This is a genomic window from Microcoleus sp. CAWBG27, from assembly GCF_020883145.1.
Lineage (GTDB): Bacteria > Cyanobacteriota > Cyanobacteriia > Cyanobacteriales > Microcoleaceae > Microcoleus.
This window is the reverse complement of sequence record NZ_JAHREU010000060.1, coordinates 1-44,891: the sequence shown is the minus strand read 5'-3', so window position 1 is coordinate 44,891 and position 44,891 is coordinate 1. Positions and strand designations below refer to the sequence as shown.

The following is a 44,891-nucleotide window of genomic DNA, read 5'->3' as shown; positions in this document are numbered from 1 at the left end:
GATGTACTCCACAGTAGCGTTTAAAGTCTTTGGGGGTTAACTTTTGTAATTCTTCGTAATTCATATTCTCAATCTAATTTTTGTTTTATTTTACCTCGAACGATTGCACTTTCGCAAGAGGTCTAATCAGTCGATCGTAGATGCAATCTATGCAGAATTTGAGAATGCAGAGCTCATTGTTAGCCCGGAAGAGGTGAAGGATTTGCGGGTGCATGGCAAGTTGCTGCTGTTGCTGGATGGCGTGAATGAAATACCATCGCAACAAGGGCACAAAGATTTGCAGCAATTTCACGAGCACAATTCCCATACGCGGATGATTTTCACGACGCGGGATTTGGCGCTGGGCGGATCTTTCGGAATTGAGAAACAACTGGAGATGTGCGCGCTGACGCAACCGCAGATGCGGGAGTTTGTGCACAAACATTTGCCACAACATGGAGATTCGTTGCTGCGACAATTACGTGATAGCTTGCGTAAGATAGCAGAAACGCCGTTGCTGTTGAAGATGATGTGTGAGGTATTTGAAAATACCGGGGAAATTCCCCAGAGTAAGGGCGAATTGTTTCAGAAGTTCGATCGCCAGTATAACGAGTTTAAGGACGATGCCTGGTTTTTGGAGGATTTTTCGCTGTTTAAGTCGGAGTTTTTGGAGCAGTTGGCTTTTGTGATGTTGCAGCAGCCTACGAAAAGCTTGGTGATTCGTCGCGATCGGGCTGGGATAATTTTGGAGGGCTGGTTGCGCGATCGGGGGGTAATGGATGCGCCAATAAAGGCAAGAAAATGGCTAAAAGATCTGCTAAAACATCATCTGTTGCAGGTGGCGGCAAAGCCGGAGGAAATTGAGTTTCATCACCAATTATTTCAGGAGTATTATGCGGGGCTGGCGTTGCAGAAACTTTTTGATGATAAGCATCCAGATGTAATTGAGGATGAACGGTTAAAGCATTTTTATTTAAATTATTTTAAATGGAAGGAACCTCTGGCGTTCATGCTGTCGTTGTTGGAGGATAAGAAGGAGGCGGAGCGGGTGGTGCGGCTGGCTTTGGAGGTGGATGTGATGTTGGGGGCGCGGCTGGCGGGGGAGGTACAGCGGGATTTTCAGAAGCGCACGGTTGGGTTGGTGGATGGGTTGGATGTGCCGGGGTGGTTGAAGGTTGGGCTTTTAGGCGAAGTGCGATCGGATGATGCGATTCCAGGCTTACTTAAATTCGTTGAAGATTCAGACTCTGATGTGCGTGGGAGGGTGGCAGATGCGTTAGGTGCGATCGGTTCCGAGGTGGCGATTTCTGAATTGTTTAAACTCGTTGAAGATTCAGACTCTAATGTGCGTAGTAGCGTAGCATATGCCTTTGGTGAAATCGGTTCCGAGGTGGCGATTTCTGAATTGCTTAAACTCGTTAAAGATTCGGACTCTGATGTGCGTTGTAGTGTAGCATATGCGTTAGGCAAAATCGGTGACAAGGCAGCGATTCCAGGATTGCTTAAACTCATTGAAGATTCAGACTCTGATGTGCATTGGAGTGGGGCAGAAGCTTTATGCAAAATCGGTGACAATTCAGCGATTACAGGATTGCTTAAACTCGTTGAAAAATCAAACTATGCTATGCGTAGGATAGCGGCAGATGCGTTGTGCAAAATCGGTAACAAGGCAGCGATTTCTAAATTGCTTAAACTCCTTAAACATTCAGACTCAGATGTGCGTTGTAGTGTAGCAGAACCCTTAGGCAAAATCGGTAACAAGGCAGCAATTGAGGGATTGCTTAAACTCCTTGAAGATTCAGAATATTCTATGCGTAGGATGGCGACAGATGCCTTAGGCAACATCAATAACAAGGCAGCAATTCAGGGATTGCTTAAACTCGTTGAACATTCCGACTCTGATGTGCGATCGAGTGCGGCAGATGCCTTAGGTAACATCGGTGACAAGGCAGCAATTGAGAGATTGCTTAAACTCATTGAAGATTCAGACTCTGATGTGCGTTGGAGTGCGGCAAATGCCTTAGGCAACATCGGTGACAAGGCAGCGATTCCAGGATTGCTTAAACTCGTTGAAGATTCAGACTCTGATGTGCGATCGAGTGCGGCAGATGCCTTAGGCAACATCGGTGACAAGGCAGCGATTCCAGGATTGCTTAAACTCGTTAAAGATTCAAAATCTGCTGTGCGTTTTAGTGTGGCAAAGGCCTTAGACAAAATCGGTGACAACGCAGCAATTGAGGGATTGCTTAAACTCGTTGAAGATTCAAACTCTGCTGTGCGTGAGAAAGTGGCAAAGGCTTTAGGCAAAATCGGTGACAAGGCAGCAATTGAGGGATTGCTTAAACTCGTTAAAGATTCAAAATCTGCTGTGCGTTTTAGTGTGGCAGAGGCCTTAGGCAAAATCGGTGACAAGGCAGCAATTGAGGGATTGCTTAAACTGGTTGAAGATTCAGACTTTTATCGTTGGATAGCGGCAGAAGCCTTAGCCAATATCGCTAAGCAGCACAAAGAGAAAGTCGCCCCCCATCTCCCCCACCTCCTCACCTTAATTCCCTCCAAATCCGGCACAGAAGTTCACCGCCTCATCCTCGCCATCCAAGCCGCCTGCAAATACTACAACTACCCGATTCGTCAGTTGTCCCTAACACAGCAGCCAGCCAAACCACCCCAACCAAACGAGCTCCTTGCTAAAATTGACGAAACCACCCAGCAAATCCACAAAAAAACAAAACAAATGGCAGATCAACCCACCCAAGACTTCTCCAATTCAACCTTCCACGCCCCCGTCAACTTCGCCCCCAACTACGGCAATCAAGCCCAAAACCTCACCATCGCTGCCCAGCAATCCTCCCCTGAAGCTGCACTGAATGCAGTGGTGCAAATCATTCAGGCATTAGAAAAAAAGTATACTTATGTGAAAGACGAAGAACAAGCACTCAATATTATTGATGCAGAATTTAAAGAAATCAAAGAGCAAAAACCCATCGAGTGGCAAAACCTAATCAGCCTCAAACGGCTTTACAATGGCGGCAAAAATGCAGCGGTGAAAGTTGGCGAACACTTCGCCGAATCAAACCCCTGGGGCAAAGGACTTGTTGCCTTCATTGAAGGCGTATCCGAAGACGTGAATTAGCCATAGGAATGACGCACGGGAGCTCAGAAACCGGGTTTTTACAAAGATACTTGGTTGTCACCAGAGATTTGGTAAAAACCCGGTTTCTCACCCCACCCGCCACTACTGCCAACTGCCAACTGCCAACTGACTAATGACTCCTTAAAACAACTTTAGCCGATCGCGCAAAATCTCAGCTTGTTTTTCCGATTCCGCCAAAGCATCCCTCGCGCCCTTAACCACATCAGGAGTAGCCTTATCCACAAACTTCTGATTAGTCAAACGCGCCGCAGTATGCTTAATTTCAGCTTCCACCTTGGCCAGCTTCTTCTCCAACTTACCACGCAAAGCCGCTAAATCGACCACACCAGCCAAAGGAATCAAGACTTGGACAGTACCAACAACCCCAGCAATTGACCCCCCCTTATCAAGGGTTGGTTCTGCGTCTAAACTAGCTGTCACCGTCAGATTTTCGACTTTCGCCAAATCTTTGATGTAAACGCCTCCATCCGAGAGAATTTGGCGTTCTTTTTCATTTTCGCTTTGCAAAATCGCCGTCACCTTCACACTCGGTTTGATATCCGAATCAGCCCGCAAATTGCGAATAGTGCGAATTGTCCCGAACAACAACTCAAACTGTTGTTCTAATTCTGGATCGATTAGCGATGTGTCAGGTTCAGGATAAGCTTGCAAAGCCAAACAATCACCATCACCAGTTTGAGTCAGAGTGTGCCAAATTTCCTCAGTAATGTGCGGCATAAAAGGATGCAGCAATTTCAGAATTCCTTCCAACACAAAAGCAAAAGTTTGCTGTGCAACTTTCTTAGAATTGGGTTCAGCATCCTGCTGCAAGCGAGACTTGACTAACTCAATATACCAGTCGCAAAAATCACCCCAAATAAACTCGTAAAGCCCCTTCGCCGCTTCTCCCAAACCGTAATTTTCTAAACAAGTGCGACTTTGTTGTACAACTTGATAATAGCGAGAAAGAATCCAGCGATCGCACAATTCCAACCCTTCTTCACTCCCCCCCTTAGCAAGGGGGGGCTGGGGGGGGTAAGGACTTCCCAACTGTTGCGGCGTCTGTCCCTCCAGATTCATCATCACAAACCGGGCGGCATTCCACAACTTATTAGTGAAATTCCGGGAAGTCTCAACTGATTTAGATTCATCAGTTTTGCGATCGTACTCCATGCGAATATTCTGCCCGGCCCCAATCACTTCCTTAACCAAAGTGTAGCGCAAAGCATCAGTCCCGTACTTCGCAATCAACAGCAGCGGGTCAATACCATTGTTTTTACTCTTAGACATCTTCTGACCGTTTTCATCCAACACCAAACCGTGAATGTAAACAGTCTCAAAAGGCATCTTTCCAGTAAAATGTTCGGCCATCATCGTCATTCTAGCAACCCAGAAAAAGATGATATCAAAACCCGTAACTAAAGTAGTTGTCGGATAATAGAAATCCAAATCCTTAGTTTCGTCCGGCCAGCCCAAAGTTGAGAAAGGCCACAATCCCGCCGAAAACCAAGTATCCAATACATCTGGATCTCTTGCTAGCTGGACATCCTGACCAAACTTAGCCTCGGCTTTTTCCCTAGCTTCAGCTTCCGTTTTCGCCACCACAAACGGCGTTGTATCAGTAATCTCGCCCCCTGTTTCGCTAACAGCATACCAAGCCGGGATTTGATGTCCCCACCACAATTGTCGGGAGATACACCAATCTTTCAGCTTCACCAACCAATCGCGATAAACCTTTGTCCATCTTTCAGGAACAAAGACAGGTGAATTATTTTGATCTAAGGCTTCCAAAGCGCGCTGAGACAGAGGATCGATTTTCACAAACCATTGAGTAGATAGCAACGGTTCGACGGGAACTTTGCCGCGTTCGCTGTAGGGAACTGTATGTTTGTAATCTTCGATTTTTACCAAAACGCCGTCTGTTTCTAGCCGCTTTATCACATTTTTGCGGGCAACAAATCTGTCTTGTCCCTGGAACTCTCCGGCATTTTCATTTAAAGTGCCGTCTTTATTCATAATGTTGATAAACGGCAAATTGTGGCGCTTACCCATCTCAAAGTCATTCGGATCGTGGGCGGGAGTCACCTTCACGCAACCTGTTCCGAAAGTCGCGTCAACTAATTCATCGGCAAAAATTGGAATTTCGCGATCGACAATCGGCAAAGTGACAGTTTTACCGATAAGATGCTTGTAGCGATCGTCCTGTGGATTCACAGCAACGCCAGTATCGCCCAACATCGTCTCCGGCCGAGTCGTCGCCACCTCCAAATAGCCAGAACCATCCGTCAAAGGATAGCGGAAGTGCCACAAATGCCCCTCAACTTCCTGCTGATCCACCTCCAAATCCGACACAGCAGACTGACTCGCCGGACACCAATTCACCAAATAATTGCCGCGATAAATCAGCCCCTCATCGTAGAGGCGAACAAAAGCTTCTAAAACCGCAGCGGATAAGCCTTCATCCATCGTAAAGCGTTCCCGCGACCAATCGACAGACACGCCCAAACTGCGGAGTTGATTAGTAATAGTATTGCCAGACTCAGCTTTCCATTCCCAAGCCCGTTCTAGGAATTTTTCTCTACCTAAATCGTGGCGAGTTTTGCCTTGTGCTTTGAGTTGTTTTTCGAGAATAGTTTGAACAGCGATACTAGCATGATCGGTTCCCGGCAACCACAGCGTATTGCGTCCAGTCATGCGGTGATAGCGGACGAGGACATCAATTAGGGTTTCTTCAAAGGCGTGTCCCATGTGGAGGCTGCCGGTCACGTTGGGTGGCGGAATGACAACGCAGTAGGGTTCGCCGCCTTTTTCGCGATCGGCTTTGAAGGTTTGGTTGTCTTCCCAGTATTTTTGCCACTTGGTTTCGGTGGCTTTGGGGTCGTATTGGGGCGGTAGGTTTGCGGTCATGGTGGCTTTGGAGTTGTATCTTATTTATGATTGTGCCACAGGAGAGGGAAGAGAAGAGTTTTTAACCGCAGAGGGCGCAGAGGACGCAGAGGGAAGAGTATTGCGAGGGTTTTGGGTCTAGTGAAAACCTTTCATCCCTCTCCTCTCTGCGCTCTCTGCGCCCTCTGCGGTAAAATCCTCTTAATATCTATTTCACTTCTCTATAATCCACTTCATTAAGAGAAGATTTTTGAACCGCAGAGGGCACAGAGGGCGCAGAGGGAATAGTGTTGCGAGGGTTTTGGGTTATGATTTTGATATTGATTTGAAAAGAGGAGAGGGGAGTTGGCAGAGGATCTTAATGAATTGAGTTACGCTGTGATTGGGGCGGCGATGGAGGTTCATAAGGAGTTGGGGCCGGGGTTTTTGGAAGCGGTATATGAGAATTCGTTGCGTGAAGAACTGTTGCGGCGGGGAATTCGTTTTGACCCTCAACCTACGGTGAATGTTCTTTATAAGGGTGTTGTGGTTGGGGAAGGCAGATACGATATGCTGGTTGCTAACACTCTGGTTGTTGAATTAAAGTCAGTCCAAACTATACTGCCTATCCATGAGGCTCAAGTTATATCATATCTGAAGATGACTGGTTATCCTCTCGGTCTTCTCATTAATTTTAATGTCCGCTTTTTAAAAGAAGGAATCCGCCGCCTGATCCTGTCTTAAAAAACTCTCACTTTTCCCTCTCTGTGTTCTCTGTGCTCTCTGTGGTAAAATCCTCTTATTAAGAGAAGATTTTTTTTACCGCAGAGGGCGCAGAGGGCGCAGAGGGAAGAGTGTTATGAGAGTTTTGGATGTTGTGGAAAATTCTCTGATCTTTCTCCTCTCTGTGTTCTCTGCGGTCTCTGTGGTAAAATCCTCTTAATATCTATTTCACCTCTTTATAATCCACCCCATAACTCGTATCTCTCCCCGACAAATATGTAGTTTTCCCCGTTAAAGTCTCTAAAGTTTCTCTCGTTTTACTCGAAGTAATCGTATTCAACGGCACTCCCAACTTGCTAGCCAAACCCGCCGCCACGCCCACACCTTGTCCTTGATAAATATTCACCGTCGCAATTCGCCCGACTGATACCGCCATCCCGACATAACCGGACGATCGCCCTACGATCGCCAAATTACTCACTTTACTCGCCAAAGCGCTCTCTATCCCAAAATTATAGGTTGGCAGTGGCGGAATTCTCGATTCCAAGTCCTTGACTCCGCCCCGCAAGTCGAAATCATAGGAAAAACTGCCGATCGACTTTTCGGCCTCGGTTCCTCCTTTGATAATCTCCTTCCCACTTAGCGGCGCCACCACATCCCGAACGTTCAAAGTTTGTCTGATGTAAACTTCATCAGGGATAAATACTCTCACATCTTTACCCGATTTTTTTTGCAGCCATTCTTGCAGATATGACATTTCTTTTAGCATCTCAGGAGTCGGTTTTCTGTCGTTAGCTTCCATCTTCATTAGTTGGTCAACTTGATATTTAAACAGAAAGCCGTTCCACGACATGGAATTATCCTTATAAACGCAAATATTTGCCTTGTCAAAAAAGAAGCCTTTATCTTGAGTAAAGGGCAGATTTCTATCAACATGATATGCCGCTCCCAAAGCTACACTTCTAATATTGTAGCCGTCTCGATATGCCTGATAAATCGGGCTTAAAAAATTCCTCATCCAAAATTCGGCACTCGCATCATCTTTATATTTGGTAATACTTGTTTTAATCTTTTCTACTAAAGGCGTGTTGTAAAGAATCTCATCTTCCATTCTACGGAGATCGGATATCGTCAGGCCCGTAATTGTCGGAACTATAGATATCGCTAAGGTTTCATTTTTGGATTTAATATTTTGCGATTCATATCCTGTATAATAAGATAACCCGGCTTTGACTGCGAGTTCGGCATCTTGAGTTACGTCAATGAAAGAGTTAGCTTTGATTTTGATGCCACTGCCTTTTACTTCGGCATATTCAATTTTTTTATCGACTACGTGGGGAGTGAGAGTCGAGTTGGAAATAACTTTAACTCCGGCTGCTGAAAGCATATCTTTGAGTGCTTTATCTGCTGTTTTTGGTTCCAAGCAAGATTCGGGCACGTTGGCTTTGTCGAGGAATTCCCGGAAACATTGGGCGTAGGGTTGGTTGTACCAGTCGGGGATTTTATCTAAATCGACGTAACCTAAGCCGCCGCGGGTGAGTACGCCGCCTAACATTGCGGTTTCATGGTTCGATCGCACTACCGCGACTTTTCCCTTTGCACCTAGGGTCTTTTTTGCCCATATAGCGGCACAGATTCCCGGCACTTCATCGCCGTATACTACTACATCGAAGTGGCGATCTGCTGGTGTTGGATGCGCTGCTGGGGGATTGTTTGTGGCTGTTTGTCGCAGGCTTTCGGTGTCTGAGGTGGCACTTGCTAGATTGCGGTGGGCGATCGAGCTTTTTACGTCTTTGAAATACGGGGAGTCAGCTAAAACTTTTATGGCTACAAAAAATATGGCAATGGCAGCTATTTTCTTGAAAGTAGGAAGCATTTAGTTGACTTTTTGATAATTTTGGATTACCTGAAAGTGCTATTCAGGGTTTACGGAGTTGAATATACCACGTTTAGGTAATTTCGGCACAAGTTTAAGTTTTCCGGGAACGGTTGCGATTAGTATTGATGTTAAGTTAATTCACAGCTTGTAGTAACCGTAACACTCTGCTGCTATTTTCAAAGCATCAGTGAAAAACGATAAACTGATGAAAGTACAAGTTTTGTGTGTTCAATCTGCGATCGGCCCTAATGCTCACGAGGTTGTGCTGTTTAGCAAATACTGAATCGCAGCAACCAACAGCAGTGGATGGAGAAACTCGTCAAAGGGCGATCGCAATTCTCGAACAGTTACCGGAAGCTGTGCTTGATGAAGCAGTGAGGTTTCTGGAATCTTTGTATGTTAAGGGCGATCGGCTACAATAAGTTAACAACAGCAATTAAGTCGTCTTAAAAATACAGAAAAAATGGAAAAAGTTTTTGTACATCCTGAATGTCCTTTTTCAACAGAGACATTTAGCTTATTGGCAGAATTTTCTGAAAACCCAAGCTCAGATTTTCACATAACACATAAAAAAGATTTCTTAAAATATGTAGAAAAGCCAGTTAAATATATTTTAAGCCAGGTAGAAGATCAGTTACCTGATTTTATCAAAAAGTATATAAATATTAAGTATGAGAGCTGTTGCCTCATTGATTCATCAAAATATTCGGAATCTACAGTAGTCTATAGGGTAGACTACTGTAATTTTAACAGTATGATTCCTCTCGAAGCTGCTCAGTTAATGTTAAAATTGGAATACCCCACATTAACTTTTGGTTTAAAAGCACAAAAGACTGTGTTTGAGTTCATGCTATACAATTATAAAAAAAAATATAGAAATGACCTTGATTCAGTAGAAATACTTAAAGGTTATAACCTTCCCAATAAAGATGAATTTTATTTAGACTATAGCATTGAAAAAGAACCCGATGGCTATTATCGCGTTCCTCGTACTTTGAACTGGCAGGATATTGTTTTTACTAGCACAAAAAAACCGCGCAAATATACTTGTATTTATGAACTTTTAGAAAGTATCTTGAAAGAGCTTCCTCTGGATTCATTAGAATCTGAAAACTTTTCAGAAGCATCTCTAGAATTGGAACGACAAATGATTTTTTTGAATGATATTTTTGTTGGCATTTCACTTGATTTACAAGAAATATTAGGATATTCTGTTCAACAAATAGTTTACAAAATAGCACAAACGTTTAAAAAAGTATTTCCCTTATTTCTCATTAGCAATAAGAATTTACCTCTTCTTATTAGTGAATATTTTTCAGTATATGAACAGGAATTTAACCCAGTGTATCAACTCGAAAAAATTTCAAAACTTACAGGTTTTCAAACAACCCAACTAACCCAATGGATACACGCCATTAACCGCAAAGGCCAAGCCATCATCCAAGGCCCGCCCGGAACCGGAAAAACCTTCATTGCAGAAAAACTAGCCAAACACTTAATCGGTGGTGGTGACGGTTTCTCAGACATTATCCAATTTCACCCAGCCTATACCTACGAAGACTTTATCGAAGGCCTCCGCCCAACAACTAAAAACGGACAATTAACCTACTCAATAGTTCCCGGTAGATTCCTAGAATTTTGTGAAAAAGCCGAAGTCTGTGAAGATAACTGCGTTCTCATTATTGATGAAATTAATCGTGCAAATTTATCTCAAGTCTTTGGAGAGTTAATGTATTTGCTTGACGATCGCGATCGCACTGTTAAACTAGCCAGCGGTCAACAATTTAAAATCCCTACAAATGTCCGCATTATCGGCACAATGAACACCGCAGACCGTTCTATTGCCTTAGTTGATAACGCACTCCGCCGCCGTTTCGCATTCATTCCCATCTATCCCAACTATGAAGTCCTGCGACAGTATCACCACAGAGAGAAAACAGGTTTCCCCGTTGATAAATTAACTAGCATTCTCAAAAATGTCAATCGGGCAATTAACAACAAACACTATGAACTAGGTATCTCCTTCTTTTTGACAAAAACCTTAACTGAAGATATCCAAGATATTTGGCAAATGGAAATTGAGCCATACCTCGAAGAATACTTCTTTGACAACCAGGAAAAAATGGATGAATTTTGCTGGTATAAAATCAAGGACAAATTTAGCAAGTGATAATCTAATGCTAAATACATGGACAAAAATAAACAATGTCATTGTTCACTGCGCTCCGCAATCTCAAGGCTTTGCGATTGCTTCGTGCCTCGCAATGACATGATGGTGTTTGCGATTGCTTCGTTCCTCGCAATGACAACCACTAACTAAACCGTATTTCTATGAAACGAGAATCACCCCAAATCATCGAACTTACAGAATATCAATTAGCAACTTTTCAACGAAATTTAATCCCCGAATTAGTAGGAGAAAAAATACTCCAGAATTATGACAAGGAAATCGACATAGAATTTCCCAACCCTAAAACAAAATATCAATGGCACTTAAAATCTAAAGGCAGAGTTGGCAACATTCCAATTACTCCAGAATTTCATATTGCCATCCGCCCAAAGGTTCCCATAAACAATATCTTCGGAATGCTTGAGTATGCCTACGAACTTAAGATAAATTTTCCTAAAGGAGAGATTGAGTGCGAATCTTTGGAACAAGTATATGAACGATTAGCTAACATCCTTGCTCAGAAAATTATTGAACGCTGTCGGAAAGGATTATATCGCGATTACTTACCAAAAATAGAAAAGCTTTCCTATATTCGCGGTCGTCTCGATGTCCGGGAAGCTGTGCAAAAACCTTGGGAAGTTAAACTAAAATGTCACTATAACGAACAAACAGGCGATATCGAAGATAATCAAATACTTGCTTGGACACTTTTCATGATTGGGCGCGGCGGTTTGTGCGGTGAATCTGTTTCATCCACTGTGCGAAAAGCCTTTCACGCACTCCAAGGATTTGTCACATTAAAACAGTTTAAATCAGAAGCTTGTATCTATCGCACTTATCACCGTCTGAATCAAGATTATCAAATATTACACGCCCTCTGTCGCTTCTTTCTGGAGAATACTGGGCCAAGTCACGAAAAGGGCGATCGCCAAATGCTACCTTTTCTCATAGACATGGCGAAGTTATACGAACAATTTGTCGCTCAATGGCTCACAGCAAATACACCAAAAGGCTTTTTTGTCAAGCAACAACACCTAGTTACACACGACCAAAATTATTTCGATCGCATTGACTTACTTTTGTGCGACATAGAAACAGGTACAGTCCAATACGTCCTCGATACCAAATACAAAGCTCCCGATCGAGCAGACAGTGGAGACCGCCATCAAATAGTCGCCTACGCCAATGCAGTAAAGTGTAACAATGCAATTCTCATCTACCCGCAAGACCTCAAACAGCCACTAGACATAAAAAATGGCTATCTGCGAGTTCGCAGTCTAAACTTTTCCCTAAATGACGATCTCAATGAAGCCGGAAAAATATTCTTAACCTCTCTACTTCCCAGCACCGTCTCCTATTGGTGACAACTTAAGTAAAGGTACAAATTTTTAAGGCATACAAAAAAATGTAAATAGCTGAAATACTTACAGGCAAAGCAGTTTAGCTCTAATGAAGGAGTAAGGTAGCTAAAGTGCTTTGCTTGTTTACTGCGATCGCTCCCGATCGCCCCCGATCGCCAATGAGATAATTTCCAAAACAGTCTCGATCTAGACCAAATCAATTAATAAGCCATATAATTAAAACAGGACAAAAAGTAATTATCCAGAAACAACTTCTGTTCCCCAAAAGCACATTGATTCGCGCCGTCATATACGTATTATTACTGCAATGTGACAGTTTCGAGATTGCTAAATAAGCAATCCCCAAAAAGCTGTGATCTGGATCAATGGGCGATAAGGAATTTTCCCTAGGGTGCCTCTCTTAACCTCCCTCACTCTACTTAAATCAAAAATATGATGAATTCTCAAGATGTTTTGACGAGTCGTGATGGGTACTTACCCAACAAGGAAACTGATTCACTAAAAACTACTGACGATGTCTGTATGGATCTTCCATTACACAGTCAGGATATTTCCTTTGTCGAGGACTCTCAACTCGATCTAACTCCATCTGACTATGTGACTATTCATCAATGGTTTGAAGCACAGGTTAAGCAGACTCCTGATGCGATCGCCCTGTCATTTCAAGGGCAAGAATTAACCTACGATGCCTTAAATCAACGCGCAAACCAGCTCGCCCATTACCTTCAAGCACTAGGAGTGCAACCGGATGAACTGATTGCTATCTGTATGAATCGGTGCATGGAAATGGTGATTTGCTTTTTAGGGGTGATGAAGGCTGGGGCGGCCTATGTGCCGATCGACCCAGCCTATCCCCACGAACGTCGAGCGTACAAGTTACGAGACGCCGCTGTGCGATTCATTTTGATTCAACAGGATCTGGTTGAATTTTTACCCGAACACAATGCTCGCGTGATTTGTCCAGATACAGGCTGGCACGATATCGCGCCCTACAGCACTGAAAATTTGTCTCTGCTGAGAACGCCCGAGGATTTGGCTTACGTTATTTATACCTCTGGTTCGACCGGAAATCCCAAGGGTGTAATGATTGCTCACCGAGGCATTGTTCACCACAGCAAGGCGATCGTACAGGCGTTTAATCTTGGATCGGGCGATCGGGTACTTCAATTCTCTAGCATGAGCTTTGACATCATCATTGAGGAAGTTTTTCCATCCTTGGTAAGTGGTGCAACAATCGTGCTGCGAACTGAAGAGTGTATTAGCTCTACCCGCAAATTTCTCGAATTTATTGAGCAAGAACGCATTACTATTCTGGACTTGCCAACTGCTTTTTGGCACGGCCTCGTCAGCGGACTCTCATTGCTAAATGTTCCCATGCCTCCAGATGTGAGATTGGTGATTGTGGGCGGAGAAAAAGCCTCTCGCGCTCTGTATGGTGAATGGCGACAATTGGTTGGAGAATATCCTCGTTGGCTCAATACCTATGGGCCGACTGAAACTACGGTGACTGCCACCATTTTTGACCCGATCGCTGAAGGTTACGATCTCAGTAGTGAAGCAGACATTCCGATCGGTCGCCCTCTTCCCAACAGCCAAATTTACATTCTGGATGAAAACCTAAATCCTGTACCAGATGGCGATGTTGGAGAACTGTATATTGGCGGCCCAGGGCTTGCAAGGGGATATCTCAATTTGGCAGAACGCACTGCAAGTAAGTTTATTCCTAATCCATTGAGCGATCGACCTGGAGCCAAACTTTACACAACAGGGGATACTGCCCGCTATTTACCCAATGGAACGTTGGAGTTTATTGGTCGCATCGATTTTCAAGTAAAAATTCGAGGTTTTCGGATTGAGTTACTAGAGATTGAAACCTATTTGGAACAGTACCCATCTGTGGAGCAAGGTATAGTTTTGGCACGGGAAGATGTACCCGGTGAAAAGCGCTTAGTGGCATATATCATTCCGAAGCACGGACAACCAACTCAGGTATCTGCATTGCGTAGTTTTCTACAAACAAAGCTACCGGCATACATGATTCCGGCAGCGGTTGTAGTGATGGAGATCTTCCCCATGACCCCCAATGGTAAAGTCGATCGTCGTGCATTCCCAGAACCGCAGATTGCTGATATGCTTCAGCAGGGTGAAATTGTGTTGCCTATTGATGGGCTAGAATCTCAACTTGTCAAAATTTGGGAGCAGGTACTCAGTATTAAGCCGATCGGTACTACCGATAATTTCATGAATTTAGGCGGTACATCCCTGTTAGCAGCTCGCTTAGCTGACAAAATTGATGAAAAGTTCCAGCAGAGTTGGCCACTATCGATTATCTTCCAAGCCCCAACCATCAAACAATTAGCCAACATTCTACGTCAAGGCAATATCCCCAACCAAAGCCTTTCTTTAGTTGAGATTCAACCGAAGGGTTCTCAGACACCACTATTTCTGTTTGAAGGAGTGTCTATTTATCATCCGTTAATTCCATATTTGGGCCTAGATCGGCCGATATATGGCTTAATTGCCATTGCTAAAGATGGCGTGAATGGGCCAGTCAATCAAGTTGAGGCGATCGCAGACTATTACATCAATGAACTTGTGAAGGTACAACCAGAAGGCCCCTATTATTTGGGTGGTTTGTCATTTGGAGGTATTGTTGCTTTTGAGGTAGCTCAAAAATTGGCAGCTAAAGGACAGGAAACAGCGTTAGTTGTGATGTTTGATTCCATGTTGCCCTCTGCCTACAAGCCATTACCCATTCAGCAGCGACTGCGCTTCCATGCCCAAAAAATTGCTAAGCAGGGTATAGGTTACATCGTCAGTAGTGTCGTCGATAAAATAACGACAGTTACAGACAAAATGACAATGCTGGCCCGCAAGACGATCGGGCAAAACATTAAGGTGAAAGAACCTACAGAGTCAATGTCTTACACCACAGACTATTTGATGACAGAGAAGATAATTGAGCAAGCAGAACGAGCTTACCTGCCAAAACCCTATGCTGGCAAAGTCGTTATGTTTAGAGCGCTCGATTCTCAAGATGGCCTAAGTGTCAGTCTCGATCCGGATCTAGGCTGGAAACCTTATCTCAAAGACGGTATGACCATTTACGATGTACCTGGAGACCATCTAAGTATTTTACAGGAACCCAATGTCGGGGCGATCGGCAACCAAATCAAGCTATTGCTGGAAGAGGGAATGGTGCACCACTAAAGTTTTTGGCATTCTTAATCTATATTCAGTCAGGGTGACATCGAACTTATTGCGGCGATCGGAAAGATGAGGTACAACTTAGATTTTAGATTTGAGATTAAGGGATTCGAGGATTCGGGGATTGTCGGATTGGGGAATAGTTAATAAATTCGTGAAGACCTCATCTTTGGGAAAACCGCTATAGATAAATCAAGAACGTAGAACTTCCCTCGATCGAGCCTGCAAAACATTTTTAAACTCTCTATTTCTAAACACTCTACCCTAACTCAATATGCTTCGGTTAACGCTTTTTTGCGAATCTCATCTAAAGATTTCATACGCAATACAAGCATTTTTTGAAATTCCGGTATTTCTGAAATGAATTGTACAGCAACCTCCACATCGGTTAGGACAGAAATAAACTCATGAATAGATTTCTGACCCCTCCAGCATAAGCGGTTTAATTTCGTTGCTACAACAGTCAACAGTCAACAGTCAACAGTCAACACAAGCGCGGTTTACCGTTCATTTCACTCACAAAAAAAGAGGCGCACTCGCGCCTCTCAAATCTTTCATGCCAGAGTTCTAAACACTAACAGCAACTTTTGATTCTTTTGCAGTCAACTTCTCGTAAGTCGCCCGCATCTTCAATCCGACCAATACTTGGAACAAACCTGTGCCATTGTTGGAACCAGGATATTCGCGGTGTTGGAGTAACAGGTGAGTCAACTCGCCTTCGTATTTCGCAGAAGTCTTGCTCAAGTGGCTTTCGATGTAAATCACTTCTTCGAGATTCTCGAACTGACCGTCTACTTCCAAAATCGAGACTTCGTGGCCGTAGAAAGCATCTGGGCCGTAGTACATCTTAATTCCGGGATAGGAACAAGTCAGTTTGCGACCGCAAGGAATCCAGTTAATTGTTGAACCTTCGTCAAACAAATACGCAGGTTCAAAGTTAGCGATACCTTCGCGCTGGATCATTTGGACGCGCAGAACCTTCCGTTCTTTGTCATCTTTGATCAAGTTGGTCGGCAATACTTGAATTACCACGTCAGCATATTGCTTTTGTGGGTCGATGTAGGCTGTGAAATCCGGTTTGCGAGCATTGATTGCAAACAACACGTCTTCGTAACGGTGGCCCCGTTCCGCCATGTCGCGCTGGATTTTCCAAGCAATTTTTACTTCGTCGCTGATGTCGAGGTAGACGCTGAAGTCGAGGAGATTTCTGACTCGCTCATCGTAAAGGGGGTGTAACCCCTCAATCACAATCACGTGATTCGGCTCTACCCGCTCAGGAGGATCGAGCAGACCGGTTTCGTGGTTGTAAATCGGCTTGTCTATTCCCCGACCTTCTTTGAGCGCTTTCATTTGCTCGGCCATCAGGTCAAAATTGTTCGCTCTGGGGTCAAGGGCGGTAATCCCTGTTTCCTTGCGTTGCTTGCGATCGAGACAATGATAGTCGTCAAGGCAGATTACAGTCACGAAATCTTCCCCGAACAAATCTGTCAATCGGCGCAAAAAAGTAGATTTTCCGCATCCGGAGTCTCCGGCAACGCCAATTAAAACCACGCGATCCGGCTTACTGGTCATAGTTTCCCTCTAACAAAATCACTGTTTACTAAGTAACTGAAGTCTAGATTCCAAAAAATTTCAGCCCGCAGGTAGCTACAAGCAGGCTTTCTGCGGGTTTGCTACCCCGAGAGGATCGAGCGCTCACCAGCATACAGGAGTCAGTTGACTGCCTGCCCGGGAAGACCCAAGCAATCTTCAAGGCAAGAAATTAATACTAACTTTAGTGGTTAATCTTACCAGAATGCGTCCGCCCCCTACAAGCTCAACATCTTTTAGCTAAATCTTGCTTTCAGCAAGACAGCATTTAAGTTGTATATTTCTTGAGCCGTATTCCCCTCTCCCTCTCCTCCTCTCCGCCTCTCTCCCTCTCTCCTCCTCTCCCCCTCTCCCCAAATCAGAACGAGTTATCGGGGCAGATCCCCCGATCGGGTAAAATATTGGCAGTACGCAGACAACAATAGCTATAGGTCAACACCTGAATGCAGCCGGGCGAGGCCAAGGGCGGCGATCGGCTAATCGGGAATTAGAGGCAGAGCGATCTCAACTTGACACTCCCGCCTGCGCGGCGAGGCCCAAAGATTCGCGCGGGCAAATTAGTCCAGGTGGCCTTAAGAAAAAAGTAAATTGAGTCTAACGTCACATTCTCTTTCTTTATAACTCTGTATCGTGAAGGACAAGCAACAAATGTACAGCCCAAGCATATCTGGTGTAGCGGCCAACTCAGAATCAGGCAGCCGCATCTTTGTTTACGAAGTGGAGGGTATGCGTCAGAGTACAGCAACTGACGAAACAAATCACCCGATTCGCCGTAGTGGCAGCGTCTTTATCTCCGTGCCTTACGATCGCATGAATCAGGAAATGCGGAGAATTGCTCGCATGGGTGGCAAAATCGTCAGCATCCGCCCCTCAAACGGCGCTCCCGAAACTACTAATGGCAAAGTCGCACCAGAAGCAGGGCTACAGAGTCAGAAATCTGGAGAAAAAACTAAGCCCATGACTCAAGCAAAGGAAAAAGTTCAGGTTCCTGTTAACCTCTACAAGCCGGCCAATCCCTATATTGGCAAGTGTATTTCTACAGAAGAATTGGTCAGAGAAGGCGGCGATGGTACAGTCCGTCACGTCAAATTTGACATTTCTGGAGGCAACTTGCACTATCTAGAAGGTCAAAGTATCGGGATTATTCCCGATGGGACTGATAAAAACGGTAAACCTCACAAAATTCGGCTTTATTCGATCGCCTCCACCCGTCACGGCGACGATGTAGATGACAAAACTATATCTCTGTGCGTCCGCCGACTAGAGTACAACGATCCGAACAGTGGCGAAAAAGTGTTCGGCGTTTGTTCGACTTTTCTCACCGGTTTGGAACCAGGGGCTGATGTCAAAATCACCGGGCCGGTAGGCAAGGAAATGCTCTTGCCCGATGACGAAGATGCCACCGTGATCATGATGGCTACTGGTACGGGTATTGCTCCTTTCCGCGCTTATTTGTGGCGGATGTTTAAAGAAAACAATCCCGATTACAAATTCAAAGGTTTAGCTTGGCTGTTCTTTGGAGTTGCTTATACTCCCAACATTCTTTATAAAGAAGAGTTGGAGCAATTGCAGCGCGAATTCCCCGATAATTTCCGATTGACTTATGCCATCAGCCGCGAGCAAAAGAGTGCAGAAGGCGGCAAGATGTATATTCAAAACCGGATTCAAGAGAACGCAGACCAACTGTGGGAATTGGTTCAAAAGCCGAAAACTCACACTTACATCTGCGGTTTGAAGGGCATGGAAGGCGGCATCGATCAGGGAATGTCTGCTGCATCTAGCAAGCACGGCATTGACTGGGCTGGCTATCAAAAACAGTTGAAGAAAGAGCATCGCTGGCACGTTGAAACTTATTAATGTGTAGAGTGATTTAATCTGATTTGTAGGGCGAGCTTAGGCTTGCCCTATTTTTTTATGAAACAGTTTTCAGCCCGCATTCCGCAGTTATGGCTTTGATGAGTAAGGTTTTTCATGTATTCACTTTATAAAAAACATCTGCGCCTGTCTTTTCTAATTTTGGTATTATTGTCTGATTTTTGCGACGACATAAAAAAAATTTAATTCACAGATATTTCCTAATATATTCCCTTGTGGAATCCTTGAGCTAATACCATTTTTTTAAAGTTATGACAGACTTTAGCAAACAGGGAAAGTGGATACATTACAATGTCTTGTCGTCCTCGATCTCTATCGGATATTTAGAAAAATGGTATAACTCAAAAAAGCCTGAAGTGCTTGCTGGGCAAACACTTCAGGTTTGAATTTTTTAATTTCATAACCATCAATTCTATTTAAAGATCTGCGGAATCTGGGCTATAATTCAATACGGTTTACTTAAGATAGTCCGAAGAGAGGAACGAAGCAATCTCCGTATCTATTTCTCATCGGATTTTACCCCCAGGGCGCTATACCAGTAAACGGTATTGGGCTATAATTAATGACAACAGTCAACAGTCAACAGTCAACAGTCAACAGTCAACAGTCAACAGTCAACAGTCAACAGTCAACAGTCAACTCACTAAATTCCAGCAGCAGTAAAAGCTGCCCAGTGATAAGGATTGGCAAAAGGACAGGGTTTGCGGTTGCGAATTTGCTGTAAAGATGCTTCAGCAATCAGGCGAGAACTTTGTGAAAGCCGATCGAACATTTGCGAAATTTGAGGCTGAAAATCCGCCAGCAACACCTCCAATTCCTCGCCTGTCAAATCCCGCAGCCACCTTTGAGCCTCCGCAAGCGATCGCGCCACATCTCCCACTTGCAATCGAGGAAAACGCCCGAGATTTTCATAAAACTTGCTCGTCAGCAGCAGCGTTGAAACATCATTCACTTTCCACAGGCTGCTGACAACACTAGATGTGCCAGCATACAACAAACCCGCGGACAAACCGACAAAATCTTCTGTACCGCTGACTGAGCCTGCTGCAATTTCGCAAGCCGATAAAGTAACTAAAAAGTATTGCCGACAATCGAAATTAAAAATTTCCTCCAAAGTCATAGTATCATTTCTCACAAATACGCCTGATTTGAGCGGGAAAGCGAAATCAAGCACGCTCAAACAAGCAAAGTGAGCGCATTTTTTCTGCTGCACTTGTCCTATTTTCGCGGATGAATCCCCATCATTTACAGATATCGATCGAGAAAAAGCCTCTTTAATTGCTGGCTTCTGTCGCAAAATTTCTGTACTGGAAAAACACTGGGAAATATTGCCGATTTCCAGGTTGCTGTAAAGCGCATCTCTGCTGAAAGTGGGAACTGCCAACAGGTGCTGCAAATTCGGTCTGTAGCGGCCGATAGCTGCGCTGCGCGCGATTTGTCTCAACCGCAATAGCTGGCAGCTAGGAGCATAGCGAATTCCTCCGGCAAATCGATCGATCAAATAAGCAGGAGGAGGTGAAATTTCCCCAAAGGACGAACTGTGAGAAAAATCCGAACTGTTGTGCGTATCCAAAAGATCGAAACCGCTGCGATCGCCGCCATGAGACCTGAAAATTGCCCCGGTGTCCTGCAACCCGTCTCTCACCCCCAAAGGCAAAGCATGGAGCGGCAAAGCGTGCAAAAATCGGTGCGGCACCACAATTAGCCGATCGCAATTTTCCGGAATCAGCGCCACCACTCGATCGATTTCCAACAGCGCGGCCAAGCGTTTGAGGCGAGCCGGGAGATGATTGATCCAGCGACCTTTTTGCTCGGAATAAGCGCTGAGGTACTCTCCGGCCCAAGTTTCGGCAGCTAAAGCATTTCCCGCCGCACAGAGGTGAACGGCGGGATATTCTGCACTCTTCACCACCACAAAAGCCACTACCAAATCCTCCAAACTCGCCCACACCACAGCAGCGCAATTGGCATCAGGCAACAATTGGCGAATTTGCTCGAAAGTAATGGGTTCAACTTTGCGAGCTAAGCTGAAGAAAGGGTCGTTTGCCTGCACCTCGCGCGCAATCAACCCATCAAACTGCCGCCACAATTGATTTAAGTGCATAAAATCGGTGTTCGGCATCAGAGAACCGCTGTTCAAACCAGAGGTGTCGCCCTCAGAAATCAAGCTAGTGCTGGGTTCGGGTTGTCGGTGTTGTTGCTGCCGCTGTTCCCTGGCTATTTCCAGTTGCAATGACTCCAACTCGCTGCGTACCGCTGCCGGAATGTCGCCTTTTGGGGTCAGGGGGGATTTAACCAGGAGTTCTACCAAATTCCGATTTTTGTGGCGTTCAGCGTATTCCAGGGCTTTAGCGTAATATTCCGGCTGGCCCGGGCCGAGTTCTAGGCAAACTTGTACGAGGGATTTATAGAGTCCTCTCCAGGTGCTGACTAATTTGGCTTTTGAGTTACTTCCCCGATCGCCCAAATCTGCCGCATCAACCCCAACTTCGCTCCGCAAGAATTCCACAGTATCGACAGCAGTAGTAAAAACGCCGTAGGCGCGCAGCAACTCGCCTCGCCTTCGGTAAGCTTCACCCAAATAAAATAAAATTTGTGCCCAACGGTGGGGATAGGTTTCGCGAGTGTAGATTTGGCCGGCACTGTGATAGCAGGCGATCGCGCTTTCGATGCGAGACGAGTTTTCCGTCTCCGTCAGTTCCGAAAAAGCTCGGCCCAGATAAATTTGCAGCATGGCCCAGCGGTGGGGAGCAGCCTGCTTGGTGTAGACTTGGGCTGCATTTTGATAACAGGCGATCGCGCTTTTGAGATTGCGGTTTTTTTCGCCTTTGACGTGTTGGCTGAAAGCGCGGCCGAGGTAGGCACAGAGCATTGCCCAGCGTTCGGGAGTTTTTTGGCGGTTGCAAAAGAGCAAAGCATTTTGATAGCAGGCGATCGCCATTTCCAGATTTTCCGCTTTTTCCCCTTTCACCCGGAGACTGTAGATCCTGCCGAGGTAAGTTTGGATCGAACCCCAGGCTTCGGGAAATTTGATGCGAGTGTAGACTTGCAAAGAATTTTGAAAGCAGGTGAGTGCCATTTCCAGATTTTCCACTCCTTCGCCCTTAATTCGATCGATAAACACCCGGCCCAAATTCCTTTGAGTCGTCGCCCATTGCAGCGGAAAAGCTTCCTTAGTCCGCACTTGTAAAGCTCTCTGGTAGCAATTGACAGCGTATTCGAGATTTTCTGCCCGATTCCCCCGCAGGAACTCATAGTAAGCATTTGCTAAATTATTTTGAGTCGTCGCCCAGCGCCGGGGAAACATCTTGCGGTTGTAGACTTGCAAGGCATTGTGGTAGCAAATGACTGCCTGTTCGAGATTTTGGGCTTTGTCACCGCGCAGTCGGCGGCTGTAAGCGCGGCCGAGATTGTTTTGAGTGCTTGCCCAATCTCCCCCAAAACCTTCGCGGTTGCGAACTTGTAGGGCGTTTTGATAGCAGGCGATCGCAATTTCGAGATTTTCGGCCGCATCTCCCCTGAGGCGCTCGCTATAAGCGTTTCCCAGATTGTTTTGCAGCGTCGCCCACTGTTCCGGGTACTGTTCGCGAGTTCGCACTTCCAGGGCATTGACAAAGCAAGCAATGGCTTGTTCGATATTTTGAGCCTTATCGCCTTTGGGGCGATCGGTATAAGCATTGCCCAGATTATTTTGCATGACTGCCCACTCTTGGGGAAAGTCTTTGCGGGTAAACACCTTAGCCACGGTTTCGTAACCGGCGATTTCAATTTCCAAGTTATTCGCCTTGCTACCGAGGGGAAACCGCCCTATTTTGTTGCTCAGATTGCCAATTAGGGCCGCAATGCGCCTCGCCTCTGATTCTTGGGCAGTAGGGAGTACCAAATTTGCCCAACGGCGCAGCAGATCCGCAAAATTCTGGTCGAGTTTGTCTAAATTGTTTCTCAGCAGCGCGTACACGTGCTGCGAATCAGGGTTGCGCGCCACTGCTTGCAATACTTCTGCTAAAAAAGCCAGATATGCTGCGCCGGTTCCGGGCAATTTAGCATTGCTTTTGGCAGATTCTAAGGGTGCGATCGTCCTTTGAAAGAATTTTGCAGCTTTGAGCAAGCTGTCTCGTGTCAGTGCCGGCTCTTCCAAGTACAGCATTTGCACAAACCCAAAGTCGATCGACTTTGAGTCAGTCCTCAAAATCAAATCTATTCCTGAGTCCACAGGATTTTCCAGCAGCGCTCGGAGCATATTAACATCAGTTTCGCGACGCTGTTCGTCCATCGTGCATTCCGCCGAACTATTAACGATAGGATTGCTGCTTCCGTGCAGCCATATGAAATCAGGAACTGTGTGAACGAACCTGACGGTCAACGGAGTACCGTTAGACCGCAGGCTTCTTTTTCCTTTTTTGCAAAGGCTTTTTTGAGTGACGGAGTTCCCCCGCCACTTTGATAATTCAGAGCAATCTTTTTGATAAGCTTAGCCGAATTTTCATCTCGATCTAAAGACTCGCCACATTGACAAGAATGCCACCGTTGGGACAACTCTTTCGGCACTTTGCTGAGGCAATTCCAGCAATACTGAGAAGTCCCCTTTGGATCGACGAACAAAACATTTTTACCCAACTTCCAGGCCACATACTTGAGGACACTAGCAAATTGACCGTGAGCAGCATCAAGCATTGATTTATTCAAACCGCTTTTAGCTGATTGACCATTTGGGAGATAAATCAAGCTATCACCTTCAATTTCACTCTTGACTTTGGCAAGTCTGGTCAGATTCTTGATACTCAAATCTTCAACCACCAAAACAGCGCATTTGCGAAACAGCTCATGTGCTGTTTTGAATTGAAAATCAAGTCTCGCTAAAGCTACAAACTGATGCAGTCTAGAAATCTTGTTTTTGATAACTTGCCAAGGCTTAGAACCTTTGACTCTACTAGCTAGTTTTGCCTGAAGCCTTGCTAATTTCTCGGCATATTTCCTTAAAAATCTAGGGTTCTCTACTTTTTCGCCATTAGAAAGGTAAACATAGTTAGTAATCCCCAAGTCAATACCAAGAGTGTTTTCATCAGTCGGTTGAATCTCTACAACCGTCACAGGAACCGTCTTATCTTCTAGCGTCAGGGCAATATACCACCCATCTGCTTCTCTAACAACTGTCCCCATCTTAACCACGAATCCTGTTGGTATTGGGCGATGGAATACCATCGGTACTTGACCTATCTTCGCTAAATTCACACAAATTCTACTTTGCTCATCCTTGATAATATCTAAATTATATAGTTGAGGATAAGTAAAAGATTTGTAGTAGTGAAATCCCTTGAATTTAGGTCTACCTCTGCGATTGCCATTTTTGTCGGGTGTGGTGAAATTTGAAAAGGCAGTTTCCACTCGGTTAACCACATCCTGCAAAACTTGAGAATTTAAAGCTTTGTAATCAGGAAACAGTTTTTTAGTGTTTTTTAGATCGGCTAACTGGATGGTTTGCCACTGCACGTAACCGCCTTCAATATTTGAGAAAACATCACCTTTCCTGCTCAAAGGATTGCCTGATTCATCTTTCTTTCTGCCATCCCTAGTTTGCACTCTAGTCAGGGGAATGTTTTGGTAAATTTCCTTAACGGGAACTATGCAGGCAGTTAAGGGGCAAGCGTTAACTGGCGTTCTCGTCGATTCCCACCATCTAAATCTTTCACTCAATCGGTAGTTGTATTGACGGCGACAGAACTCTAGGTGAGTCGTGATTGTTCGCAATTGGGCTTTTGTGGGTTTGAGGCGGTATTTGTACGTGAGTTGCATTGGAAACCTCCTTTTTTTCGACCTGCTCACAGTATAGATGGAGGAGTTCGTATTTCATTGCTTCCTGTGGAGGCGTCACTGTTTCTGCGCTTAGGAAGTATATTGAGAATCAGGACGCCCCCGAAAGTCGATCGGTGATAGCTGAACTCAATTGTCGGGCTGGTGTTCCTCCGACCGACGAGCCTTTCATCCCTGCGGTAATTTAGTCGGGGTACTGAGCGCTGCAATTGAGATTCATCCCTCTAAATATACCCTTAGACTTCCCGGCAGTTAGTTAACTTGAAGACTTAGGTAGAAGAATTAAAGCAACCGGGTTTTTCCAGCATACACATCCGCACAATGCAGTCTATCTGGCCCAAAAAACCTGTTTGTGCGCCACCCCTAAACCAGATAAACCCGCCCCGACAGACTTGCAGCGGGGCGGGTTTACATTTACCATCATAGGACTTGGCTACAGAAACCGGGTTTCCGAGAAACGATCGGATTTAGCCATCAGAAATCTCGAAAGCAACGCGGTTTCTGTATAGTGCGCCTGCATATTTGCGCCATTTGCAGTGCTACAGATCGCAAAAATTAACCCAGTTGATTTTAGTGTACCGCTTGAGAGCGCAACGCTTCCTCAACTGCAAGCAAAGCCCGATCGACTTCAGCAGCAGAAACAATTAGAGGCGGGACAAACCTCAACACCTTCGGCCCGGCGGGAACCAACAGCACACCAGCGGCGATCGCAGATTTAACAATATCAGCCGATGTCAGTGCAATATCAGCCTGCAATTCCAGCCCGACAATCAAGCCCCAGCCCCGCACCTCAGCAATCAAATTCGGATATGCAGCCGCCAGCTTGTTGAGGCCAGCTTTTAACTGTGCCCCGCGCTGCTGGACGTTTTCCAGCAGGTTTTCCCGTTCTAAAGTTTGGCACACGCACAAAGCGACAGCGCAAGCAAAAGGATTGCCGCCAAAAGTGCTAGCGTGACTTCCCGGTTCAAATACATCGCAGTGAGACTTGCACAGCATAGCGCCGATCGGAATACCGCCGCCCAATCCCTTCGCAGAGGTAAAGATATCCGGTTCAATCCCGAGATTTTCGTAACCCCAATATTTACCGCTGCGTCCCATCCCGACTTGCACTTCATCGAGAATTAGCAAAATGCCTTTTTCGTCGCAAATTTCCCGAATCCGTTGGAAATAGGCGATATCTCCGGGGCGAACTCCCCCTTCACCTTGCAGCGCTTCCAGCATAATTGCAGCTACTTGGCGTTCGTCTTTGTCGAGTTCGTCGATCGCGCTTTCGATCGCGCTAATGTCATTGTAAGGAACATAGTGAAATCCAGGAACCAACGGACTAAAACCCTTCTGATATTTAGGTTGTCCCGTCGCCGTAATCGTCGCCAAAGTCCGCCCGTGGAAACTAGCAACAGCAGTAATTATGGTCGGATTCGAGATATTTAATTGTTCGTGGGCGTACTTGCGCGCCAGCTTAATCGCCGCTTCATTAGCTTCCGCACCCGAGTTGCAAAAGAAAGCTCTGTCCGCGCAAGAATGATCTACAAGCCACTTCGCTAGCTCGCCCTGTACGGGGATGTAGTAAAGATTAGAAACGTGGTGCAGCGTCTGAATTTGCTGAGTTACCGCTGCCACCATCGCCGGGTGCGCGTGTCCCAGAGTGCAGGTAGCAATACCCGCCACAAAATCGAGATATTCGCGGCCCTCGGTATCCCAAACGCGGCAGCCGAGGCCCCGTTCCAGGGCGATCGCAAAACGCCCGTAAGTAGTCATTACATAACTGTCGAAGCTCTCAGAACTGAACAAACTGGCTTCGGCTTGCACGCTTGGTTCTTTTAGTAAGGTTTCTGGACTCACGAATTGCTCCTTAACACAGAATATCTAGACCTCGATTGTACGGTAAAAATCCAGCTTCGCGTTGCAGGCTGTTAATTTTGTCATAAAATTGTAACAGTAACAGCAATTAATCCTCACAAATCTACTGATGAGTTATTACATTTCTCCTAATTTTCTCGATAAAGTTGCCGTGCACGTCACAAAGAACTTTTTAAATTTACCAGGGGTAAGAGTTCCCCTAATTTTGGGAATTCACGGCCGCAAAGGAGAAGGTAAAACTTTTCAAACCGAACTGGTTTTTCGGCGAATGGGCTTTGAGCCGGTGATGATATCTGGTGGAGAATTAGAAAGTCCCGATGCCGGAGATCCGGCGCGTTTAATTCGCTTGCGCTACCGCGAAGCTGCGGAGCAAATTCGAGTGCGGGGCGAGATGTGTGCAATTTTTATTAACGATTTGGATGCCGGTGCTGGCAGGTTCGATACTACTACTCAATATACTGTAAATACTCAGATGGTTAATGCCACTCTGATGAATATTGCGGACAATCCCACCAACGTGCAGTTACCGGGAAGTTATGACAGCACGCCACTGCACCGAGTACCAATTATTGTCACCGGAAATGACTTTGCTACGCTGTACGCGCCGCTGATTCGCGACGGGCGGATGGAAAAGTTTTATTGGGAACCCAGCCGGGATGATAAAATTGGGATTGTCGGCGGAATTTTTGAGTCCGACAATTTGTCACAAACCGAGATAGTGGGTTTGGTAGATAATTTTGCAGATCAGGCGATCGACTTTTTTAGCGCTTTGCGATCGCGAATTTACGACGAACAAATCCGAGAATTCATTCACAAGATAGGAATCGAGCAAGTTTCCAAGCGTTTAGTCAACACTCTGGAAGCACCGCCAGATTTCCCGAACCCTAATTTCAGCCTCGCTCATTTATTAGAAATGGGTAATTCAATGGTAGGTCAACAAAAGCGGGTTCAGGAAATGCGCTTAGTAGATGAATACAACCAATCACGGCTATTTAACGTTCCTGGAACTGTCAATGTCCCGGCTGCGGCGCCAACGCAAAATCAACAAAACGACCCATCCTCGAAATATTATAAAGCTTATGTCGAACCCAGTTCGACTATTAGTAACGGTCAAGCTGTGCGGCTGAGTAGCGAGGTATTGGAACAAGTGCAGCAGTTGTTAGCAAGGGGCTGCAAAATTGGCATAGAATATGCAGACAATCGCCGATTTAAAACAGGTTCCTGGCAAAGTTGTGCGACAATTAAAACTGCACAGGAAAAAGATGTGGTTGCATCGTTAGAAACTTGCTTGGCGGAACACGGCGGGGAATACGTGCGGCTGATTGGTATCGATCCAAAAGTCAAGCGCCGGGTAGTTGAAACAATTATTCAGCGGCCACAGTAGGCTGTGTTTTACCACACCTTACAAATTCAAGAAGACGCTCGCGGTTGAAACCGCGTCTATACAAGCAAAACCCGCAGACGCGGGTTGAAGACAAAGACGGTTAAAATTATGTTATCGTCTTCAGTCGGCGTCCGGCTGACATCGTTTGTGTAGATGCGGTTTCAACCGCCGTCCAATCTAAATTATGCTGCAAAAAATTATCAAAGGTTTCCCGATCGGGCATAGCAACCTGAGCACCCACCTTAGTTGCACACAGAGCACCCGCTGCACAGCCCCACACCACCGCCTCTGACAAGGACAGACCGCCATCTAGCGCCGCAGCCAACCCGCCGTTAAAAGCATCGCCAGCAGCCACAGTGTCGATCGCCCTCACAGCAAAAGCAGGCACAAAAAAGCTCTCCTCCGGAGTCACAGCAACCGCCCCGCGATCGCCCAATTTGACAATAACATTCTCGACACCGCGCTGCTGCAACTGTTTGGCTGCCCGAATCGCCGTTTCTGTGTCATTCACTCCAAAACCGACTAACTGGCCCGCTTCCACTTCATTCGGCGTGAGGATGTCGATTAAGGGATAAAGTTCGATCCTCTTCGTTGGCGTAGCCCCCGTAGGGGCGGGCTCCGCTAACGACAAATCCGCCACAGCCGGCGCCGGATCGAGAATCACTCGCACCCCCGCTTCACGAGCAACTTTCGCCGCTTTCAGGACAATTTCTATCGGGATTTCTAACTGTAACAGCAACGATGTAGCTTCAGGCAACACTTTTTTAAGACGTTCTATATCTGCATCGCCAACATTATTATTTGCACCCGGAATCACAATAATATTATTTTGACCGCTATCGTCTACGGCAATAATTGCCACACCTGAATGAGTGCTTTTATCTATTAATATATTTTCCGTACTCAAACCATAGGATTGTAAACTTGTCAATAATTGTTCAGCAAATTGATCGTTACCAACGCGGCCGATGATGTGGGTAAAAATGCCGAGACGCGCCGCTGCTACCGCTTGATTTGCTCCTTTACCGCCGCCGGCCGTGAAAAAATTGCTACCGATGATAGTTTCTCCTGGCTGTGGCAATCTGGGAGTTTTTGCTGCTAGATCGATATTGATACTACCAAATACAATAATGCTCATGGATGGTTAAATTTGCTAAGTGATAATTAGGTTTGTAGTGAGGACTTCAGTCCTCTGATTTTAATATTGAATTTAGTAATTGGTAATTAGGTTTGTAGTGAGGACTTCAGTCCTCTGATTTTAATATTGAATTTGGTAATTAGGTTTGTAGTGAGGACTTCAGTCCTCTGATTTTAATATTGAATTTAGTAATTGGTAATTAGGTTTGTAGTGAGGACTTCAGTCCTCTGATTTTAATATTGAATTTGGTAATTGGTAATTAGGTTTGTAGTGAAGACTTCAGTCCTCTGATTTTAATATTGAATTGGCTAATTGGCAATTGGTAACTGTCATTGGTAATTTGTCATTGGTAATTGGCTTATCTTGCTTATTTCTTGATTTTTCCATCTAACTAATGACTGACAACTGTCAACTGTCAACTGACAACTGTCAACTGTCAACTGTCAACTGTCAACTGTCAACTGTCAACTGTCAACTGTCCCCTGAGACGTGCTAGAACTGGTATGGTCTACATCGGTCAATGCAATGGCTGCACTCACTCTCGATCGCAATCCCTGTGTCCTGCTAGTAGAAACAGACGAAGTTCTCGCCGGACACTTAAGTCTAGACTTAAAATCCTCCGGCTACGAACCAGTAATAGCTTCTAGTATCGCCACAGGCCAACATTTAGCCCATAAATTGCAGCCAGCTTTGATTGTAATCGATCGCATACTTGGCCCTGAATCCGGGCTGTCGCTGTGTTCTCACCTCCGAAGTAGCGGCAATCGGGCGCCAGTGTTATTATTGATCGGTCGCGATACAGTGGACGATCGCGTGGCTTGTCTGGAAGCTGGCGCAGATGATTATTTTCTCAAACCTTACCGCACTGAGGAGTTTATGCAGTTGGTGCGCTTGTATTTGCAGCCGGATAACACCAGCAGCGAACAACTGAGGTTTGGTGATTTAGTTTTGGATTTGGCGTCTAGGCGAGCTCTACGCAACGGACGGGCGATCGACCTGACGATGAAAGAATTTGAACTGCTAAAGTATTTGATGGAACATCCCCGCGATGTTTTGACTCGCGAACAAATTCTAGAGAATGTTTGGGGTTACGATTTTCTGGGCGAGTCGAATGTGATTGAGGTTTACATCCGCTATCTGCGTCTCAAAATTGAAGATGATGGCGAGAAGCGCTTGATTCAGACTGTGCGCGGTGTTGGTTACGTGATGCGCGAAGCTTGAAGTCAGTTGACAGTTGACAGTTGTCAGTTGACAGTTGACAGTTGACAGTTGGTTATTTGTTATTTGTTATTTGTGAGTGGTTACCAATGCCCGATGCCCGATGCCCAATGCCCAATGCCCTATTAGCAATTGGGGTAATTCTATTTCTGCTGGGATGTTCGCCGGCTTTACCTGTCGCAAATTCTGGTGTTAATGGTACTTTGGCGGATCAGTCTCCGACGGCGACAACATCCGGTCAAGTTTTGCCTGTTTCTGCTAGAGCTCGGATAGCCGATCGCCAGATCGAACTTGAAGTCGCCAAAACATCCGAACAACAGGCTATGGGTTTAATGTACAGAACTTCTTTGGCCGATGACAGAGGAATGCTGTTTGAGTTTAAACCGGCGCGCTGGGTCAATTTTTGGATGAAAAATTGCAAGATTTCTCTGGATATGATTTTTCTGCGGGATGGAGTCGTGACAGCCATCGCAGCAGAGGCACCTCCTTGTACAGCCGATCCTTGTCCCACCTACGGGCCCGATACTCCTGTCGATCGAGTAATCGAGCTCCGGGGCGGCCTGGCTGCTGAACTTGGTGTCAAAGTGGGCGATCGGATTGAAATCGAGTTTTTATAGTAACACTTCGGGCATTTTCAGCGCTTGCACATGGGGCTAGAAACCCCGTTTCTTCCTTCTATTTCCGGTTCCCAGTCGCAAAATTTAGTAGAAACCAGGTTTCTGAACTCACTCCCCCTCTCCCTCTCCCCCTCTCCCAATCTCCCCCAATCTCCCCCAATCTCCCCCAATCTCCCCCAATCTCCCCCAATCTTCTCCAATCTCCCCCTCTCCCCCAACTGTCAACTGTCAACTGTCAACTGTCAACTGTTGAACCCCTCTCCCCTGTTCACCTCCGGCTGAGTTCGGCTTCGAGAAAACCTCAAAAAATTAATAAACTTTACAAAACTTGATAATATCTGTTAAAGTATTAATGTAAGATACAGCACAAAGACCAAAAGATTTGCTACGATGTCAATCTCAGTTCGTCTGGGCTTGAGCTTGTTTGCAGAAGCTGTAGATTGTTGGTTGCAGGTATGAGAGGAGTCAGCGACTCGTTACCAATCCTGAGAGACGATGCTCAGCCGATCGGATTCCTGGCACGAAAAGAAATTCTCTGGAACTTCTGGCGCTAAACCTGAATCTACTAAACCTGTCGGAAGTAAGATGCTACAAGCCAAATTAAGTGGCAAAGTTAACTTAAGGTAGCAAGGTCGGCTGCGATCGACATATCTGACAAATATTGCCCAAGTAGATTTGCGGATTCTGCACTTTCGCAGATGAAGTTAAACTCTGAACAACAGTGCAATTAGTTTAGGTAGCAGAATTTCTTCAGATTCGCGTTGCACAATACCGAGGTATTCAGTTTAAGTTCGATCGCGCTCAACAGGCGATCGGGCAGACAGCAGCAAAAGTGCAAAACCTTTCACTTCTTGGGAAAGGTTGGCTTTAGAGTCGCACTCAACAGTCAAGTTGGGATTTTCCACAACCGCTAATACTGTTTTAACAGCTATCGACGGTCAAGAGACAGATTTAAAACTGGCTTATTACTAATTAAAAACATCAGGTTCGCATCAGAAAATGGTGTCCTATACATGGAGACAAAATCACATGGCACCCGCTACATACACTAGATTAATTCGATTTTTACAAGAAGATTTGGCAATCTCTCCCGCGTCCATCGCTGTCGCCGAACGGGTTGGCGGTGACGAAAAACGGCAGCGAGATCGAGACCCTAATTCCTTGCCGATGGTTCTGTGGCAGTACGGTTTAGTCACTCTGGAACAATTGGATAAAATCTTTGATTGGTTGTCCCAAGCATATTAAAAGGATTTTAGATTTGAGATAAAACCCAAAATCCAAAATCCTTTAATAACTGAGATTAAGATCCAGCTAACTCTTTCGCAGCAGCGGCGATACCGGCACCAGGAAGGCAGCCTTCATGACCCAATTCTTGCAACACGACTTCCAAAGCGGAAATAGCTGCTAGAATATCGCGATCGCACACAAAGCCCAAATGACCGATACGGAAGATTTTACCTTTCAAATGGTCTTGTCCGTCGGCGAGAGCAATATCAAACTTCTTTCTCATCAAAGTTCGTACTTTTTGAGCATCTACAGACGCGGGTGGCATAACTGCGGTAATGGCAGGACTGGCGGCATCATCAGCAGCAAATAATGGCAAACCCAAAGCTTTTACAGCGGCGCGAGTAGTTGTCATCAAGCGCTTGTGTCTGGCGAAAACGTTTTCCAATCCTTCGCCTTTCATCATCTGCAACGATGCTTGCAGGGCAAAAAACATATTGACTGGCGGAGTAAAAGGAGTCGTATTCTTGGCAGCGTCTTTGCTATATTTACCCAAATCTAAATAATAGCGGGGCAGTGTGGCAGTTTTGTAAGCTTTCCAAGCCTTAGGACTAACGGCTACAAAACCCAAACCCGGGGGAATCATGTAAGCTTTCTGAGAACCAGAAGCAATCACATCTAGCCCCCAAGCTTCCATTGGCACGCTGACAGCACCTAAACTGGTGACAGCATCAACCATAATTAAAGCTTCGCCGTGGGCTTTCACGTGGCGGTTGATGGTTTCGAGGTCATTCAGGACACCGGTAGAGGTTTCTGAGTGAGTGACGATGACTGCTTTGATTTGCTTCTCGGTATCTGCTTCGAGTTTTTCGCGGAAGTCTTCGGGGTTTAAAGGTTGGCCCCATTCAGCTTTAATAATTTCGGCATTTAAACCGTAAGCTTGTGCGACTTCAGCCCAGCGTTCGCCAAATTTGCCGTTGCATCCGACTAAAACTCGATCGCCCGCACTCAAGAAATTAATTATCCCAGCTTCCATCGCGCCGGTACCGGAAACCGTCAAACTCAGTACGTCGCCGCTGGTTTGGTGCAGCCATTTCAGGTTTTCGGTACATTCAGCAAAAATCGCGTCAAATTCCTTGCTGCGGTGGCCCATCGGGTGTTTTGCCATTGCTAGCAAAGCCGCTTCCGGCACCGGTGTCGGGCCGGGAATCATCAGCATTAACTTGTTGTCCATTATGTCGTCCTAACTTTTTCGATGGGAGTTCTACAGAATAAATCAAATACGATCGGTTGGTACTCTAAGTTTTTTAACTTTTAATGCCAGTATGGTTAGTTTCATTTAAAGACCAACGGTATTCTACTGCCAAGTTCGATCGCTCGCAGCTTTGTTCTAATTGCTTTTGAATGGCAAGGGCTTTACGCAGGGTAATAATAAGTTGGTGAACTTGTTGCTGTTGGGGCGATTGTGGACTGACAGCAAACATCGTTTTGCGTTCTAACAATTGAAGTAACAATTCATAATGAATGTACGAAGGAAGGGGAATTGGCTCCATGAAAGCTAACATACCTCAGCGAACCGATACCCCATTGCAAGTGCATGGGGCATCACAGGTGAACATTAGATGCCCGACTTCTTATTTGTTTTCTAACCTTACAAAAACCCCTGCTTTGCCGATCGAATATTCGGGGCTGGGTGCGTTGGTAACGCTAAATTTTGCGATCGACTGGCGAGAGCGAATAGATTTAATTGCTTTCTGGCAAAATATTTCTACGCAATATAGCTTTGAGTGCTATTTTTTTTTTCAGTTAGGCGCTTGAGTCGATGCAGGCTCGAATTTCTGATTATTTACCTACTCAATCATTTTTTATCAGAATTCGGGGGTGTTTGTCAAGCAGTCTCGCCTTTGGTGATGTGCGGGTGCGCCTCGACAAGGGCGGCTAAAGCCACACCCGGATCTGGCTGCTTGACTAGGGATTCGCCGATGAGGACGGCTTGGACTCCGGCGCTGGCGACTTGGCTGAGGTCGTCGGCTGTATGGATTCCTGACTCGCTGACAGTGAGGATGCTTTTTGCTTGAATTTCGGTTTGGCGCGCGGCTAATAGTTGGCTGGTGGTTTCTAGACTGACGGAAAAGTCTTCTAGGTTGCGGTTATTGATGCCGATCAGGTTGACTCCTTCTAGGGTTAATACTCGATCGAGTTCTTCGAGAGTGTGAACTTCTATTAAGGCCGTCATGCCCAAAGTCTTGACAATTTTCACAAAGTATTGTAAATCTTTGTCAGATAAGATAGCTGCGATTAACAATACAGCATCGGCGCCGCTAATCCGGGCGAGATAGATTTGGTAAGGATAGATAATAAATTCTTTGCAAAGTAGGGGCAAATCGACGGCGGCACGGATTTTAGAGAGGTTGTCGAAACTGCCTTGAAAGAACTTTTCATCAGTGAGTACGGAGATGCAGCTAGCGCCGTTTTCTTGGTAGGATTTGGCGATCGCCACCGGATCGAAATCTTCGCGAATTACGCCTTTACTGGGGGAAGCTTTTTTAACTTCGGCGATGATTGCTGGTGTGGTTTTACCGTTTTTGAGTGCGCCGAGGAAGTCGCGGATCGGGGGTGCAAAGGGGAGTCTTTTGTGAAGTTCGGCTAAGGGCGTGCGATCGCGCTTTTGGGCAACTTCCGCTTCTTTTTGCCAGACAATTTCTTCGAGGATGTGCCGGGGCTTGGAGTCGGGTACGGCGATTTCGTAGCTGAGGTAGAGTACGGAGACTGAGGTGCTGGGGGGACGGCGGCGGATTTGAAGCATGATAGGGGGGATAAACAGTTGACAGTTGACAGTTGACAGTTGACAGCGAGGTTTTTAGGCTGGGGATTTATACCTTACCGCGATCGCCACAAGTTTCAACCTATTATATAATAGAAGTCTCTATTACGATTAATTGAACAGAAACAAACTCGGATTGACCTGAAAAAACTTTCCCAAAGCCTCAGCTTGTTTTTTTGTAATTTCTAGCTGGTTATTAATGATTTGATTTACTATCTCAATTGTATCCATAATTTCCACTAAATCCGCTGGTTTTAAACTTCTAGCGTCCATCAAATGAAGAAGTCTTGAGTGGGGAGTTGAAGCATTTATTTGATAATGTGTTTCTTCAAAATCTTCAATTAATTTTACTAAGAGTTCTAGCAGGGTATCTTCTTCGGGAGTTAGATTGTTCCGAGAGAGCAAGCTTTCAACAATTTCTAAAAATATCTCGTTTTCATCTTCATTTTTGATGATTCGCGGTTGATATTGAGATAGCAAGCTGCTGTACCTGTCAGAGTCAAACATTTTGCGATCGTTCAGATGTTGTGCAGATACCTAATATTATCAAATTTAAGGGCGATCGGCAAAAACCCAAAATCTAAGAAACCGGGTTTTTTGCTAAATCACCGACTGTAATGAAAGATTCTCGAAAAAACCCGGTTTCTCGGCACCCACGCGTCCGTGACTACGGTAGAAACCTTCATAAACCGGGTTTTTCGTAGTTTTTAGGCGGTGTAACGATATTCTCGGAAAAAACCCGGTTTCTGACCAAAATAAACAAAAGTCGATCGCACATTTCCAAATTCCAGATAATTCAATGTAGGGAAACAGTATTGCCGTGTCCTTAGCTGGATCTGCTATATAATTTTTATTGCTCACAGATTGGGCGGGAATAGTTAGTTTTGACATACTCTTTTAGGACTGGCCCAAGGGTGAAGAATGTGCGATCGCCCTCCGGGATTTTTTCAACTAACGAACGCCGTCCCAAGGATTGCATCACTTTCAAAAATTGCGATCGAGATAATTGGATATTCTCTGGCACTTTTGCGAGTGAAACTGGCGCGGTTTCACTCGCCAGCCATGACATCACCTGTTTTTCGGACTCGGATAAGCGATTAAATGGCTGATGCAATAAAGATTCTAGATCGCCTAAAAATAGTGTATCCTCAGACAAAAATTCCGAGAGGCTACCGTTAAACAAATCTTGAATCATTGTAGCAACTATTTTTAACCACAAGGGATTGCCTCTGTATTGTTCAATTAGTTCTGACCATTTTGCATCTTCAGTTAAACCTTTTTCTTTGAGGATTTCCCCCGCTTCTGCACCTAAACCATTGATTTGTAACGATCGAACAGGTTGGTTTTGACCTTCTAATGCGGCGATTTCTCTGGGTTTTTCCGAACCTATCAGGATTAAGCAACTGTTGTGATATAATTCTGCTACCTGTCTGAATAGCCTGCCGTAATCTTCATATCCAGGTTGGTAATTGCCAGCAAGTTGTCCGCTGCTATTCACCATTTGTACGTCATCAAGTATCAGCAGACAGCGGTATTTTTGCAAGTATTCTAGTAGGGGGAATCCCCCCGCGATCGCCCCTTCTTCTGGGGCGGGCACGGGGGCACCGCCCCTACGGAAAGATTGAATTATACTTGTTTGAAGTATTGGCAGGGGTGGAGATGTGGCGAGACTTCGCCAGATGACGAAATCAAATTCATGTTTGATTTGTTCGACAAGTTGTGCGGCGATGGCGGTTTTGCCAATGCCGACTATGCCGTGTATGGCGAGTAGGCGGGTGTTTTCTTGTAGAATCCACTGTTTGAGGGTGGTGAGAGAGGTGGTGCGATCGTAGAAAATGCTAGACATAGGCATTTCAGCTAAGAATTGACGCACTTTGGGTTCAGTGTTGTCTTTGTTTAGAACTTCTTCCTCAATTGGTGATGAGACTTTTGGGGAATGTGAACTATTTTCACAGAAGTTGACGTTACCAATGTGTACACAATCTTTATTATTGAAGTTACAGAGATTTGAGAATTTTAATCGCTCGAACGTGACTCTAAAATTTGATTTATTGACTTCTTCGCCTAATACTTCTGATAGTAGCTTCCATAGTTCAGAGGCAATATCTTTAATGTGACCTTCACTACAGTGAGATTCATCTGCTATTTTTGAGTATTTCTGACCTTGTAAAGTTCCCCGCAGTATCACCTCTTGCAAATTGTCTAAATGTTTTCCCGTATTGACAAAAACTAGGTCGTCTGCAATTTTTAATATTTCTTGAACGTCCATAGGTCGGTGGTATAGGAGTTTTACCTATTATGTCCTACTTTATCCGACTTTTTCTGGTCTGACCTACTTTATCCGGCTTTATCCGACTTAATAAGCTAAAAGGAAATTAAAATTCCCTACTTGTTCCGACTTTTACCGACTGTACAAAACGGAAGAATTACGAAAAAATAATATTTATATGAGGCACTCATTAAGTTTATTTCAATATAAATAATATGAAAGTAAGGCTATTAATTTTGGGGCTTTACCTACCAGTAACGATTGGTATGGTGTTGTTTGGTAACGTCGAGCCATCGAAAGCTGGCTGGAATCGAATTGGTGGCAAGGGTATGACTCAGTACATGACATCTAATAATAATCAAGAACGTCAAAATGGCGGGTTATTCTTGATGGGAATAGGAATAGTAGGAGGTGTTATAGCCGCTGCTGTTAAAAAACAATAAGCAACACCTATAGGATTGTCAAATTGAATTTTTATATGTCCTTAAAAGCTGGCTTATCCTCGATATTAGCCTACCTGATTCGACTGGTATATAGATTATTTCAACAAAAATAATCTTTGTTCAGATGATGGCTATCGCTTTAGTTTAGTTAAATTTCTAATATTTATGAATACTTACCCAGTGATTTTGTATCCACTTTCTATTGAGAAAGCTTTGGCAAGCTTACCTCCAGTACCAGAACCACCTAAAGTTTCTCCTCCGCCAATACTTCAACTACTACCTAAGCCAGAAGAACCAGAAGTTTTTATTGAATCACCTCCTGTCAGGATGAAATTAATTCCATTATTTCTTTCTGAACTAGCAGTATCTATAATCAGTGCCTTAGTTGGTAGTGCTAGTAATAGCATGGGAGCCGGATGGACTTTTTTTATAATGTTAACATTAGGAGTGTTTTGGTTTGGTTATACCCAGGTTAAAAGCTATCCTATCAGACTTAGCCAATATCGGGAAGAACTAGCAGCTTACCAGGAAAAACGAAAGAGTTATCCTAAAATTATTAAAGACTGGGAACAATCCATACATCAAGAGGAAATTAAACATAAGGAGTTGCTTGCTGAAGGGGAACGTCAAAAGCAAAACTTAGAAAGAATCTACCAACAGGAAGTTGAAAACTTACGAACTCCCCAAAAAGTCAGTGATTGGAGGATGGAATCTTGCAAAAAAGAATTTTCATCACTTAACCCCCAAAATTTTGACATAGAACCAGCGGAAGACAGAAGAGGATTCACAGAATACCCTGACAATTGTCGATTTCCTAACCTGCTCAGAAACTATTTTGGTGATGATAAAATATTCATCTTAAAAAGGGTATTGTATTACACACCAGATTTTGCCTATGTCGATCCTGAAAACAACTGGTTTTCAATAGATATTGAAATAGATGAACCATACACCCCACGCCAATATCCTAACAATTCTCCGTTGATACCAACTCATTGTATAGGTCAAGACGATAACCGTAACTACTTTTTTCAACAGCATGACTGGTATGTAATTCGTTTTAGCGAAAGACAGGTATTTCTTTATCCTGAAAGTTGCTGCAAAGTGATAGCTCAACAGATTTATACATTTACAGGTAACGAATCAGTTTTAAGGCAGTTTGATAAGATTCCCGACTTACAGTCAGAACCATTGTGGACAGAAGATAATTCCATCAATAAAGCCGAAAGACAAGAGAGATTAAATTATAGGCAAGTCATGCCATCTGGCCGTTCCCGCCTCACAATCAGAGAAATGCTGGAAAACGAAATGCTGAAAAGAGCTAAAAGGGATTGAAGTGCGATTGCTCTTTTGTATAATCAAAGAATCCCGATCGCACACAACTCAATGGAATCTCTACCCAATAATTGGGATGAACTTGCTAAAATATTAGAACCTATTCATATATAGCCTTTCTCAAAAAGATGAGGTATAACTGACAGCTCGATAACCGCTTAAACTAAAAGGGCTGAAGCCCAACAACGTACCTCATCTTTGTGAGAACCGCTATAAGTCTTCTCGCAACCCAACATCTAGAATCCTGCGATTACAAAATACGCGGTTATTGGGATAGCAATAAGTTTTATGAAGAGATAGCTTTTATTCATCCCATCTGTGCTGAGTTAATTAGCCGATCGATCGGCACAAATATCATCAACAATTACCCGACTTCTTGAAAAAATCGGGTATCTAAAAATAGTCCTGGACGCGCGGGGCCAGAAACCGGGTTTTTTACGAAAATCTTTGCTTCTAACCCGCAGATTAGGTAAAAAACCCGGTTTCTTTGGGCGCAGTGCATAAGTCGTGTCAAACAAGAACTCCGCCCCTACCAATTAATGACCGCCCGCCGCCCCAGCCGCCCGTTTAAACGCTTCATCCAACACTTCCGAAAGCGTCGGGTGAGTGTGCACTCGGAATGCTAAAGAGTTCACTGAATCCCGCTGGGCGATCGCATTTGCCGCCTCCTGAATCAAATCCGAAGCGTGCAAACCAAAAATGTGAACTCCCAACAATTCCCCAGTATCTTTCCGGTAAATCACCTTAGCCATACCGTCGGTTTCACCCTCCGCAATAGCTTTAGAATTTCCCTTAAAATAACTCTTGACAGAAGCGACCTCAAACCCTTCGGTTTTTCCTAACTCCTTCGCCGCAGATTCAGTCATCCCCACATAGCTAATTTCTGGGTGAGTAAAAGCCGCCGCCGGGATGCTCAAATAGTCTACTTCGCGAGTGCGGCCGCAAATATTTTCGACGGCGGCAATTCCTTGAGCAGATGCAGCGTGGGCTAACATCATTTTGCCATTAACATCGCCGATCGCCCACAAATTCGCGATCGGTTCTCCCGCCGCCAAAACCTGCATCTTATCGTTAACTGGAATATAGCCGCGCATCGTTTCGACGCCAACAGTTTCTAATCCCAAATTCTTGCTGACGGGAACTCGGCCAGTTGCTACCAAACAAGCGTCAACTTCCAAAATTTCGACAACTTCTTTAGTTTTGAAATCAGCTAATTCAATAATTACGGGGGAACCAGGGATAATTTTCTTGGCTAACAAACCAACTTTTGTTTCAATATCGCGCGGTGCAATTAACACTCGTTCTGCTAATTTAGCAATATCCGGGTCAAAAGTTGGCATCAATTGATCTAGAGCTTCAATCATCGTAATTTCGCAGCCGAGGGCTGTGTAAATATCCGAAAACTCCAAACCAATATAACCGCTGCCAATAATTGCGATCCACTTCGGTAGCGATTCCAATCTGACAGCATCATCGCTAGTAAATACAGTTTTGCCGTCAATTTCTATCCCTGGAGGGACGAAGGGAATTGAACCGGGAGCGAGAATAATATCCTTGGCAGTAATAGTTTTCTCGCCTTTGTCGGTTTCGATCGCAATTTTTTGAGCAGCCGCAATTTTGCCCCAACCTTGGATGACATCGACGTTCAAACGTTTGAGGCTGTTTGTCAAGTCGCCGCGAAGTTTGCTAACAATAGTGTTAGCGTGATTGGCGATCGCCCCGCGATCGAAATCCACACTTCCCAACTGAATTCCCAAAGTCTTGAGGTGGTGTGCATTCCGCATATCCCGCACCCGCCCCGAAGCCGCCAGCAGCGCCTTTGAGGGAATGCAGCCGCGGTTGACACAAGTCCCGCCCATGTCGCCTGCTTCGATAATTGCCACTTTCAGCCCGCAGCTAACCGCGTGTATAGCGGCCCCGTGCCCGCCCACGCCGGCGCCGATAATTGCTAAATCGTAATCAAATCCTTGAGTCACCTTAAAATCTCCTAATGCCTTTGAAATCTTAGGACTCAAGCAAAAAACACCGTCTGTCCGTCCTTTCGAGGTGGTGCGTTGCGATCGCAACCCTTGAACAGTGGCAATAGTTGCATAAGTCCTGTGTCCTTATTCTCGACTAGACTAGGGTTAATTAGACAGTAACTGAGATTTTTTTAGGGTCGATTATGTTGAGCTGGGTGTGCGCCAAGTCTCAAATCACCCTGTCGGCGGGTGTAAAGTTAAGTACAGATTGATGGCTGACAATGCCCATTCGTGTCAACAATCAAGTCAAATGCAGTGCCGGTGTAGTGTTTGATGCTATAGCCTGGATCCCCCCTAACCCCCCTTGTGAAGGGGGGGACAAGAGGTGGTCAAAGTTAACCCCTACTTCTTAAAGCTTGCCCCCTACTCCCCCTTAAGAAGGGGGGAACCGGAAGTGGTCAAAGTCAACGCCTACTTCTTAAGTCTGATCCCCCCCCTTAGCTTGCCCCCTACTCCCCCGGATAGTCGGGGGGAACAAGAGGCGCTCAAAGTCCCCCTTCTTAAGGGGGATTTAGGGGGATCGGGCCTCGGATAAAAGCCAAATTTCTCAAGGGTTTTAGTTGATTGAGGTTTTGATGTCTAATATCTGCACGTGCCGGCGGGCAGAGTTTATCGGCAAGTTTTGAAGTCTATGGAGTGGCTTATGATGGAAGACGATGACCTGAAAGATTCACGCCGGGCCTCGGCTCAAGCTTTTTTTCAGTCCCTGGATGAATTGTTTGATTATATAGAAGCTTCCAACCCTGATGCGGCAAAGCCTCAGTCTCCGTCGCCTCAACCTAAGCCTGCTAGTGAGTCTGCGAGTCGGCCGAAGAAGGCTAAAGCTAAGAAAATTAATTTGTCGGATTTTGAAGATGCGATCGCAGATTTGGAACAGTTTATCCAGAATAAGCGCCAGAATCGCCCGGAATCTAATCAATAGTGCGACACGTTTTAATTAATTATGTCCGCCAAATGACGGATGATATAAGCTGGCGGACGATCGCCCTGGCTGGATTTTGCTGGAGTTTGCGATCGCGCCAGCGGTTATACTGTGGTTAGTCTTGGTCTGTGAATTGTTTGGATAGGCGATTTAGGCGATCGGTGTTTTGTCGATCGAGCTTGACGAGCACAAACACGATCTTGATTGTTAACTCGCTGGCGGTGTTAATTGTTTTTTCTGGAACCTTGCCAGCCACAAAGGAACCGATACCTACAAGATAGAACAAAACACTGGTAATGATGAATCCACGTATTGCCAGAGAATAGGAATGAGCTTGATGCAAAATTTCTTGTTGAGGAGTGCGATCGATTGTGCTATAATTATCACAGGACAATTGTTGGTTAATATTTAAATGATTATTAGATATTTATCTTCCTGGAAATCTACAAGCATATTGCAGATTAACGATCGAATAAATATTATTTCCTGATAATAATTATGGGGCGATCGCTCAGAGTTTCTCCAGGGTGCATCGAACAAGTAAAAATTGCTGTAAGGCGCAACCGCTTTTCGAGTCAGCAGTCTTTAGCTTCCTACTTGGGATTATCCCTATCCACTGTCAAGAGCTTTTTGAGGGGAGATCCTGTTGATTTTCTAAATTTTGTTGAAATTAGTGAAAAATTGCGCTTAGATTGGCAAACCATTGCAGATATAGAAGTAACAGACACCCAGTCACCTCAGCCTAATCCACAACAAACCTGTGAGGAAACTTCCCCCTTCATCACCGGCAATCCCATTACCAATCCGCGTTGCTTCTTTGGGCGCGAGAAGGAACTCAAACGCCTATTCCATTTGATCAAACGACTGCCCCTGCAAAATGCCGCCATTATCGGCAAAAAGCGCAGTGGCAAAACTTCTCTGCTACAATACTTAAAAAACATTAGCACCACCCCAATAGAAAAGTTACGTCCCAATCAAAAATCTGATTGGTTGCCCAATCCAGAAAACTATCGCTGGATATTTGTAGATTTTCAAGATTCGCGACTTCAGAATCGGGAAGGGCTGCTGCGCTACATTTTAGAATCCCTAAAAATGGCAGTGCCTAACCCTTGCGACTTGGATAGATTTATGGATGTCGTTAGTTATAATTTACATCAGCCCACAGTCATCTTACTAGATGAAATTGGTGTCGGTTTACAACGCTGTCCCGAATTAGATGATGGATTTTGGGAAAGTTTGCGCTCTTTGACAACCAACCAAACAAATGGGAATCTAGGGTTTGTTTTAGCTTCTCCTGAATCACCGATTGAATTAGCGACTAGCACCGGGCATAGTTCGCCTTTTTTCAATATTTTTGGATATACTACAACTCTGGGAGCTATGACGGAAGCTGAGGCGCGGGAGTTGATAGGCAGTTCGCCCATACCTTTTGCTGATGAGGATGTCGAGTGGATTTTGAATCAAAGTGAATGCTGGCCTCTGCTGCTGCAAATCCTTTGTCGAGAACGATTATTTAGTCTGGAAGAGGGGGAAACTGGGGATGATTGGCGTGAAACAGGGTTAGAACAAGTAAAACCCTTCACTCATTTTTAAAAGGTAAATCCCATGAAAACTAATTTGCCTCTAAAGCTGAATCATTTAATCAACATTTTGGCACTAGACGGTGCTGAAAATGAGCTAAGCCATAGCACATTTAAGTTACATAATGTTGAGTCTGAAACGCTATAGCCTTTCTCAAAAAAGTGAGGTATGACTGACAGCTTACATAATCGCTTAAACTAAGAGGGCTGAAGCCCAACAACATACCTCATCTTTCTGATAACCGCTATATCTTGCCTGTAGGTGGCTGGCAATCGGTCTTGCGCCAGCTAATTTATGCAAGAATTTAATTTATCACTATAACTCACCCGCAAGTCATCTATAAGTCATCCATAAGTCAACTTATCTCAACCTTAAACTCAATCACGTCTAAATGTATGATACAGATATGTATTGATGTAAACAGTTGACATAAACAGACTGTATTCATTTAAAGTGATCTGGTCGTTTAAAACAAAAAAGCCAAGTAAGGTGACAACTTACTTAGCTGGTCTTGATTACAAAAAGTAGTTCAACGATTCACACTGTTGCTATTCATGCTTGTCCTCATCCTTGCCCTTGCTCCTATCCTCCATAGGCATAAGTAATTGGATGATAACGGGAAACACGACTGGATCATTAAAAGGTACGTCATTCAAGATGGCGCAAGTCACCACTGCAACAATTAACAGTGGTCGATAAAAATTAGCCATTGAGCTCTCCAATTTGTTCAAAAGTTTAATCAAAGCTTCTGAACGGTAGCTTAACGGTAATGTTCAGGGGGAGCGTGGGTGTCCAGAGTCTAAAGGTACTGGGCACTCTATTCTCTTTTTCCCCTAAAGCAAATCTAACACAGCAATTTTAGCGAGCTGCATTAATTTATTGCTAGCTCATATTTTAATGTTTTATGTATTGGCACTTATTTGTGCATTTTTACTTATATTTTTTGGATATACTAGCTATAGGCGATCGTCCGATCGGCAAACAAAGATTAAACAGGATGTACAAAGGCTAGAAATCTGTGCAGACGTAACAGCCATAAGTAACGCTCACCACAGTATATCGATCGGCGAACTAAACAGTCAAGCCAGCGCCTTACTCAGTAGCTTCAGTCATATCAGCCAAGACGTAGATGCAGCCATCAACCAGGGAAGCGCTTACAACCAGCGTTTCGCCCTCAGTGCTGTAGCAGAAAAATTAAACAGTTTAATACGAGAACTCACCCGCAGTAGCGATAAATATTCTGTTCGTTTTCGCCCTATTGCTACCAATTGGTCTGAAATAGTCACCAACCATATACGAGAACTAGCAGAAGCAGTCGAACTTCGACAAGAAATCGACGTATCCGCTCAATAATTCGGGGTAGGAGAGAAAAAAGTAAGCAGAGTAAAAAAAGTGTTATAAAATAGGATACATGACGCCAAAGACTATTTCACAAGACAAATCATCCTACAATATACTACTG

The 44,891-nt window shown here is 44.9% G+C and carries 34 protein-coding genes; 20 read left to right on the top strand and 14 right to left on the bottom strand.

From position 1 onward, the window contains the following. Window positions 1–103: 103 nt before the first annotated feature. The gene (locus tag QZ938_RS25735; RefSeq protein WP_293354272.1) at window positions 104–3,112 is read left to right on the top strand and encodes a HEAT repeat domain-containing protein; all 3,009 of its coding nucleotides are present in this window, start codon (window positions 104–106) and stop codon (window positions 3,110–3,112) included. 141 nt (window positions 3,113–3,253) lie between these two features. Here QZ938_RS25735 and QZ938_RS25730 read toward each other — a convergent pair whose 3' ends face one another. Further along, window positions 3,254–6,019 carry a valine--tRNA ligase gene (locus QZ938_RS25730; RefSeq protein WP_293354270.1) on the bottom strand — a complete coding sequence of 922 codons (2,766 nt, stop codon included), beginning with the start codon at window positions 6,017–6,019 and terminating at the stop codon, window positions 3,254–3,256. A gap of 324 nt (window positions 6,020–6,343) precedes the next feature. On the opposite strand from QZ938_RS25730, the gene QZ938_RS25725 reads away from it, so the two are divergent. Then, window positions 6,344–6,721, top strand: a complete 378-nt coding sequence (locus QZ938_RS25725; protein ID WP_293144152.1) for a GxxExxY protein — start codon at window positions 6,344–6,346, stop codon at window positions 6,719–6,721. Window positions 6,722–6,923: 202 nt separating this feature from the next. On the opposite strand, the gene QZ938_RS25720 is transcribed toward QZ938_RS25725, so the two are convergent. Continuing rightward, the gene (locus tag QZ938_RS25720) at window positions 6,924–8,576 is read right to left on the bottom strand and encodes an FAD-dependent oxidoreductase (protein WP_293329880.1); all 1,653 of its coding nucleotides are present in this window, start codon (window positions 8,574–8,576) and stop codon (window positions 6,924–6,926) included. Between the two features lie 251 nt (window positions 8,577–8,827). Between QZ938_RS25720 and QZ938_RS25715 the strand changes: the two genes are divergently transcribed. The 4 genes from QZ938_RS25715 to QZ938_RS25700 all read left to right on the top strand — a co-directional run bounded on the left by QZ938_RS25715 (window position 8,828) and on the right by QZ938_RS25700 (window position 15,320). After that, on the top strand, window positions 8,828–9,001 hold the full coding sequence (locus QZ938_RS25715; RefSeq protein WP_293329882.1) for a hypothetical protein: 174 nt from the start codon (window positions 8,828–8,830) through the stop codon (window positions 8,999–9,001). A 41-nt stretch (window positions 9,002–9,042) separates the two neighbouring features. Then, window positions 9,043–10,749, top strand: coding sequence for an AAA family ATPase (locus tag QZ938_RS25710; RefSeq protein WP_293354267.1), 1,707 nt, complete (start codon window positions 9,043–9,045; stop codon window positions 10,747–10,749). 161 nt (window positions 10,750–10,910) lie between these two features. Then, on the top strand, window positions 10,911–12,113 hold the full coding sequence (locus QZ938_RS25705; protein WP_293354265.1) for a restriction endonuclease: 1,203 nt from the start codon (window positions 10,911–10,913) through the stop codon (window positions 12,111–12,113). A 429-nt stretch (window positions 12,114–12,542) separates the two neighbouring features. Further along, window positions 12,543–15,320, top strand: coding sequence for an amino acid adenylation domain-containing protein (locus tag QZ938_RS25700; RefSeq protein WP_293365653.1), 2,778 nt, complete (start codon window positions 12,543–12,545; stop codon window positions 15,318–15,320). Between the two features lie 564 nt (window positions 15,321–15,884). Here the strand turns inward: QZ938_RS25700 and QZ938_RS25695 are convergent. Next, window positions 15,885–16,889, bottom strand: coding sequence for a phosphoribulokinase (locus QZ938_RS25695; protein WP_293144172.1), 1,005 nt, complete (start codon window positions 16,887–16,889; stop codon window positions 15,885–15,887). Between the two features lie 666 nt (window positions 16,890–17,555). Between QZ938_RS25695 and petH the strand changes: the two genes are divergently transcribed. Further along, a complete protein-coding gene (petH, locus tag QZ938_RS25690; protein WP_293354261.1) occupies window positions 17,556–18,764 on the top strand; it encodes a ferredoxin--NADP reductase in 1,209 nt (402 codons plus the stop codon). A 661-nt stretch (window positions 18,765–19,425) separates the two neighbouring features. Here petH and QZ938_RS25685 read toward each other — a convergent pair. Both QZ938_RS25685 and QZ938_RS25680 read right to left on the bottom strand, forming a co-directional pair. Next, entirely contained in the window at window positions 19,426–23,055 is a 3,630-nt protein-coding gene (locus QZ938_RS25685) for a CHAT domain-containing protein (protein ID WP_293354259.1), read from the bottom strand. Window positions 23,056–23,141: 86 nt separating this feature from the next. Next, window positions 23,142–24,575: a transposase gene (locus QZ938_RS25680; RefSeq protein WP_293144184.1), complete on the bottom strand. Its 1,434-nt coding sequence runs from the start codon at window positions 24,573–24,575 to the stop codon at window positions 23,142–23,144. Here QZ938_RS25680 and QZ938_RS25675 point away from each other — a divergent pair. Together QZ938_RS25675 and QZ938_RS25670 are read left to right on the top strand one after the other, a co-directional pair. Further along, window positions 24,575–24,781, top strand: coding sequence for a transposase (locus QZ938_RS25675; RefSeq protein ID WP_293144187.1), 207 nt, complete (start codon window positions 24,575–24,577; stop codon window positions 24,779–24,781). The two genes, QZ938_RS25680 and QZ938_RS25675, sit on opposite strands and share 1 nt — an antisense overlap. Before the next feature lie 162 nt (window positions 24,782–24,943). Further along, window positions 24,944–25,102, top strand: coding sequence for a hypothetical protein (locus QZ938_RS25670; protein ID WP_293144190.1), 159 nt, complete (start codon window positions 24,944–24,946; stop codon window positions 25,100–25,102). Window positions 25,103–25,163: 61 nt separating this feature from the next. On the opposite strand, the gene QZ938_RS25665 is transcribed toward QZ938_RS25670, so the two are convergent. After that, a complete protein-coding gene (locus tag QZ938_RS25665; RefSeq protein WP_293354257.1) occupies window positions 25,164–26,435 on the bottom strand; it encodes an aspartate aminotransferase family protein in 1,272 nt (423 codons plus the stop codon). 127 nt (window positions 26,436–26,562) lie between these two features. Between QZ938_RS25665 and QZ938_RS25660 the strand changes: the two genes are divergently transcribed. After that, window positions 26,563–27,837 (top strand): ribulose bisphosphate carboxylase small subunit, encoded by a 1,275-nt coding sequence (locus QZ938_RS25660; protein ID WP_293354255.1) that lies wholly within the window; start codon window positions 26,563–26,565, stop codon window positions 27,835–27,837. Between the two features lie 106 nt (window positions 27,838–27,943). Here QZ938_RS25660 and rbsK read toward each other — a convergent pair whose 3' ends face one another. Continuing rightward, a complete protein-coding gene (rbsK, locus tag QZ938_RS25655) occupies window positions 27,944–28,975 on the bottom strand; it encodes a ribokinase (RefSeq protein ID WP_293354253.1) in 1,032 nt (343 codons plus the stop codon). Between the two features lie 525 nt (window positions 28,976–29,500). On the opposite strand from rbsK, the gene nblR reads away from it, so the two are divergent. From nblR to QZ938_RS25640, 3 genes are all read left to right on the top strand, one after another. Beyond that, the gene (gene nblR, locus QZ938_RS25650) at window positions 29,501–30,196 is read left to right on the top strand and encodes a response regulator transcription factor NblR (RefSeq protein WP_293354251.1); all 696 of its coding nucleotides are present in this window, start codon (window positions 29,501–29,503) and stop codon (window positions 30,194–30,196) included. Between the two features lie 107 nt (window positions 30,197–30,303). Next, window positions 30,304–30,810 carry a DUF192 domain-containing protein gene (locus QZ938_RS25645; protein ID WP_293144207.1) on the top strand — a complete coding sequence of 169 codons (507 nt, stop codon included), beginning with the start codon at window positions 30,304–30,306 and terminating at the stop codon, window positions 30,808–30,810. Between the two features lie 1,029 nt (window positions 30,811–31,839). After that, on the top strand, window positions 31,840–32,055 hold the full coding sequence (locus QZ938_RS25640; protein ID WP_293144219.1) for a DUF2949 domain-containing protein: 216 nt from the start codon (window positions 31,840–31,842) through the stop codon (window positions 32,053–32,055). 55 nt (window positions 32,056–32,110) lie between these two features. Here QZ938_RS25640 and QZ938_RS25635 read toward each other — a convergent pair whose 3' ends face one another. Beyond that, entirely contained in the window at window positions 32,111–33,268 is a 1,158-nt protein-coding gene (locus QZ938_RS25635; protein ID WP_293354249.1) for an alanine--glyoxylate aminotransferase family protein, read from the bottom strand. Between the two features lie 73 nt (window positions 33,269–33,341). Continuing rightward, window positions 33,342–33,587 carry a DUF5340 domain-containing protein gene (locus QZ938_RS25630; protein WP_293144225.1) on the bottom strand — a complete coding sequence of 82 codons (246 nt, stop codon included), beginning with the start codon at window positions 33,585–33,587 and terminating at the stop codon, window positions 33,342–33,344. Here QZ938_RS25630 and QZ938_RS25625 point away from each other — a divergent pair. Next, window positions 33,586–33,852, top strand: coding sequence for a hypothetical protein (locus QZ938_RS25625; RefSeq protein ID WP_293144228.1), 267 nt, complete (start codon window positions 33,586–33,588; stop codon window positions 33,850–33,852). The genes QZ938_RS25630 and QZ938_RS25625 overlap by 2 nt on opposite strands. A 70-nt stretch (window positions 33,853–33,922) precedes the next feature. Here the strand turns inward: QZ938_RS25625 and trpC are convergent, their stop codons facing one another. From trpC to QZ938_RS25610, 3 genes are all read right to left on the bottom strand, one after another. After that, a complete protein-coding gene (trpC, locus tag QZ938_RS25620; protein WP_293340769.1) occupies window positions 33,923–34,840 on the bottom strand; it encodes an indole-3-glycerol phosphate synthase TrpC in 918 nt (305 codons plus the stop codon). A 129-nt stretch (window positions 34,841–34,969) separates the two neighbouring features. Further along, window positions 34,970–35,365, bottom strand: coding sequence for a transcriptional regulator (locus QZ938_RS25615; RefSeq protein WP_293354247.1), 396 nt, complete (start codon window positions 35,363–35,365; stop codon window positions 34,970–34,972). Between the two features lie 343 nt (window positions 35,366–35,708). Next, window positions 35,709–37,127 (bottom strand): NB-ARC domain-containing protein, encoded by a 1,419-nt coding sequence (locus QZ938_RS25610; RefSeq protein WP_293354245.1) that lies wholly within the window; start codon window positions 37,125–37,127, stop codon window positions 35,709–35,711. Between the two features lie 215 nt (window positions 37,128–37,342). Here QZ938_RS25610 and QZ938_RS25605 point away from each other — a divergent pair, with 215 nt between their 5' ends. The 3 genes from QZ938_RS25605 to QZ938_RS25595 all read left to right on the top strand — a co-directional run bounded on the left by QZ938_RS25605 (window position 37,343) and on the right by QZ938_RS25595 (window position 39,285). Next, window positions 37,343–37,570 carry a hypothetical protein gene (locus QZ938_RS25605; RefSeq protein WP_293210391.1) on the top strand — a complete coding sequence of 76 codons (228 nt, stop codon included), beginning with the start codon at window positions 37,343–37,345 and terminating at the stop codon, window positions 37,568–37,570. A 165-nt stretch (window positions 37,571–37,735) separates the two neighbouring features. After that, entirely contained in the window at window positions 37,736–38,905 is a 1,170-nt protein-coding gene (locus QZ938_RS25600) for a hypothetical protein (protein ID WP_293354243.1), read from the top strand. 200 nt (window positions 38,906–39,105) lie between these two features. Beyond that, window positions 39,106–39,285, top strand: a complete 180-nt coding sequence (locus QZ938_RS25595) for a hypothetical protein (protein ID WP_293354241.1) — start codon at window positions 39,106–39,108, stop codon at window positions 39,283–39,285. Window positions 39,286–39,441: 156 nt separating this feature from the next. Here QZ938_RS25595 and lpdA read toward each other — a convergent pair whose 3' ends face one another. Continuing rightward, the gene (gene lpdA, locus QZ938_RS25590; RefSeq protein WP_293354239.1) at window positions 39,442–40,881 is read right to left on the bottom strand and encodes a dihydrolipoyl dehydrogenase; all 1,440 of its coding nucleotides are present in this window, start codon (window positions 40,879–40,881) and stop codon (window positions 39,442–39,444) included. Between the two features lie 688 nt (window positions 40,882–41,569). Between lpdA and QZ938_RS25585 the strand changes: the two genes are divergently transcribed. Beyond that, entirely contained in the window at window positions 41,570–41,848 is a 279-nt protein-coding gene (locus QZ938_RS25585; RefSeq protein ID WP_293354237.1) for a hypothetical protein, read from the top strand. A 115-nt stretch (window positions 41,849–41,963) separates the two neighbouring features. Here the strand turns inward: QZ938_RS25585 and QZ938_RS25580 are convergent, their stop codons facing one another. Next, window positions 41,964–42,242 carry a hypothetical protein gene (locus tag QZ938_RS25580; RefSeq protein WP_293354235.1) on the bottom strand — a complete coding sequence of 93 codons (279 nt, stop codon included), beginning with the start codon at window positions 42,240–42,242 and terminating at the stop codon, window positions 41,964–41,966. Window positions 42,243–42,346: 104 nt separating this feature from the next. Between QZ938_RS25580 and QZ938_RS25575 the strand changes: the two genes are divergently transcribed. After that, entirely contained in the window at window positions 42,347–43,441 is a 1,095-nt protein-coding gene (locus tag QZ938_RS25575; RefSeq protein WP_293354233.1) for an ATP-binding protein, read from the top strand. Window positions 43,442–44,326: 885 nt separating this feature from the next. Then, a complete protein-coding gene (locus QZ938_RS25570) occupies window positions 44,327–44,782 on the top strand; it encodes a hypothetical protein (RefSeq protein ID WP_293354231.1) in 456 nt (151 codons plus the stop codon). Window positions 44,783–44,891: the final 109 nt, after the last annotated feature.

Coding starts and splice junctions, on each gene's coding strand:
- QZ938_RS25730 (WP_293354270.1), bottom strand. CDS start 6,019: ATGACCGCAAACCTACCGCCCCAATACGACCCCAAAGCCACCGAAACC.
- QZ938_RS25720 (WP_293329880.1), bottom strand. CDS start 8,576: ATGCTTCCTACTTTCAAGAAAATAGCTGCCATTGCCATATTTTTTGTA.
- QZ938_RS25715 (WP_293329882.1), top strand. CDS start 8,828: ATGCTCACGAGGTTGTGCTGTTTAGCAAATACTGAATCGCAGCAACCA.
- QZ938_RS25710 (WP_293354267.1), top strand. CDS start 9,043: ATGGAAAAAGTTTTTGTACATCCTGAATGTCCTTTTTCAACAGAGACA.
- QZ938_RS25705 (WP_293354265.1), top strand. CDS start 10,911: ATGAAACGAGAATCACCCCAAATCATCGAACTTACAGAATATCAATTA.
- QZ938_RS25700 (WP_293365653.1), top strand. CDS start 12,543: ATGATGAATTCTCAAGATGTTTTGACGAGTCGTGATGGGTACTTACCC.
- QZ938_RS25695 (WP_293144172.1), bottom strand. CDS start 16,889: ATGACCAGTAAGCCGGATCGCGTGGTTTTAATTGGCGTTGCCGGAGAC.
- petH (WP_293354261.1), top strand. CDS start 17,556: ATGTACAGCCCAAGCATATCTGGTGTAGCGGCCAACTCAGAATCAGGC.
- QZ938_RS25685 (WP_293354259.1), bottom strand. CDS start 23,055: ATGGACGAACAGCGTCGCGAAACTGATGTTAATATGCTCCGAGCGCTG.
- QZ938_RS25680 (WP_293144184.1), bottom strand. CDS start 24,575: ATGCAACTCACGTACAAATACCGCCTCAAACCCACAAAAGCCCAATTG.
- QZ938_RS25660 (WP_293354255.1), top strand. CDS start 26,563: ATGAGTTATTACATTTCTCCTAATTTTCTCGATAAAGTTGCCGTGCAC.
- rbsK (WP_293354253.1), bottom strand. CDS start 28,975: ATGAGCATTATTGTATTTGGTAGTATCAATATCGATCTAGCAGCAAAA.
- nblR (WP_293354251.1), top strand. CDS start 29,501: ATGGCTGCACTCACTCTCGATCGCAATCCCTGTGTCCTGCTAGTAGAA.
- QZ938_RS25645 (WP_293144207.1), top strand. CDS start 30,304: ATGCCCAATGCCCTATTAGCAATTGGGGTAATTCTATTTCTGCTGGGA.
- QZ938_RS25640 (WP_293144219.1), top strand. CDS start 31,840: ATGGCACCCGCTACATACACTAGATTAATTCGATTTTTACAAGAAGAT.
- QZ938_RS25635 (WP_293354249.1), bottom strand. CDS start 33,268: ATGGACAACAAGTTAATGCTGATGATTCCCGGCCCGACACCGGTGCCG.
- QZ938_RS25625 (WP_293144228.1), top strand. CDS start 33,586: ATGAAAGCTAACATACCTCAGCGAACCGATACCCCATTGCAAGTGCAT.
- QZ938_RS25630 (WP_293144225.1), bottom strand. CDS start 33,587: ATGGAGCCAATTCCCCTTCCTTCGTACATTCATTATGAATTGTTACTT.
- trpC (WP_293340769.1), bottom strand. CDS start 34,840: ATGCTTCAAATCCGCCGCCGTCCCCCCAGCACCTCAGTCTCCGTACTC.
- QZ938_RS25615 (WP_293354247.1), bottom strand. CDS start 35,365: ATGTTTGACTCTGACAGGTACAGCAGCTTGCTATCTCAATATCAACCG.
- QZ938_RS25610 (WP_293354245.1), bottom strand. CDS start 37,127: ATGGACGTTCAAGAAATATTAAAAATTGCAGACGACCTAGTTTTTGTC.
- QZ938_RS25605 (WP_293210391.1), top strand. CDS start 37,343: ATGAAAGTAAGGCTATTAATTTTGGGGCTTTACCTACCAGTAACGATT.
- QZ938_RS25600 (WP_293354243.1), top strand. CDS start 37,736: ATGAATACTTACCCAGTGATTTTGTATCCACTTTCTATTGAGAAAGCT.
- QZ938_RS25585 (WP_293354237.1), top strand. CDS start 41,570: ATGATGGAAGACGATGACCTGAAAGATTCACGCCGGGCCTCGGCTCAA.
- QZ938_RS25575 (WP_293354233.1), top strand. CDS start 42,347: ATGGGGCGATCGCTCAGAGTTTCTCCAGGGTGCATCGAACAAGTAAAA.
- QZ938_RS25570 (WP_293354231.1), top strand. CDS start 44,327: ATGTTTTATGTATTGGCACTTATTTGTGCATTTTTACTTATATTTTTT.